The 57,671-nt window shown below is 60.0% G+C and carries 48 protein-coding genes, 1 tRNA gene and 1 pseudogene (1 of these 50 cut by a window edge); 30 read left to right on the top strand and 20 right to left on the bottom strand.

The window, feature by feature from the left end; all coding sequences use genetic code 11:
- The 5 genes from ACY8FN_RS02640 to ACY8FN_RS02620 all read left to right on the top strand — a co-directional run.
- Window positions 1-1,746, top strand: the 3' portion of a protein-coding gene (locus ACY8FN_RS02640) for a beta-galactosidase (RefSeq protein ID WP_463099153.1). It extends 1,314 nt beyond the left edge of the window; only the last 1,746 of its 3,060 coding nucleotides appear in the window; its start codon lies off the left edge, out of view; the stop codon is at window positions 1,744-1,746.
- 243 nt (window positions 1,747-1,989) lie between these two features.
- Window positions 1,990-2,976, top strand: a complete 987-nt coding sequence (mglB, locus tag ACY8FN_RS02635; RefSeq protein WP_042018362.1) for a galactose/glucose ABC transporter substrate-binding protein MglB — start codon at window positions 1,990-1,992, stop codon at window positions 2,974-2,976.
- A 53-nt stretch (window positions 2,977-3,029) separates the two neighbouring features.
- On the top strand, window positions 3,030-4,550 hold the full coding sequence (gene mglA, locus ACY8FN_RS02630; RefSeq protein WP_101318577.1) for a galactose/methyl galactoside ABC transporter ATP-binding protein MglA: 1,521 nt from the start codon (window positions 3,030-3,032) through the stop codon (window positions 4,548-4,550).
- 16 nt (window positions 4,551-4,566) lie between these two features.
- Window positions 4,567-5,577, top strand: coding sequence for a galactose/methyl galactoside ABC transporter permease MglC (gene mglC / locus ACY8FN_RS02625; RefSeq protein WP_042012355.1), 1,011 nt, complete (start codon window positions 4,567-4,569; stop codon window positions 5,575-5,577).
- 330 nt (window positions 5,578-5,907) lie between these two features.
- Window positions 5,908-6,720 (top strand): HAD family hydrolase, encoded by an 813-nt coding sequence (locus ACY8FN_RS02620; RefSeq protein ID WP_463099152.1) that lies wholly within the window; start codon window positions 5,908-5,910, stop codon window positions 6,718-6,720.
- An 89-nt stretch (window positions 6,721-6,809) separates the two neighbouring features.
- Here ACY8FN_RS02620 and trmA read toward each other — a convergent pair whose 3' ends face one another.
- Entirely contained in the window at window positions 6,810-7,943 is a 1,134-nt protein-coding gene (gene trmA, locus ACY8FN_RS02615; protein ID WP_463099151.1) for a tRNA (uridine(54)-C5)-methyltransferase TrmA, read from the bottom strand.
- Between the two features lie 171 nt (window positions 7,944-8,114).
- Between trmA and ACY8FN_RS02610 the strand changes: the two genes are divergently transcribed.
- Together ACY8FN_RS02610 and ACY8FN_RS02605 are read left to right on the top strand one after the other, a co-directional pair.
- The gene (locus ACY8FN_RS02610) at window positions 8,115-9,257 is read left to right on the top strand and encodes a DUF5610 domain-containing protein (RefSeq protein WP_463099150.1); all 1,143 of its coding nucleotides are present in this window, start codon (window positions 8,115-8,117) and stop codon (window positions 9,255-9,257) included.
- An 89-nt stretch (window positions 9,258-9,346) separates the two neighbouring features.
- The gene (locus tag ACY8FN_RS02605; RefSeq protein ID WP_463099149.1) at window positions 9,347-9,880 is read left to right on the top strand and encodes an ATP--cob(I)alamin adenosyltransferase; all 534 of its coding nucleotides are present in this window, start codon (window positions 9,347-9,349) and stop codon (window positions 9,878-9,880) included.
- A gap of 100 nt (window positions 9,881-9,980) precedes the next feature.
- Here ACY8FN_RS02605 and malZ read toward each other — a convergent pair whose 3' ends face one another.
- From malZ to ACY8FN_RS02565, 8 genes are all read right to left on the bottom strand, one after another.
- Window positions 9,981-11,810, bottom strand: a complete 1,830-nt coding sequence (gene malZ, locus ACY8FN_RS02600; protein WP_463099148.1) for a maltodextrin glucosidase — start codon at window positions 11,808-11,810, stop codon at window positions 9,981-9,983.
- A gap of 5 nt (window positions 11,811-11,815) precedes the next feature.
- On the bottom strand, window positions 11,816-12,664 hold the full coding sequence (locus ACY8FN_RS02595) for an HDOD domain-containing protein (protein ID WP_101318635.1): 849 nt from the start codon (window positions 12,662-12,664) through the stop codon (window positions 11,816-11,818).
- A gap of 83 nt (window positions 12,665-12,747) precedes the next feature.
- Window positions 12,748-13,164, bottom strand: coding sequence for an META domain-containing protein (locus ACY8FN_RS02590; RefSeq protein WP_101326477.1), 417 nt, complete (start codon window positions 13,162-13,164; stop codon window positions 12,748-12,750).
- A 375-nt stretch (window positions 13,165-13,539) separates the two neighbouring features.
- A complete protein-coding gene (yegD, locus tag ACY8FN_RS02585) occupies window positions 13,540-14,901 on the bottom strand; it encodes a molecular chaperone (RefSeq protein ID WP_463099147.1) in 1,362 nt (453 codons plus the stop codon).
- A gap of 210 nt (window positions 14,902-15,111) precedes the next feature.
- The gene (locus tag ACY8FN_RS02580) at window positions 15,112-16,101 is read right to left on the bottom strand and encodes a 2-hydroxyacid dehydrogenase (RefSeq protein ID WP_463099146.1); all 990 of its coding nucleotides are present in this window, start codon (window positions 16,099-16,101) and stop codon (window positions 15,112-15,114) included.
- A gap of 74 nt (window positions 16,102-16,175) precedes the next feature.
- Entirely contained in the window at window positions 16,176-16,646 is a 471-nt protein-coding gene (locus tag ACY8FN_RS02575; protein ID WP_042018467.1) for a CreA family protein, read from the bottom strand.
- 69 nt (window positions 16,647-16,715) lie between these two features.
- Window positions 16,716-17,570: a type 2 periplasmic-binding domain-containing protein gene (locus ACY8FN_RS02570; RefSeq protein ID WP_101348320.1), complete on the bottom strand. Its 855-nt coding sequence runs from the start codon at window positions 17,568-17,570 to the stop codon at window positions 16,716-16,718.
- 105 nt (window positions 17,571-17,675) lie between these two features.
- Window positions 17,676-18,062 (bottom strand): TraR/DksA family transcriptional regulator, encoded by a 387-nt coding sequence (locus tag ACY8FN_RS02565; RefSeq protein WP_042018339.1) that lies wholly within the window; start codon window positions 18,060-18,062, stop codon window positions 17,676-17,678.
- Between the two features lie 490 nt (window positions 18,063-18,552).
- On the opposite strand from ACY8FN_RS02565, the gene ACY8FN_RS02560 reads away from it, so the two are divergent.
- From ACY8FN_RS02560 to ACY8FN_RS02520, 9 genes are all read left to right on the top strand, one after another.
- Window positions 18,553-19,884: a glutamine synthetase family protein gene (locus ACY8FN_RS02560; protein ID WP_101348319.1), complete on the top strand. Its 1,332-nt coding sequence runs from the start codon at window positions 18,553-18,555 to the stop codon at window positions 19,882-19,884.
- Between the two features lie 284 nt (window positions 19,885-20,168).
- The gene (locus ACY8FN_RS02555) at window positions 20,169-21,530 is read left to right on the top strand and encodes an aspartate aminotransferase family protein (protein ID WP_463099145.1); all 1,362 of its coding nucleotides are present in this window, start codon (window positions 20,169-20,171) and stop codon (window positions 21,528-21,530) included.
- Between the two features lie 53 nt (window positions 21,531-21,583).
- Window positions 21,584-22,681 (top strand): polyamine ABC transporter substrate-binding protein, encoded by a 1,098-nt coding sequence (locus tag ACY8FN_RS02550; RefSeq protein ID WP_139720819.1) that lies wholly within the window; start codon window positions 21,584-21,586, stop codon window positions 22,679-22,681.
- Between the two features lie 154 nt (window positions 22,682-22,835).
- Window positions 22,836-23,885 (top strand): polyamine ABC transporter substrate-binding protein, encoded by a 1,050-nt coding sequence (locus ACY8FN_RS02545; protein WP_463101122.1) that lies wholly within the window; start codon window positions 22,836-22,838, stop codon window positions 23,883-23,885.
- 78 nt (window positions 23,886-23,963) lie between these two features.
- Window positions 23,964-25,118, top strand: coding sequence for a polyamine ABC transporter ATP-binding protein (gene potA / locus ACY8FN_RS02540; RefSeq protein WP_101326469.1), 1,155 nt, complete (start codon window positions 23,964-23,966; stop codon window positions 25,116-25,118).
- Window positions 25,115-26,020, top strand: a complete 906-nt coding sequence (locus ACY8FN_RS02535; RefSeq protein ID WP_139720750.1) for an ABC transporter permease subunit — start codon at window positions 25,115-25,117, stop codon at window positions 26,018-26,020. Before potA ends, ACY8FN_RS02535 begins: the two co-directional genes overlap by 4 nt.
- Entirely contained in the window at window positions 26,017-26,862 is an 846-nt protein-coding gene (locus ACY8FN_RS02530) for an ABC transporter permease subunit (RefSeq protein ID WP_414731112.1), read from the top strand. The genes ACY8FN_RS02535 and ACY8FN_RS02530 overlap by 4 nt, the downstream gene beginning before the upstream one ends.
- 45 nt (window positions 26,863-26,907) lie before the next feature.
- The gene (locus tag ACY8FN_RS02525) at window positions 26,908-27,612 is read left to right on the top strand and encodes an MOSC domain-containing protein (RefSeq protein WP_463099144.1); all 705 of its coding nucleotides are present in this window, start codon (window positions 26,908-26,910) and stop codon (window positions 27,610-27,612) included.
- A 156-nt stretch (window positions 27,613-27,768) separates the two neighbouring features.
- Window positions 27,769-27,845: transfer RNA gene (locus ACY8FN_RS02520), tRNA-Pro, on the top strand.
- Window positions 27,846-28,402: 557 nt separating this feature from the next.
- Here the strand turns inward: ACY8FN_RS02520 and ACY8FN_RS02515 are convergent.
- Together ACY8FN_RS02515 and ACY8FN_RS02510 are read right to left on the bottom strand one after the other, a co-directional pair.
- Window positions 28,403-28,930 carry an AbiTii domain-containing protein gene (locus ACY8FN_RS02515; protein WP_101326464.1) on the bottom strand — a complete coding sequence of 176 codons (528 nt, stop codon included), beginning with the start codon at window positions 28,928-28,930 and terminating at the stop codon, window positions 28,403-28,405.
- Window positions 28,931-29,053: 123 nt separating this feature from the next.
- Window positions 29,054-29,518, bottom strand: a complete 465-nt coding sequence (locus ACY8FN_RS02510; protein WP_162515577.1) for a thioesterase family protein — start codon at window positions 29,516-29,518, stop codon at window positions 29,054-29,056.
- Between the two features lie 133 nt (window positions 29,519-29,651).
- Here ACY8FN_RS02510 and recQ point away from each other — a divergent pair, with 133 nt between their 5' ends.
- Together recQ and ACY8FN_RS02500 are read left to right on the top strand one after the other, a co-directional pair.
- Window positions 29,652-31,487, top strand: coding sequence for an ATP-dependent DNA helicase RecQ (gene recQ / locus ACY8FN_RS02505; protein WP_101348315.1), 1,836 nt, complete (start codon window positions 29,652-29,654; stop codon window positions 31,485-31,487).
- 6 nt (window positions 31,488-31,493) lie between these two features.
- A pseudogene (locus tag ACY8FN_RS02500) lies at window positions 31,494-31,631 on the top strand (HRDC domain-containing protein); the annotation flags it as partial.
- 91 nt (window positions 31,632-31,722) lie between these two features.
- Here ACY8FN_RS02500 and ACY8FN_RS02495 read toward each other — a convergent pair.
- Entirely contained in the window at window positions 31,723-32,025 is a 303-nt protein-coding gene (locus tag ACY8FN_RS02495) for a c-type cytochrome (RefSeq protein ID WP_005340687.1), read from the bottom strand.
- A gap of 105 nt (window positions 32,026-32,130) precedes the next feature.
- Between ACY8FN_RS02495 and ACY8FN_RS02490 the strand changes: the two genes are divergently transcribed.
- From ACY8FN_RS02490 to ACY8FN_RS02480, 3 genes are all read left to right on the top strand, one after another.
- On the top strand, window positions 32,131-33,558 hold the full coding sequence (locus ACY8FN_RS02490) for a protein adenylyltransferase SelO (protein ID WP_463099143.1): 1,428 nt from the start codon (window positions 32,131-32,133) through the stop codon (window positions 33,556-33,558).
- 10 nt (window positions 33,559-33,568) lie between these two features.
- Window positions 33,569-33,856: a DUF3630 family protein gene (locus tag ACY8FN_RS02485; RefSeq protein ID WP_463099142.1), complete on the top strand. Its 288-nt coding sequence runs from the start codon at window positions 33,569-33,571 to the stop codon at window positions 33,854-33,856.
- Window positions 33,857-34,015: 159 nt separating this feature from the next.
- Window positions 34,016-34,690 carry a 7-cyano-7-deazaguanine/7-aminomethyl-7-deazaguanine transporter gene (locus tag ACY8FN_RS02480; RefSeq protein WP_042018319.1) on the top strand — a complete coding sequence of 225 codons (675 nt, stop codon included), beginning with the start codon at window positions 34,016-34,018 and terminating at the stop codon, window positions 34,688-34,690.
- Between the two features lie 270 nt (window positions 34,691-34,960).
- Here the strand turns inward: ACY8FN_RS02480 and rraA are convergent, their stop codons facing one another.
- A complete protein-coding gene (rraA, locus tag ACY8FN_RS02475; protein ID WP_042018316.1) occupies window positions 34,961-35,446 on the bottom strand; it encodes a ribonuclease E activity regulator RraA in 486 nt (161 codons plus the stop codon).
- A 146-nt stretch (window positions 35,447-35,592) separates the two neighbouring features.
- Between rraA and ACY8FN_RS02470 the strand changes: the two genes are divergently transcribed.
- Together ACY8FN_RS02470 and ACY8FN_RS02465 are read left to right on the top strand one after the other, a co-directional pair.
- Complete coding sequence (locus ACY8FN_RS02470; RefSeq protein WP_463099141.1) at window positions 35,593-37,446, top strand: methyl-accepting chemotaxis protein; 1,854 nt, start codon at window positions 35,593-35,595, stop codon at window positions 37,444-37,446.
- Between the two features lie 122 nt (window positions 37,447-37,568).
- Complete coding sequence (locus ACY8FN_RS02465) at window positions 37,569-38,219, top strand: chromophore lyase CpcT/CpeT (protein WP_463099140.1); 651 nt, start codon at window positions 37,569-37,571, stop codon at window positions 38,217-38,219.
- 90 nt (window positions 38,220-38,309) lie between these two features.
- On the opposite strand, the gene rpmE is transcribed toward ACY8FN_RS02465, so the two are convergent.
- Window positions 38,310-38,525 (bottom strand): 50S ribosomal protein L31, encoded by a 216-nt coding sequence (rpmE, locus tag ACY8FN_RS02460; protein ID WP_033129027.1) that lies wholly within the window; start codon window positions 38,523-38,525, stop codon window positions 38,310-38,312.
- 147 nt (window positions 38,526-38,672) lie between these two features.
- Here rpmE and priA point away from each other — a divergent pair, with 147 nt between their 5' ends.
- Window positions 38,673-40,880, top strand: a complete 2,208-nt coding sequence (priA, locus tag ACY8FN_RS02455) for a primosomal protein N' (protein ID WP_463099139.1) — start codon at window positions 38,673-38,675, stop codon at window positions 40,878-40,880.
- 64 nt (window positions 40,881-40,944) lie between these two features.
- Here priA and ACY8FN_RS02450 read toward each other — a convergent pair whose 3' ends face one another.
- Window positions 40,945-42,024: a hypothetical protein gene (locus ACY8FN_RS02450; protein WP_463099138.1), complete on the bottom strand. Its 1,080-nt coding sequence runs from the start codon at window positions 42,022-42,024 to the stop codon at window positions 40,945-40,947.
- A 251-nt stretch (window positions 42,025-42,275) separates the two neighbouring features.
- On the opposite strand from ACY8FN_RS02450, the gene ACY8FN_RS02445 reads away from it, so the two are divergent.
- The 5 genes from ACY8FN_RS02445 (at window position 42,276) to dtd (ending at window position 48,255) form a co-directional block, all read left to right on the top strand.
- Window positions 42,276-43,709: a DUF2867 domain-containing protein gene (locus ACY8FN_RS02445; RefSeq protein WP_463099137.1), complete on the top strand. Its 1,434-nt coding sequence runs from the start codon at window positions 42,276-42,278 to the stop codon at window positions 43,707-43,709.
- A gap of 236 nt (window positions 43,710-43,945) precedes the next feature.
- Window positions 43,946-45,172, top strand: coding sequence for an aromatic amino acid transporter (locus tag ACY8FN_RS02440; RefSeq protein WP_139692037.1), 1,227 nt, complete (start codon window positions 43,946-43,948; stop codon window positions 45,170-45,172).
- Between the two features lie 267 nt (window positions 45,173-45,439).
- Entirely contained in the window at window positions 45,440-46,681 is a 1,242-nt protein-coding gene (locus ACY8FN_RS02435) for a malic enzyme-like NAD(P)-binding protein (RefSeq protein ID WP_463099136.1), read from the top strand.
- Window positions 46,682-46,858: 177 nt separating this feature from the next.
- On the top strand, window positions 46,859-47,731 hold the full coding sequence (locus tag ACY8FN_RS02430; RefSeq protein WP_101326440.1) for a virulence factor BrkB family protein: 873 nt from the start codon (window positions 46,859-46,861) through the stop codon (window positions 47,729-47,731).
- 86 nt (window positions 47,732-47,817) lie between these two features.
- Window positions 47,818-48,255, top strand: coding sequence for a D-aminoacyl-tRNA deacylase (gene dtd, locus ACY8FN_RS02425; RefSeq protein ID WP_463099135.1), 438 nt, complete (start codon window positions 47,818-47,820; stop codon window positions 48,253-48,255).
- On the opposite strand, the gene ACY8FN_RS02420 is transcribed toward dtd, so the two are convergent.
- On the bottom strand, window positions 48,244-48,924 hold the full coding sequence (locus ACY8FN_RS02420) for a spermidine synthase (protein ID WP_463101121.1): 681 nt from the start codon (window positions 48,922-48,924) through the stop codon (window positions 48,244-48,246). The two genes, dtd and ACY8FN_RS02420, sit on opposite strands and share 12 nt — an antisense overlap.
- 289 nt (window positions 48,925-49,213) lie before the next feature.
- Here ACY8FN_RS02420 and ACY8FN_RS02415 point away from each other — a divergent pair, with 289 nt between their 5' ends.
- Window positions 49,214-50,122: a bifunctional GNAT family N-acetyltransferase/hotdog fold thioesterase gene (locus tag ACY8FN_RS02415; RefSeq protein WP_463099134.1), complete on the top strand. Its 909-nt coding sequence runs from the start codon at window positions 49,214-49,216 to the stop codon at window positions 50,120-50,122.
- Between the two features lie 55 nt (window positions 50,123-50,177).
- Here ACY8FN_RS02415 and ACY8FN_RS02410 read toward each other — a convergent pair whose 3' ends face one another.
- The 4 genes from ACY8FN_RS02410 to gntU all read right to left on the bottom strand — a co-directional run bounded on the left by ACY8FN_RS02410 (window position 50,178) and on the right by gntU (window position 57,535).
- Window positions 50,178-52,301: an AsmA family protein gene (locus ACY8FN_RS02410; protein ID WP_463099133.1), complete on the bottom strand. Its 2,124-nt coding sequence runs from the start codon at window positions 52,299-52,301 to the stop codon at window positions 50,178-50,180.
- Between the two features lie 143 nt (window positions 52,302-52,444).
- Complete coding sequence (gene recG, locus ACY8FN_RS02405; RefSeq protein WP_463099132.1) at window positions 52,445-54,514, bottom strand: ATP-dependent DNA helicase RecG; 2,070 nt, start codon at window positions 54,512-54,514, stop codon at window positions 52,445-52,447.
- Window positions 54,515-54,694: 180 nt separating this feature from the next.
- On the bottom strand, window positions 54,695-56,044 hold the full coding sequence (gene pssA / locus ACY8FN_RS02400; RefSeq protein ID WP_463099131.1) for a CDP-diacylglycerol--serine O-phosphatidyltransferase: 1,350 nt from the start codon (window positions 56,042-56,044) through the stop codon (window positions 54,695-54,697).
- A gap of 150 nt (window positions 56,045-56,194) precedes the next feature.
- Complete coding sequence (gene gntU, locus ACY8FN_RS02395; RefSeq protein WP_463099130.1) at window positions 56,195-57,535, bottom strand: gluconate transporter; 1,341 nt, start codon at window positions 57,533-57,535, stop codon at window positions 56,195-56,197.
- Between the last annotated feature and the right edge of the window lie 136 nt (window positions 57,536-57,671).

Genomic DNA, 57,671 nt, shown 5'->3' with positions numbered 1-57,671 from the left:
GAGCGGGCGACCCGCATGGTGGCACGGGATTTCAACCACCCCTCGATCATCATCTGGTCGCTGGGCAACGAGTCGGGTTACGGCCCGGCCCACGATGCCATGTATGGCTGGATCAAGCGCCGCGACCCGAGCCGTCCGGTGCAGTACGAGGGGGGCGGGGCCGATACTCCGGCCACCGACATCATCTGCCCCATGTATGCCAGAACCCATCAGGATCAACCCTTCCCGGCGGTGCCCAAGTGGGCGCTGGCCAAGTGGATCGGCCTGCCCGGTGAGCACCGGCCGCTGATCCTCTGCGAATATGCCCACGCCATGGGCAACAGCCTGGGGGGCTACGCCCACTACTGGCAGGCGTTTCGCGATCATCCACGTCTGCAAGGCGGGTTTGTCTGGGATTGGGTCGATCAGGGGCTCGACAAATACACCAGCGATGGCCGCCACTACTGGGGTTATGGCGGTGATTTTGGCGATCTGCAAAACGATCGCCAGTTCTGCTGCAACGGCCTGCTGTTCCCGGATCGCACCCCCCATCCCGCCCTGTTTGAGGCAAAGCGCGCCCAGCAGCCGTTTCGCTTCACCCTGCTTGAGCACACCCCGCTGCGGGTGCGGATCGAGAGCGAGTACCTGTTCCGCGCTACCGATAACGAGCGGCTTTACTGGCAGCTGTGCGAGAACGGCCATGTGCTGCAGCAGGGGGAGGTTTCCCTCACGCTGGCGCCGCAAGGGGTAATCGAGTTGACCCTGAGCGAGACGCAGCCCGGCTTTGCGGCAGGCGCACTGGCCTGGCTCGATCTGGCCATAGTTCAGCCACAGGCCACCCTCTGGTCACAGGAGGGTCACAAGGTCGCCCGCCAGCAGTTCACCCTGCCGACCCCTCTCGCTCTGCCAGCTCCCGCCGCTGCCGCTACCCTGACCGAGCAGCCGGAGTGCTGGCTAGTCAGCGCCGCAAACAGTCAGTGGCGGCTCGACAAGCAGAGTGGCCGGATCACCAGTTGGCAAAAATCGGGGCAGGAGCAACTGCTGGCCCCGGTGATTGATCACTTCTACCGGGCGCCGCTCGACAACGACATCGGCACCAGCGAAGCGGATCACGCCGACCCCAACTCCTGGCTTGCCCGCTGGCAGGGTTGCGGCCTTGGCCAGTGGCAGCACCGCTGTTTGGGGATCACGGTCGCCGGAGGGGATATCCGGGTCAGTCACGGCTACTTCCACCACGATGAGCTGCTGCTGGTGAGTCACTGGCATCACCGCTTTGCCGACGACGGCGCCATGAGGCTGGAGATAGAGACCGAGCTGGCGCAGGCGCTGCCTTCGTTGCCCCGGATCGGCTTGCTGATCCATCTGGCCGAGGTACCGGCGCGAGCCGAATGGCTTGGCCGTGGCCCTCACGAGAACTATCCGGATCGCCTGCTGGGCGCCGATCTGGGGCGCTGGAGCCTGCCGCTGGAGGCCATGCACACCCCTTATGTTTTCCCGAGCGACAACGGCTTGCGCTGCGATACCCGCCAGCTGCAGCTGGGCAGCATGACGGTGAGCGGGGCGTTTCATTTCAGTGCCAGCCGTTTCAGCCAGCAACAGCTGGCGGCCGCCCGTCATCAGAGCGATCTGGTGGCCGAAGAGGGGCTGTGGGTCTGCCTCGATGGCGCCCACATGGGAGTGGGGGGTGATGACTCCTGGAGTCAGAGCGTGCGGCCAGAGTATCAGTTGCTTGCACGCGGTTACCGCTGGGTTTGCACCTTTCGTTGAACCGTTTTGACAACAGGCCGGTAACGACTGGCCACGATGCAGAGGTTTTTTTGAGTCTCAAATCTTGCTTTTGTTTGTATGCATTTGAAAAATAAATAAAAAGATGCATTGTAACAGAGTGTAATCGTTTTCATTTTGTCGTCACGATCACAGAAGAAATGACAACAAACTGATTACATTACTTGGCGATTGTTCAATTGCTCGCCACCCTACAACACAGATAGATACATCGGAGCACACATAATGAAAAAACTGACCACAGTTGCCGCCCTGCTGATGGGCATGATGGCTGGTGCCAATGCCCAGGCTGACACCCGCATCGGGGTAACTGTCTACAAATACGATGACAACTTCATGGCGGTCGTGCGCAAGGCCATCGAGAAGGAAGCGGCAGCCAATCCGGGTGTAGAGCTGCTGATGAACGACTCCCAGAATGACCAGTCCAAGCAGAACGACCAGATCGACGTGCTGCTGGCCAAAGGGGTGAAAGCACTGGCCATCAACCTGGTTGACCCGGCGGCGGCCCCTGTGGTGATCGAGAAGGCCCGCGGCGAAGATATCCCGGTGGTGTTCTACAACAAGGAGCCGAGTGCTACCGATCTGGCCAGCTATGACAAGGCCTACTATGTGGGTACCGACTCCAAGGAGTCAGGGATCATCCAGGGTCAGCTGATTGCCAAACATTGGAAAGCCCATCCGGAGTGGGATCTGAACAAGGATGGCGTGATCCAGTTCGTGCTGCTCAAGGGCGAGCCGGGCCACCCGGATGCAGAAGCCCGTACCTCCTATGTCATCAAGACCCTGAATGATGGCGGCTTCAAGACCGAGCAGCTGCACATGGATACCGGTATGTGGGATACCGCCATGGCCAAAGACAAGATGGATGCCTGGATCTCCGGCCCCAACGCCAACAAGATCGAAGTGGTCATCGCCAATAACGACGGTATGGCAATGGGCGCAGTCGAGTCACTGAAAGCCCAGGGTAAGAGCGCCATTCCGGTGTTCGGCGTCGATGCGCTGCCGGAAGCGCTGGCCATGGTCAAGAGCGGCGCCATGGCGGGTACCGTGCTGAACGATGCGGCCAACCAAGCTAAAGCCACCTTCGAGCTGACCAAAAACCTGGCTGAAGGCAAAGCGGCCGGTGAAGGCACCAACTGGAAGATCGACAACAAGGTGGTGCGCGTTGCCTACGTTGGTGTGGATAAAGACAACCTGTCCCAATTCGAGTAATTCCCCCCTCCAGGGCAAGGGCGATCCCCTTGCCCTTTTTTCCACCAGATGTGATGGCTGATATGACAACACAGCAACAATCAGAATGGCTGTTGGAGATGATTGACGTCAGTAAGAGCTTTCCCGGCGTCAAGGCACTCGATAATGTCAATTTACGGGTCCGTCCTCATTCTGTGCATGCGTTGATGGGCGAGAATGGTGCGGGAAAATCCACCCTGCTCAAGTGCCTGTTCGGCATTTACGAGAAGGATCAGGGCAAAATCTTCTTCAAGGGGCAGGAGATCAACTTCAGCTCCTCCAAGCAGGCGCTGGAAAATGGCGTCTCCATGGTGCATCAGGAGCTCAACCTGGTGTTGCAGCGTACCGTGATGGACAACATGTGGCTCGGTCGCTACCCCACCAAGGGGTGGTTCATCGACCACGGCAAGATGTATGACGACACCAAGCGCATCTTCGACGAGCTCGATATCGATATCGATCCCAAGGTGAAGGTCGCGACCCTGTCGGTCTCCCAGATGCAGATGATCGAGATCGCCAAGGCGTTCTCCTACGATGCCAAGATCGTCATCATGGACGAGCCCACCTCCTCCCTGACCGAGAAAGAGGTGAATCACCTCTTCAAGATCATCAACAAGTTGAAGGACAAGGGGTGCGGCATCGTCTACATCTCTCACAAGATGGAGGAGATCTTCCAGCTCTGTGACGAGATTACCATATTGCGCGATGGCCAGTGGGTGGCAACCCGGCCGCTCAAGGGCATGACCATGGATCAGATCATCGGCATGATGGTCGGCCGTGAACTGACCCAGCGCTTCCCGGAAAAAACCAACCAGCCGCAGGAGGTGATCCTCGAGATCGAACACCTGACGGCGAAGAACCAACCCTCGATTCAGGACGTGACCTTCAACCTGCACAAGGGGGAGATCCTCGGCATCGCCGGGCTGGTGGGGGCCAAGCGCACCGATATCGTCGAGACCCTGTTTGGTATCCGCGATCGCAGCCAGGGCAGCATCAAGCTGCATGGCAAAGAGGTGGCCAACCACAACGCCCACGAAGCGATCCGTAACGGCTTTGCGCTGGTGACGGAAGAGCGTCGCTCCACCGGTATCTACTCCCGTCTCGACATCGCCTTCAACTCCCTGATCGCCAATATGGACAGCTACAAAGGTTCCATGGGGCTGCTCAGCGACAACAAGATGAAGAGCGATACCCAGTGGGTTATCGACTCCATGCGGGTCAAGACGCCAACTCAGCAGACCCAGATAGGTTCCCTCTCCGGGGGCAACCAGCAGAAGGTGATCATCGGTCGCTGGCTGCTGACCCAGCCGGAGATCCTGATGCTCGATGAGCCAACCCGCGGCATCGACGTGGGGGCCAAGTTCGAGATCTACCAGTTGATCCTGGAGCTGGCGAAAAAGGACAAGGGGATCATCATCATCTCGTCAGAGATGCCGGAATTGCTGGGGATCACCGACCGCATCATGGTGATGAGCAATGGTCGGGTCGCCGGGATCGTCAATACCAAAGAAACTGACCAGAGCGAGATACTGCGCCTGGCATCTCTGTACCTCTAGAGACAGGAAGACATTTATGGAGTCGGCTAAAAATTTCAATCTGATGCAGGCGCTCAAGGAAAACGCCATCTATCTGGTGCTGCTGGTGCTGCTCATGGTCATCGTGATCCAGGAGCCCTCCTTCCTCAGCCTCACTAACTTCAGCAACATTCTGACCCAGTCCTCGGTGCGGGTCATCATAGCGCTGGGGGTGGCGGGCATCATCATCACTCAGGGCACGGATCTGTCGGCCGGTCGTCAGGTCGGTCTGGCGGCGCTGATTGCGGCGACCATGTTGCAGGCGCTGACCAACGTCAACAAGGTGTTCCCGACGCTGGGGGAGGTGCCCATTCCGGTGGTGATCCTGCTGGTGTGTGCGGTGGGGGCGTTGATCGGCCTAGTCAACGGTTTGATCGTGGCCTACCTGAACGTCACCCCGTTCATTACCACCCTGGGCACCATGATCATCGTCTACGGCATCAACTCCCTCTACTTTGACTCGGTGGGCGCTTCGCCGGTGGCCGGGTTTGATCCCCGCTTCTCCAGCTTTGCCCAAGGGTTTATCCGGATAGGAGGATTCAAGCTCTCGTACCTCACCTTCTATGCGGCCATCGCCAGCGTCTTTGTCTGGGTGCTGTGGAACAAGACTCGCTTTGGCAAAAACATCTTCGCCATCGGTGGCAACCCCGAGGCAGCCAAGGTCTCCGGCGTCAACGTGGCGGTCAATCTGGTGATGATCTATGCGCTGGCGGGTGTGTTCTACGCCTTTGGCGGCATGCTGGAAGCGGGTCGGGTCGGCAGTGCCACCAACAACCTCGGCTTCATGTATGAGCTGGATGCCATCGCGGCCTGCGTGGTGGGTGGCGTGTCGTTTGCCGGCGGGGTAGGGACAGTCGCGGGTGTGATCACCGGCGTGCTTATCTTCACCCTGATCAACTACGGTTTGACCTATATCGGGGTCAGCCCTTACTGGCAATTCATCATCAAGGGCGGCATCATCATTCTGGCGGTGGCGCTGGACTCCATGAAGTACGCCAAGAAGAAGTAATGGCCGTGGCTCACCGTCAGGGTGAGCCACCCATTTTCCCCGCCAATCGTCTCAATGGCACGCCCCGCAAGACTTCACCAGCCCCCCGCCGTTATTGATAAAAAATCGCGACTCAAGTGACAAGCATTCCCGCTGAGTTTATCTTCGCTCACCTCGATGGTGACTATTGCGCCGTTTGCCACTGGTTCGGTGGTCACTCAAGATTTGCCCCTCCTGCATTGGCAGCTAACAGCAGTAGACTTGAGGCCGTCATTCAGGGGTGCCGCCATGGATGTGGTTGCGTTGATTTTTATTGCGATGTTTTTATGAATAATGACGACAGGAGCGCTTGTGAGTACGCAGATTAAGTTTATTGCCGTCGATATGGATGGCACCTTATTAAATAGCCAGAAAGCGTTGCCAGTGGATTTTTTTGAAGTATTCGCTCTGCTGCAACAGCAGGGGGTGCTGTTTGCTGCAGCCTCGGGTCGGCAATATCACAGCTTGCTGGATATTTTTTCGCCCATCAAAGACCAGATGGTATTTATTGCTGAAAATGGCACTTATGTGGTTTATCAGGGTAACGAGTTACATAGCAGCCTGATTGACCAGCAAGATGCCTATCAGATGATTACCGCAGTGCGTCAAATCGCAGGCTCTCATCTGGTGTTGTGTGGCAAGCATACCGCCTATACCGAAACAACCTGTCAGGCTGCCCTTGGTGAAATGAACAACTATTATCACTCACTGGTGCAAGTGGATGATTTATTGGCAATTGACGATGAGTTTATCAAGGTCGCCGTGCTTAATTTCAATGGCGCTGAACAGCATGTTTACCCGGTGGTATTCCCGCATTTTGGCGATAGCCATCAGGTGGTGGTGAGCGGCGAAATTTGGCTCGATTTTATGCACAAAGATGCCTCGAAAGGGGCGGCCATTAAAAAGCTGCGAACTGTTTTTGATTTCAACTTCGAGCAGAGCATGAGCTTTGGTGATTTTTTTAATGATGTCGAAATGCTAAAAGAGACCTACCACAGTTATGCCATGGCCAATGCCCACCCTGAAATTAAGAAATTAGCTCGTTTTATCGCGCCGGGTAATGATGAACAAGGGGTTACCCACATCATTCGGCAACGGGTGTTGCAAGCTTCACCATCCAGATAACAACAAAGCGGGCGCCCCTTTTTGGCGGCGAGCGACCAGATAGCAAAACAGGGCCATGCGGCCCTGTTTTTGTTTTTCGTCTGCTTGAATCAACCGGCCTTGCGGCGCAGATAGACCCCGGCTTCCATATGATGGGTCCAGGGGAACTGGTCGAACAGGGCGAAACGGGCGATCTCGTGGGTTTCACCCAATACCGCCATGTTGGCCTGCAGAGTCTCGGGGTTGCAGGAGATGTAGAGGATGTTGTCGTACTCCTGCACCAGCTTGACGGTGGCATCGTCGAGACCGGCGCGGGGCGGGTCGACGAAGATGGTGTTGCACTGGTAGCTCTGGAGGTCGACCCCCTTGAGGCGGTTGAACTCCCGCTCGCCGCGCATCGCCATGGTGAACTCCTCGGCTGACATGCGCAGGATGATCAGGTTGTCGATGCCATTGGCCGCGATGTTGAACTGGGCGGAGTCGACGCTCGGCTTGGCGATCTCGGTGGCCAGCACCTTGCGGAAGTTCTGCGCCAGCGCGATGGAGAAGTTGCCGTTGCCGCAATAGAGCTCCAGCAGATCCCCTTCGCTCCCCTTGGTCACAGCCAGCGCCCAGGCCAGCATCTGTTCATTGATGACGGCGTTGGGCTGGGTGAAGCTGTTCTCCACCTGCTTGTAGGTGAGCTGGCGGCCTGCCACATTGAGCTGCTCGATGACAAAGTCATCGCCCAGAGCGATTTTCTGTTTGTGCGCCCGGCCAATCAGCCGCAGATCAAACCCTTGGGCGCGCAGGTCGGCTTGCAGCGTCTCGGCGACCTGCTGCCACTCGGCTTCCAGCTTGCGGTGATAGAGCAGGCTGACGATGAGCTGGCCGGATTGGGTCGACAGGTAGTCGATCTGGAACAGCTTGCGGCGCAGCACCGGATGGGGGCGCAGCCCCTCCAGCAGTACCGGCATCAGCTGATTGATCAGGCGGCTGGCGGTCGGGAAGTGCTCAACCCGAATAATCTCTTTGGTTGCCGGGGCATACATGCAGTGGAAGAGATCATCCCCCTCATGCCAGATGCGAAATTCGGCCCGCATCCGGTAGTACTCTGCCGGTGAGGCATGAACCTCCAGCGCCGGGAGGGTGAATCCGGCAAACAGCTCGGTGAGGCGAGCACTCTTTTCGGCGAGCTGGGCCTGATAGTCGGCAGGGGTTCTTGGCGCCACAGAATCTGCGTCAGCCCGTTGGGATTGGGTCATGATATACCTCACATGCACACCGGCCAGGCCGGATCGAAATCGGGGGAAGGCAACAGGCCACCCAAAGGGTGTGGATTTTAAAAGGCCGCAGTAGATTGTCCAGTATTTTGTGGTCAAGAAGTGTTCAGTCAGGCCGATAGTAGATCTACAAGCATGGTGGGAGGACACATTATGCAGATCGAAGGCATGGGCGCAGCCCAACCCAAGGGAGTGGGTGTCTCTCCCAAAACGCCGCAACAGGCAGAGTCAAAACCACTGAGTCGCGAGGAAGAGGTCTCTTTACACAAGCCGCCCAAATGGGCGCAGGTGCTGATCCAGCAGGCGCTGCAGTTCTCGCTGGAGATCAATGGCCAGGGTTATAAGGCGCCCAAGGTGCAGGAGCCGGAGGTGATCACGCCGGAGACCCTGTTCGACTTTCAGTCGGTGGCGGACAACGTGCTGCAGTTTGTCACTGGCCGACTTGGCGCTGCACGGGCCGATGGCAAATCCGATGAGGATCTGACCGGCATGATGGAGCAGGCGCGCAAAGGGGTCGACAAGGGGTTCGGTGATGCCCGCAAGCAGCTCGGTGACTGGGCCACCGACAATGAGGATATCAAGACCGGTATCGATCAGAGCTACAAGTTGATCCAGAAGGGGCTCGACGAGTTCGAGAAGGAGTTCTTCGGCAAAGTCTCCCCGACCGACATGGGGGCGGCCGAGATGGCCAGCCGCCAGCAGGGCTACCTGGAGATCCAGACCAAGGATGGCGACAAGGTGGTGCTGCGCTTCAACGACACTTGGCAGAGCAAGTCCCAGAGCAGTGAGAGCGGCAGCCAGTTCAGCCTCAAGTCGAGCCAGAGCTTCAGCTTCTCGCTGGAGGGGGATCTCAGCAGCGATGAGATGGAGTCCATCGGCAAGCTGGTCAAGGGGATCGACGAGCTGGCCGGTAATTTCTTCTCCGGCAACTTCGAAGATCTGCTGGATAAGGCGAGCGAGCTGAAACTGGATGACAGCCAGCTGGCCTCTTATTCCCTCAAGCTCAAGCAGAGCGTCAAGCTGAGCCAGACCTACCAGGGGGCGCACTCCCTGCAGGATCTGATCAAGCCGTTTGCTGACTACCTGCCCAAGCTGGATCAGGTACAGAAACAGGCAGATACCCTGCTGCCAGCATCCCAACAACAGGCGCTGACCCCTGCCGTGCTGGCCGCGAGAGGGGAAGAGGATCCGCTGCAGATTGATCGCTTCACCAGCTTCAACCAGCGGATGCTGGAGGCGTTGCGGATGATTAACCAGTTCCAGCCGTCCACCGAGCCCGCCAGTAAGAACGCCTGAGCCACAGCGCGTAACGCAAGTAATGACCTGCCGTTTGCCAGCCCTTCCCGGGGCTGGCAAACTGGCCTTTTCTCCAATCCGGTTGCCCCATGAACCCCAAGAAGCCAAGAGACAAACGCGAGCTCTGCTACCCCTTTATCTTCGAAACCTCGTTCAAATGTGATTTTGAAATCGCCACTGACGAACTCTGCTGTCAGGTCGGGGCCGTGCTGTCACACCTTGCGCCGGATGCCGACACCGAGTCCATGCTGGCGGATCTCGCGGTGTTGCAGCGGCTTATCTACAACCTCAACGGCTCGGTGCGCGGCAAGCTGGGGATCTTCGATGCAGACCTTGAGTGGCTCAAGGCCCGTTACGACCACTACAACGAGGCAAGTCGCGGCAGCGTCACCGGTTTCGTGCTGCCGCAGGGGCCGCAGCCCATTCCCACCCTCCACCTGTGTCGCTGCGGCAGCAAGAAGGTGGTGCGGCTGCTGGTACGGCTGGAAGAGAGCGAGGTGGCCTTCGATCCCATTCTCTATCGCTTCGCCAACCTGCTGGCCAACTTCTTCTTCGTGCTCACCGTCTACCTCAAGCAGCGCTGGCAGGTGCCGGAAGTGCCCTACATCAGCATCAACTACTGATTGCGGCGGGCAAGGGACCAGACGCTATCGGGGATTGAACGGAATAAAAAACCGGAGCCTTGGGCTCCGGTTTTTGTTTTTCAGCGTGTCAGTCGCCCACTTAGCTGGAGATCAGCACCCTGGCCGAGTTGGCCGGGATGGTGAGCTGCACCTCGCCCTGCACCACCTCGAACTTGTCGCCGTTGAAGGCGTCGGTGAAGCGGCTGGCCGGGCTGGCGGTTTGCCACAGCGGCAGGCTGATGGTGCGCGGCTCGCTGGGGTGACGGTTGCAGGCAACCACCACCTGATCGCTTTGCAGGGTGCGGGCGAACACATAGCTGTGGGGCCCGGCATAGAGGGTCTGGATATCGCCACGGCGCAGGGAGGGGCGCTGGCGGCGGATCTGGATCAGGCGGCGGTAGTAATCGTGTAGCACGTGATCCCAGGATGTGGTCTCCCACGGGAAGCAGCGGCGGCAGTCCGGGTCGTTGCCGCCAGAAAGTCCCACTTCGTCGCCGTAGTAGATGGAGGGCGTACCGATATAGGTGAGCAACAGGGTCGCCGCCAGCCGCATCCGCTGTTTGTCTTCTCCCAGCAGGTGGAGGAAGCGGGCGGTGTCGTGGCTGTCCAGCAGGTTGAACTGGGCCAGCTGGTTCTTGAACGGGATGTGGGCCCGCGCCAGCTTGAGCCAGCGGTCCAGCTCTTCGGCGCTGATCTTGATGGGGTGATAGGCGATATCCTGCCCTGCCAGGAAGGCGCGGATCGGGTGGGCGAAGCCATAGTAGTTCATGGCGCCATCCTCCTGATCTCCTTGCAGCCACTGGCTCGCCTCGAAGAAGTGCTCACCGAGTACATAGGCGTCCGGGTTCTCCTGCTTCACCGCCCCGCGAATGGCCCGCACATGGCTGCGGTTGCCCTCGGCGGTGCCGCGCTCCCCCAGCATGTGGATGACGTCAAAGCGCCAGCCGTCGATATGGTAGGGCGGTCGCATCCAGTAGCGCAGGATGGCGTCATCCGCCCGATAGATGGCGTCCTGCACCTGTTCGCTGGCAAAGTCGAGTTTGGGCAGGCTGCGAATACCCTTCCAGCTGACGTAATCCCCTTCTTTGTCAAAGGTGTAGAAGCTGCGCCACGGCGAATCCGGGGTGCTGTTGGCCCCTAGCGGCGGGCAGAACCAGGGGTGCTCGGTCGAGGTGTGGTTAACCACCGCATCGAGAATGATCTTCATGCCGCGCTGGTGCAGGTTGCGGGTCAGCTCGGCGAACTGCTCGTTGCTGCCGAGGTGAGTATCGACCTTGAAGTAGTCCTGAGTGTCGTACTTGTGGTTGCTCGGCGAATCGAAGATGGGGTTGAGGTAGAGCGCCGTCACCCCGAGGGATTGCAGATAGTGCAGCTTGGCATCAATGCCAGCCAGATCGCCGCCATAGAATTCGCAGGCGCCGTGCCCCTCATCGTGGCGGCTGACCGGCTCCCCCCACCCTTTGCTGATCACCGCCTTGCCGCGGTACTCATATTCGTGATGTTTGACGCTGAGCGACGGGTCGCCGTTGCAGAAGCGGTCGGGGAAGATCTGGTAGAACACCTGATCCTGCACCCAGGCCGGTGGCTGGTGCAGGCTGTTGAAGCGAAAATGCTGCTCGCGCGGTGGCATGGCAGGGCTGACGCCCGCGCCGTGCAACCACCACTGCCCCTCATCGGTGAGGCACTTGAAGCTGTAGAGGTGGGTATCCTGCCCCTTGGCCAGTGGCAGGGTGGCCTGCCACACCTGCAGCCGGTCGCGGGTCGAGACCGCTGTCATCGGGATCAGGTACTCCTCGTTGTCCGGCTCGTGGCGCAGCCACACGGTGCGGATCGGGGCGTCCAGTTCGCTAAAGAGGGTGAGTTGCAGTGCGTCGGCGCTCTCTTTGAACCAGGGCGCCACCTGGGGATGAAACAGAAACGGATGGGTCATGATGCTTATTGAGTCAGAAGATCGGCGAGGGCATTACCCTGTTCGTGAAGCGTTTCGAGTTGGCCTGCCAGCGACTTGGGATCCAGTCCCAACTGGTCGGCGAGCGGTTTGGGGAAACGGGCAATGATGGCCTGGGCTGGTACCCCGGCATTCCAGGCGAAGGAGATAAACACGGCGAGGCGGATCAGCACCGCCTCCTTGCTGACCGGATCGTGGGAGAGCGGGTCAAGCTGCTGGGAAATGGCATCAACGAAGGCCTCGGAGAGGTTCCAGCGTCGCGCCAGTTCGGCGCCAAGCTGGGAATAGTCGTAGCCGAGCATCTCCCGCTGGGCCTCCACCCGGCTACTGCCGTTCTGGATCGACATATTGATCAGTTCTGCCTCTTCCGGCAGGGTGCTCTGGATCAGCAGCTCACCGATGTTGTGGATCAGGGCGCAGGTAAAGGCTGTCTCGGGATCCAGTGCCTTGGTCTCTTGCGCCAGGGTCTTGGCGATGGTGGCGACCTGAAAGGTCTCGGTCCAGAACTTGTTTTTGTTGAAGCTGGGAGGGGCTTTGAAGCTGCCGATGATGCCGGAGGCAACCACCACCGAGCGCAGCCGGTTGAAGCCGAGCCGGATCACCGCCTGTTCGATGGAGGTCACGTCGTTGCCCCGGCGCAGGGCGGCCGAGTTGGCCATCCGCAGCACCTTGACGCTGATCACCTGATCCATGGCGATTTTGGCCGCAATCTCGTCGATGCGGGCATTTTCATCATTGAAGCTCTGCATCAACTCGTGCAGCAGCTGGGGAATGGTGGGGAGTTGTTTGATCTTGTCAAACAGGCGATCCATCGACATGGCTGAGGCAGCCTCCATTGCGAACTCTGCCTCATAGTGTGCCACAGCCGGACAACATGTTCCTGTTTGTGATGCGGCTTTGTGATGGGTATTTGTTACGACTAAAAGACCCAATCGCGCAAGGTGTATTCCAAACGGTGCTGTTTGCCCTGCAAGATCAGGGTCTGGCTGGTGCCGCTCAGGGTGGCGCCCTCGGTCAGGGTGGTGAGCACGGCCTGTTCGATGGTGTTCAGCGGCGGCATGCAGGCCATCTCGGTGCTGCCCATGCTGGTGACCCACAGCCGGTTATTTTTCAGATGGCCCTGACCGAAGTAGCGGTTGCAACCGGCGATGCCGTTGACGGTGAAGTGCTCACCTATCTCGAAATCGGGGGGATTGTCGCGCAAGGCGGCGACCGGTTCGCCATCCAGCTTGCTCAGTATCCAGTGGTGATGTTGCAGATCCTGCCGGACAAAGGCGGTTGAACTACAGCCCGCGAGCAGCAGCAGGGAGAGCAGCAGGGATAGCAATCTGGGCATGAGGGGGCTCCGGTTGGTGGAGTGCCCAGAATACCCTGTTTGCTGGTTGTGGCGCAGGGGGCGAGAGGGGGTGCCCGACTGCTTCTGTCGCCCCTTGTCCCGCACCACTGTCGCGAAATGGCAACACCCGGGCGGATGTTGCCATCGGCTTGCTTATTGTGCGAACAACCGCTCGGCATAACGGGCAAGATCCGTGGCAATGGAACCGAAGCCATCACTCCCCTCGGGCGGGGAGTGATGGGACGGCTTGCTCTATCTCAGGGAGCAGTTGGCGAACAACCGCTAGGCATAACGGGCAAGATCCGTGGCAATGGAACCGAAGTCATCACTCCCCTCGAGCGGGGAGTGATGGAGCTGCTTGCGGTATCTCAGGGATCAGTTGGCGAACAACCGCTCGGCATAACGGGCGAGGCCCGCAGCGACCGAACCGAAGTCATCACCACCCTCGAGTGGAATAGCCGGGAGCTTCTGGCGGATAAAGCTGGCGATCAGCGGCGAGCGGGCGCTACCGCCGGTGACGAAGATGCGATCCGGCTGCACACCGGCATTGGCAATGGCTTCATCCATCAGCTCGCCAATTTTCTCCAGCAGCAGGGCAGAGGCGTTGGCCAGTTGCTCGCGGGTCAGCTCCGCTTCCAGCCCTTTTTCCAGCTCGGCCAGCGACTGGCGATTCAGCGGTTGCTCCGAGAGGGCGATCTTGCCCTGCTCGGCGCGCCATACCAGCTGGTGGCTCAGCTTGTGAGCGCGCAGGTTGGCCAGACGCTTTAGCTTGCTGCCGGGCTGGCTGTCGAGCTGCAGATCCTGCAGCTGGCGGGCGGTGTCGAGGCTGTAAAAACGGCTCTGGGCGCTGACATCGTTGATGGCAGCGGCGTCCCAGAATAGCGGGTGGGGCAGTGGCTTGCCGGTCTTGAGGGTCTCGTGCATGCCGAGCAGCGGCATCATCCCTTCCACCGTCAGGCGGATATCGAAGTCGTTGCCGCCGATCCGCTGGCCGCTGTGGCCGAGCAGGTCGCCGCTGCGATCCAGCTGATCGCGGTAGCTGGGGCCCATTCGCAGCATGGAGCAGTCGGTGGTGCCGCCGCCGATATCCACTACCAGCACCACGGCGTCTTCGCTGAGGCGCGCCTCGAATTCAAAACCGGCAGCCACCGGCTCATAGAGGAACTCCACCTGCTCAAAACCGGCCAGACGGGCCGCTTCGGTCAGGATAGCGATCGCCTGCTGGTTGCTCTCTTCCCCTGCCAAACCCTGGAAGTTGACCGGGCGGCCGATCACCGCCTGACGGATCGGGGCGCCGAGCTGCTGCTCCGCCTGCTGGCGGACGTGGAGCATCATGGCGCAGACAATATCTTCAAACAGGGCGATCTGGGGGGCCTTGAGGCCATAGGCCCCGAGGAAGGATTTCGGCGATTTGATGTAGTAGCCGTCGTCCGGCTCTTCCAGATAGCGCTCCAGCGCGGCGCCGCCGAAGCTCAGCTCGTCGATCAGCCCCTCTTCGCGCATCTGGCGGCGAACCATCTGGGCGCGGGTGACCACGGGGCCACGCAGCTTGAGGTACTCCGCCTGCTGGGCGGGTGCCAGCCCTTCGGCCAACAGACCGGCGATGGCATCCCGGTGGGGCGCGTGCAGGGTGGAGGGGAGGTAGCGGGATGCGCCGAGATTGAGCAGCCTGGGGCTACCTTGTTCCATCACGGCCACGGCACAGTTGGAGGTGCCGTAATCAAATCCGATAAACATGGGTGCCAGACTCCAGAGTAAAAAAGGAGGGCTGGCCTACCCGAAGGTGCCGGATCTCACTACCCGACGCACTGTCGGAGGTACAGTGAGCAAATCTGATCAACATGGGCGCCAGACTCCTGAATAAAAAAGGGGGGCTAGCCTACCCGAAGGCGCCGGGTCTCACAACCCGGCGCACAGCAATGAAGAACAGGATGAAGGGATGAGCCCTTATTCCACTTCGTTGTCGGAGTGGCCCTGGCGCTCGATGGCGCGGATATTGCCGAGGGTGGTATCGGCGATGGCGTGCAGCGCCTCACGGGTCAGGAAGGCCTGATGACCGGTAAACAGCACGTTGTGGCAGGCCGACAGACGGCGGAACACGTCATCGGTGATCACCTCGTTGGACTTGTCGGCGAAGAACAGATCTTCCTCCTCCTCGTAGACATCCAGCCCCAGCGCGCCGATGCGGGAGGTCTTGAGTGCCTCGATGGCGGCGTTGGAGTCGAGCAGGCCGCCGCGGCTGGTGTTGATGATCATCACCCCGTCCTTCATCTTGGTGAACGCCTCCTTGTTCAGCAGATGGTAATTCTCGCTGAACAGCGGGCAGTGCAAGCTGATGACGTCGGATTGACGGAACAGGGTATCGAGGTCCACATACTCGGCCCCCAGCTCAATGGCTGCCTGATTGGGGTAGGGGTCGCTCACCAGCAGGCGCATGCCAAAGCCCTTGAGGATGCGCAGGGTAGCGATGCCGATCTTGCCGGTACCGATAATACCGGCGGTGCGGCCGAACATGTTGAAGCCGACCAGCCCCTCCAGCGAGAAGTTGGCATCGCGGGTGCGCTGATAAGCCTTATGGATGCGGCGGTTGAGGGTCATCATCAGTCCCACCGCGTGCTCGGCCACCGCTTCGGGGGAGTAGGCGGGCACCCGCACCACTTTCAGCCCCAGCTCTTTGGCGGCGGCCAGATCCACGTTGTTGTAACCGGCGCAGCGCAGGGCAATCACCTTGGTACCGTTGGCGGCCAGTTCGGTCAATACCTCGCGGTCGGCGTCGTCATTGACGAACAGACACACCACCGGGAAGCCGTGAGCCAGTCGGGCCGTTTTGGCCTCCAGCCGCACATCGAAAAACTCCAGATCGCAGCCGTACTGGCTGTTGGCCTGGTTGAAATGCTCTTTGTCATAGCTCTTGGTACTGAATACGGCGACCTTCATGGTGTGTGCTCCGCAGCGTGTGTGTCGTTAAATTACAACAAAATGGATCAGCTATCACCGGACAAACCGGCAGGTCATTGTCCCCATGGCATGATGGGAACCGCGCTGACTGCACTCTTGTACGAACCATCCACCAGTTTGGTGCTGTAAGTCAGGTAAACCAGTGCATTGCGTTTTTTGTCGTAAAAACGCACCACTTTCTGCTCCTTGAACACCAGCGAGGTGCTGACATCGAACACCTCTTCCCCCGCTTTCAATTTTTCGGGCAGGGTGATGGGGCCAATCTGGTGGCACGACAGGGAGGCGTGGGAGGGATCTTCCGCCAGCCCCAGTCCGCCTTTTACGCCGCCGGTCTTGGGGCGTGCCAGATAGCAGGCGACGCCGTCGATGCGTGGGTCATCAAAGGCTTCTACCAAAATCTTGTGGTTGGGGCCTAACAGCTTGAAAGAGGTGCTCACCTCACCGATGGGGTCAGCCTTGTCCGCCATGGCGGGCATCGCCAGTAAACAGCTCGCCAGCAGCAGCGACCCTTGTAATCTGTTCATGTTGTTCCTCGCCAGCAGGTTGCGGGCCTCAGTAATGGGTTGAATGGGGGTGATCATCATCCAGCGCCATCACTGAGGTGGATAGTCCCAATATTGGGCCGGAATGCTTTTTAGCAATGGGGTCATGTCCGGATTGGGCAGCGCTATGGTGACCCGTTGGTCGAGGTTGGCGCTGGCCAGTGCTTCGCGGATCTTCGGATTTTCATGGAAGAACTGCATAAAGCTGCCATCGGCGTAGGCCCGCTCCAGCCCGGTCTGGATCGCCTTGGCCAGCTTGGGGTATTCGGGGCTGACGAAGAAGAACTGGGCAAAGGGGTAGCGGATCAGCAGGTGTTGCTCGATGGCGAGGTTGGGATATTGCGCCACCAGTTCGCTGCGCTCGGCGTAAATCTCCACCAGTGAGCGCGGGAAGAAGTCGAGCTTGTCACCGTCGTTGATCAGCCGAAACAGGTTGCTGTAACGACCGGCGTAGGTGGCAATGCCGGCATTTTCCAGAATTTTGTTATCGGCCCAACCCACGCCTTGCGCGGCTTTCAGCTGTTTGAGGTCGGCCAGGGTATTGATCTGGTTGAACTTCTCTTGCGCATCGGCGTGGATGAATGACAGCCGCAATCCTTCCAGGCCGCGAAACAGCGGAATGGGGACGGCGATTAGGGAAGATTCGAGTGCGCTGGAGGTACCCATCCAGAAGACGTTGATGGTCTTGCCCTTGCTCAGCTGTTGCTGGAGGGTGAACTGGTTGAGATCGAGTTCGACAGGCTGGATGCGAAAGGGTTGCCCGGCACGGGTCAGCGCCAGTTCCAGCAGTTTGAGCTGGTACTCTTGATCGAGATTGTTGATGGGACGGCTGGGGACTTTCACCGTCAAAACCTGTGCTTGTGCCAGCAGTGGCAGACACAAACACAGTTTGATGAGCCATTTCACGCGCAGTTCTCCTGTCGATTCCGGGACGTGCCCGGAGTCTAACAGAACTTGCCACTATCTTGCTGACGAGGGTTCGCCAGAGACCAGTGACAGTGCCTGGCGGGATCAGGCGACGCGGCGGAACACGTGGGTATCGTTAAATTCCTTGGTGCTCTGGCATTCGACACAGAAACGGGATTCCGGACGGGCATGCAGCCGCTTGAGGGAGATCTCGTCACCGCAAGATTCGCAGTAACCGAAGTCCCCTTCGTTCATACGCTTTAACGCGCCCCGTAACTTGCGCAGGTGCAGCTTGTCGTGCTCGATGCGGTTCAGCTCCAGACGGCGGGCTTCCTCGATACTGGCACGGTCAATTTCATCAGCCATCTCGTTGGTGTCGGTGGCGATGGCCTGGCTAGCCTGAGAGCTGAGGCGTTCTTCGAGCTCGACGATCTGTCGCTCGATCTGCCCCTTGTAAAAGGCCAGTTGGTCTTCAGTCATGAAATCACACATACGATTAACTACCAGTCAGTTTGCTAACCCAATAATCCCTGTTTATGGGGGCTGTCTGCCTACAGACCAAGCCCTTGTATCCCGATTTGCACTTGTTTCGTGCAAGAGAGTGCAAATCAGGGCGGGCCTTGTACCAAAAAAATGCAGCCAAGCAAAGCAAATAGCATAAGGATTGTGCGCCCTTGCAAAAAAATGGCCCATTCTGGCGGGGAATTGAGCAGATTTTGCCCTCCGGCACCCCGGGTGTTGGCATCCGCTTTGCAGTTAATGGCGTGGTGGTTTAACACCCGCTCGGGCGGACAGTATGTGTTTAGTATTTGGTGCCGACCTGGTCATTATATGCGCCGTTATTTATAGTTTTTTAAACACGCCCGCTTGACATTGTCCTTGATGGCGGGCTTTTATGGTGATATTGATTACAATTTTATAACAAGGGTGTTCCATATATTAGACACCCTTGCCAATGGCAACCGTAAAGTCGGGGTTTAACATGGACAGTATCAAAGGCTGGATGGAGAGCAATCGCATCACGGAAGTGGAGTGCCTGTTCCCGGATTTCACCGGCAATGCCCGGGGCAAAATCATCCCAGCCAACAAGTTTTTGCGCGAGGGGGGCATGCGACTGCCCGAGGTGATTTTCACCCAGACGGTGACCGGTGAATATCCGGATGATGACAGCATGATCGACCCGCTGGAGCGGGACATGCAGCTCTATCCCGACCCCAACACCATCCGTTTTGTCCCCTGGGCGCTGGAGCCCACTGCGCAGGTTATCCACGACTGTTTTGACATCAACGGCAAGCTGATCGACATAGCGCCGCGCTCAGTGCTGCGTCGGGTTCTGTCATTTTACGAGAAGCAGGGCTGGAAGCCGGTGGTGGCTCCCGAGCTGGAATTCTATCTGGTCAAGCGCAACGAAGACCCCGATTATCCATTGGTGCCGCCGATCGGTCGCAACGGTCGCCCGGAGACTGCCCGCCAGTCGTTCAGTATCGATGCGGTCAACGAGTTCGACCCGATTTTTGAAGACATGTATGACTATTGCGAGGCGCAGGAGCTGGAGGTTGACACCCTGATCCACGAGTCGGGTGCCGCCCAGATGGAGATCAACTTCCTGCATGGTGATGCCATCGATCTGGCGGATCAGGTGTTCCTGTTCAAGCGCACCATGCGTGAAGCGGCCCACAAGCACGGTATCTATGCCACCTTCATGGCCAAGCCGATGAGCGATGAGCCGGGCTCCGCCATGCACATCCACCAAAGCCTGGAAGATGCGAATGGTCGCAACCTGTTTGGTACCGATAGCGGCGGCAACAGCGAGCAGTTCATGCACTTTATCGCCGGTCTGCAGAAATACACCCCGGCGGTGACGGCGTTATTGGCCCCCAACGTCAACTCCTACCGCCGCCTCACCTTCGGCGAGAGTGCGCCGCGCAACGTCCAGTGGGGCGTAGAGAACCGCACCTGCGGCCTGCGGGTGCCCTTCTCCGACCCGAGTGCCCGTCGGGTGGAAAACCGCTTTGCCGGTGCCGATGCCAACCCCTATCTGGCACTGGCCGCCACTCTGGCCTGCGGCTACCTCGGCATGATGGAGAAGCTGGAGCCGCTGCCGGAGATGAAGTCCAGTGCTTACGAGCTGCCCTATAGCCTGCCCCGTTCGCTGGAGGAGGCGCTCAGTCATCTCGAGCAGTGCGAACCCATCAAGGAGATGCTGGGTGAGCGCTTTATCCGTGCCTTCGTTGCGGTAAAACGCAAAGAGTATGAAACCTACTTCGGGGTGATCAGTCGTTGGGAGCGGGAGTTCCTGCTGCTCAACGTCTGATCCCGGGGCGTGCCAGCCCCTGTAACGGAGAGGCCAGAGTCGGCCTCTCCGGTCCCCGTATCTAAGACACCGGAAACGAGTCAGGTGGCGGCATGCCACCTGTGAGTGGCTGCGAACGTGCCAGTCCGCCTAAATATTTGACGCCAGAATCCTGCTAAATCGAAGGCGCAGGGAAGCAATACATGCAGCTGACACCCGTGAGTGGCAGTGACTGCGGATATGCCAGCCCTCCTGATGAATTGACAAAATAATCCTGCTAAATCGAAGGAACCGAGGAGCAATACATGCAGCAGACAACCCGTGAGTGGCAACAGCTGGATGCCAGCCACCACCTGCACCCCTTTACCGACTTTCAGGCCCTGAACAAGAAGGGCTCGCGCATCATCACCAAGGCCAGCGGCGTTTATCTGGAAGATTCCGACGGCCACCGCATTCTCGACGGCATGGCGGGCCTGTGGTGCGTCAACATGGGCTATGGCCGACAAGAGCTGGTGGATGCAGCCACCCGTCAGATGCAGCAGTTGCCTTACTACAACTTGTTCTTCCAGACCGCTCACCCGCCGGTGATCGAGCTGGCGACCCTGCTGGCCGAGGTGACCCCTGCTCATCTCAACCGTGTTTTCTTTACCGGCTCCGGTTCCGAGTGCAACGACACCGTGCTACGGATGGTGCGCCACTACTGGGCCAGCAAGGGTCAGCCTGACAAACAGGTGATCATCAGCCGCCACAACGCCTACCACGGCTCCACCGTGGCCGGTGCCAGTCTCGGTGGCATGAAGGGGATGCATGCCCAGGGTGGCCTGCCCATTCCCGGCATAGTGCACATCGACCAGCCTTATCACTTCGGTGAGGGACTGGGGATGAGCGCCCACGAGTTCGGGCTGGAGCGGGCCCGTCAGCTGGAGCAGAAGATTCTGGAGCTAGGGGTGGACAAGGTGGCCGCCTTTATCGGCGAGCCGATCCAGGGGGCGGGTGGCGTCATCATTCCGCCTGACAGCTACTGGCCGGAGATCCAGCGCATCTGCGATCACTACGGCATTTTGCTGATCGCCGACGAGGTTATCTGCGGCTTTGGCCGCACCGGCCACTGGTTTGCCAGCGAAGGATTTGGCATCAAGCCGGATCTGATGTGTCTGGCCAAGGGGATCACCTCCGGCTACCTGCCGCTCGGCGCCGTCATGGTGAGCGATCGGGTTGCCAAGGGGCTGGTGGAGGAGGGGGGCGAGTTCAACCACGGCTTCACCTACTCGGGCCATCCGGTCTCCTGCGCCGTGGCGGTGGCTAACATCCAGCTTATGCAGAAAGAGAGCATAGTTAAGCGAGTGCATGATACCATTGGCCCCTATTTGCAGCGCCGCTGGGCTGAGTTGGCCGATCATCCGCTGGTGGGGGAAACCCGTGGCCGCGGGTTGGTGGCCGCGCTGGAAATCGTCCAGGACAAGCAGACCAACCAGCGTTTTCCGGCTCAGGCAAATGCGGGGATGACTTGCCGGGAGTTCTGCTTTAACAATGGCTTGGTGATGAGGGCGGTAGGCGATACCATGATCATATCGCCCCCCTTGGTCATCACCGAGGAACAGGTTGATGAATTGGTCGATCTGGCCAGGCGCAGTCTGGATCTGACAGCCGCAAAGCTGAAAGGTTGAGGTGGGTCGGGCAGGTTGGCATGCGCATACAATTTGCTTAGGAGACAAGGATGATGTCTTTCAAAACAGGAGTGATCGCGGCCTCCGTGGCGCTGGTCATGGCAAGTACCGGAGCAATGGCTGAAGAGAAGGTGCTGCACGTCTACAACTGGAGCGACTATATCGCGCCGGATACCCTGGATAACTTCCAGAAAGAGACAGGCATCAAGGTGGTCTATGACGTGTTCGACAGCAACGAGGTGCTGGAAGCCAAGTTGCTGGCGGGTAGCTCGGGTTACGACATTGTGGTGCCATCCAACCCCTTCCTGGCCAAGCAGATCAAGGCGGGCGTGTTCCAGAAACTGGACAAGTCCAAGCTCTCCAACTGGCAAAATATGGACCCCAACCTGCTCAAGGCGCTCGAGCCGAGCGATCCGGGCAACCAGTACTCCATTCCCTATCTGTGGGGCACCATCGGCTATGCCTACAACGCCGAGAAGGTTAAGGCCGTGCTGGGTGCCGATGCCCCGGTCAACTCCTGGGATCTGGTGTTCAAGCCGGAGAACATGGCCAAGCTGAAAGAGTGCGGCGTCTCCTTCCTCGATTCGCCGACCGAAATGCTGCCGGCCGCCCTGCAATATCTGGGCTTCAAACCGGATAGCCAGAAACCGGACGAGTTGAAGCAAGCCGAGGCGCTGTTCCTCTCCATCCGCCCTTATACCGCCTATTTCCACTCCTCCAAGTACATTTCGGATCTGGCCAACGGCAACCTCTGCGTCGCGGTCGGTTACTCCGGTGACTTGCAGCAGTCCAAGGCGCGGGCGGCAGAGGCCAACAACGGCGTCGCGCTGACCTACACCATTCCGAAAGAGGGGGCAGGCAGCTTCTTTGACATGCTCGCCATCCCGGCGGATGCCAAGAACGCCGAGGCGGCACACACCTTCATCAACTATCTGATGAAGCCGGAGGTAATTGCCAGTATCACCAACGTGGTGCAGTTCCCGAACGGCAACAAGGCCGCCACCCCGCTGGTGGATGAGGCGATCCGCACCGATCCGGGTATCTACCCCGATGCGGCGACCCTGCAGAAGATCTACACCTTCCCGGATCTGCCGGCCAAGGTGCAGCGGGTGATGACCCGTAGCTGGACCAAGATCAAGTCTGGCAAGTAAGTGACGAGTGCCCCTCCCGGTCCGCGGTTCGGCCGGGAGGATAGTGATGCCATCCAACTGGATGGGCCGCGCGAATGGATGCGCAGACGGTTAACCACTGAACAGGAGAACTGACCCCGTGAACACAACCAAGTCGATAACCCTCGCGCTGACCATGGGATTGGTGAGTGCCGCTCAGGCGGAGCCTGTGTTGCACTTCTACAACTGGTCTGACTATATCGGCGAAACCACTCTCAGCGATTTCCAGCAGGCAACCGGGATCAAGACCGTCTATGACGTGTTTGACTCCAACGAAACCCTGGAAGGCAAATTGCTGACGGGGCGGACCGGTTACGATTTGGTGGTGCCCTCCAACAATTTTCTGGCCAAGCAGATCCAGGCTGGAGCCTTCCAGAAGCTGGATAAATCCCTGCTGCCCAACATGGCCAACCTGGATCCCGTGCTGCTCAAGCAGCTCGACAAGGTGGATCCGGGTCATCAGTACGCGGTGCCCTATCTGTGGGGCACCAACGGCATCGGCTACAACGTCGACAAAATCAAGGCGGTGCTGGGGGTCGACAAGATTGACTCCTGGGCCACTATCTTCGAACCGGAAAACATGGCGAAACTCTCTCGCTGCGGCGTCGCTTTCCTCGACTCTGCCGACGAGATGATCCCTGCCGCCCTCAACTACCTCGGACTCGATCCCAACAGTCATGCGACGGGGGATATCAAGCAGGCCGAGGCGCTGCTGCTCAAGGTGCGGCCCTATGTGGCCTACTTCCACTCCTCCAAATACATCGGCGATCTCGCCAATGGCGACATCTGCGTGGCGGCCGGTTTTTCCGGCGACATCCTGCAAGCCGCTGCCCGCGCCGATGAAGCTGGCAAGGGAGTCAAGATCGCCTACAGCATTCCGAAGGAGGGGAGCAATCTGTGGTTCGACATGATGGCGATCCCGTCCGATGCCACCAATGTCAAAGAGGCGCACGCCCTCATCAACTACGTCCTCCAGCCAGAGGTGATCGCCAAGGTCAGCGACTATGTGGGCTACGCGAATCCCAATGCCCGGGCGGGCGAGTTCATGGCGGAGGCGGTGCGCAACGATGAGGGGGTGTATCCGCCTCAGGCCGTGCTCGAGCGTCTCTATGTGCAGCAAGCACATCCTCGCTCGGTACAGCGTTTAATCACCCGGAGTTGGACCAAGATCAAGTCCGGTACCTAACCTTGGTGCCCGTTCGGGGGTGCCAAATCGCTTTTATGGATCGGCCACGAGGTCGGTATCACGTTGGAGAGTTTGGTAATGGCGATAGCCTCCAGTGCCTATAAGAAAGCCCTCGAGGGCAGTCAGCAGCGCAAAGAAGTGCTGGTGAAAATTGATCGGGTAAGCAAGCAGTTCGATGAAACGCTGGCGGTCGATAACGTATCCCTCAACATCCACAAGGGGGAGATCTTCGCCCTGCTGGGGGGGTCCGGTTCCGGTAAATCGACCCTGCTGCGGATGCTGGCCGGTTTCGAGCGCCCGACCGAGGGGCGGCTGTTCCTCGACGGGGTCGACATCACCGACATGCCGCCTTACGAGCGTCCCATCAACATGATGTTTCAGTCCTACGCCCTGTTTCCCCATATGACGGTGGCGCAGAACATTGCCTTTGGTCTCAAGCAGGATGGCCTGCCCAGAGCCGAGATCGATGCCCGGGTGGAGGAGATGCTCAAGCTGGTGCAGATGACCCAATATGCCCGTCGCAAGCCGCATCAGCTATCCGGTGGTCAACGCCAGCGGGTAGCGCTGGCCCGTTCGCTGGCCAAGCGCCCCAAGTTGCTGCTGCTCGATGAACCCATGGGAGCGCTCGACAAGAAGCTGCGCTCCAAGATGCAGCTGGAGCTGGTGGAGATCATCGAGCGGGTCGGGGTTACCTGTGTCATGGTGACCCACGATCAGGAAGAGGCGATGACCATGGCGGAGCGGATCGCCATCATGCACCTCGGCTGTATCGAGCAGATCGGCAGCCCGATGGATATCTACGAGACTCCGGCCAGTCGGTTGGTGTGCGAGTTCATCGGTAACGTCAACCTGTTCGACGGCCTGCTGGTGGAAGATGAGCAGGACCACGCCATCATCGCCTGCGCCGATCTGGATCAGCCCATCTATGTGGGCCACGGCATCAGCTCCCGCGCCGAGAACAAGAAGGTGACTTACGCCCTGCGGCCAGAAAAATTGCTGATGAGTCTGCAAAAGCCGGAGGAGATCGAGCACCCGGACTTCAACTGGACCACGGGTGAGGTCTATGACATCGCCTATCTGGGCGGTCACTCGGTTTATCACATCAAGTTGCCTTCGGGCAAAATCGTTCAGGCTTTCATCGCCAACGCCGAACGCCACGGCAAGCGGCCAACCTGGGATGACCAGGTGTTCCTCTATTGGGAAGATGACAGCGGCGTGGTGCTGCAATCATGACGTTCGTGCAACAACTGAAGCGGGTCGGGGGGCGCCGACTGGTGATCGGCATCCCCTTCTTCTGGCTGTTCCTCTTCTTCCTGCTGCCCTTCATCATTGTGGTGAAGATCAGTTTCGCCGAAGCGGATGTGGCGATCCCGCCCTACACCGACGTGGTGAGCTGGGCCGACAATCAGCTCACCATCCTGCTCAATATGGGCAACTACCTGCTGCTGCAGGAGGATGATCTCTACATCGCCGCCTATCTGGGCTCCCTCAAGATGGCGTTCATCAGCACCTTGCTCTGCCTGTTGATCGGCTATCCGATGGCCTACTCCATCGCGCGGGCCAACAAGGAGACCCAGACTGTGTTGCTGCTGCTGATCATGATGCCGACCTGGACCGCCATTCTGATCCGGGTCTATGCGTGGATGGGGATCCTCAGCAACAACGGCCTGCTCAACAGCTTCTTGCTGGGGATCGGGGTGATCGACGAGCCGCTGCAGATCCTCAACACCAATCTGGCGGTCTATATCGGCATCGTTTACTCCTACCTGCCGTTCATGGTGCTGCCGCTCTACGCCAATCTGGTCAAACATGACCAGAGCCTGCTGGAGGCAGCCTCCGACCTTGGCGCCCGCAACCTGACCCGGTTCTGGCAGATCACCGTGCCCCTTTCGAAGAACGGCATTATCGCTGGCTGCATGCTGGTGTTTATCCCGGTAGTCGGGGAGTTCGTTATCCCGGAAATGCTGGGTGGCCCGGAGACACTGATGATCGGCAAAGTGCTGTGGCAGGAGTTCTTCAACAACCGTGACTGGCCGGTAGCGTCTGCGCTGGCGGTGGTGATGCTGGCGGTGCTGATCATTCCGATCATCCTGTTCAACCGTAATCAGGCCAAAGAGCTGGAGGGCAAGGCATGATGAGACGTTTCGGTTTTGCCAAACTGATGCTCTGGCTGGGGCTGCTGTTTATCTACCTGCCCATGGTCATCATGGTGATCTACTCCTTCAACTCCTCCAAGCTGGTGACGGTGTGGGGTGGCTGGTCGCTCAAGTGGTACTTCGGCCTGCTCGACAACAAACAGCTGATTGGGTCTGTGTTCCGCTCGCTGGAGATCGCCTTTTACACCGCGATCGCCGCAGTGGCGCTGGGGACGGTGGCCGCCTTCGTGCTGACCCGGATCCCTCACTTCCGTGGCCGTACCCTGTTTGGCGGCATGGTCACGGCACCGCTGGTAATGCCCGAGGTGATCACCGGTCTGTCGCTGCTGCTGCTGTTCGTGGCGATGGCCCAGTTGGTGGGCTGGCCCGCCGAGCGGGGCATGCTGACCATCTGGATCGCGCACACCACCTTCTGCACCGCCTACGTGGCGATCGTGGTGTCGGCGCGGTTGCGAGAGCTGGATCTCTCCATCGAGGAGGCGGCGATGGATCTCGGCGCCAAGCCGTGGAAGGTGTTCTTCCTGATCACCATCCCGATGATCGCCCCCTCGCTGGCGGCAGGCGGCATGATGTCGTTCGCTCTGTCGCTCGATGATCTGGTGCTGGCGAGCTTCGTCTCCGGCCCAGGCTCCACCACGCTGCCGATGGAGGTCTTCTCGGCGGTGCGACTCGGCGTGAAACCGGAGATCAACGCGGTGGCCAGTCTGATCCTGCTGTCGGTATCGCTGTTTACCTTCGGTAGCTGGTATCTGATGGCCAGGTCGGAGAAGCGTCGTCGCGCCGAGATCGCCATGACTATCCAGATGCAGGCCGTGGTCTGACGTCATGATAAGATCCGCCTACTCTCGTCAACCTGGAGGATGAGTATGCGGATCTCCCTTTTTAGCGGTCGCGGCACCGAGTTGGTGCCCGGCCTCACCAGCGCCATTCACAAGCAACCGATCTCTGCGCCAGTTCGCTGTACCTTTGCTGGTTTGGAAGGGGATGAACAGTGTGACCAGCGCCACCACGGTGGCCCGGATCGGGCGCTCCACTACTATCCGGCCGATCACTATCTCTGGTGGCAGACTTGGCAAACCGCGCTGGGCTTGCCTGCGCCACGTACCCCCTGGCAACCTGCCGCCTTTGGCGAGAATCTCTCCGGCCTTGGGCTGACCGAGGCGCAAGCCTGCATCGGCGATGTCTATCGGCTCGGTGAGGCGCTGATCCAGATCAGCCAGCCGAGATCCCCCTGCTTCAAGCTCAACCAGCGCGTTGGCTATGGCCAGCTGTCGCAGGTGATGCAGCTCAATGGCCGCTGTGGCTGGCTGCTGCGGGTGCTGGAGGAGGGCATGATAGCGCCAGAAGCGACCATGGAGCTGGTGGATAGACCCTATCCCGAACTGACGGTGAAGCGCACGGCGGACATCCTGTTTAATCAGGTGCGCAACGAAGCCGACCTGCTGTTGCTGCTGGAAAATCCGGCCCTCTCCCCCAACTGGCGCCAGCATGCAGCCGACTGGCTGGAGCATGGCACTGTGGTGGACTGGCAGCGTCGCTTGCTGGGACCTGAGTCGATGCGGTTAGGTTGAGTCCTGGATGCCAGTATGTCACCGTCAGGATACCGCAGGGTAAACAGGCTGATCCGGCGTGTGCTTGGTGAGCATCTGGTCGCTTTTTTCTGAGCTAAATGCAGAAAAGACTTGTGTCAGCACGGTCCTTTCGGTAAATTCCCGTCCCGCAGACATCGGTGTGTAGCGCAGCTTGGTAGCGCACTTCGTTCGGGACGAAGGGGTCGGAGGTTCGAATCCTCTCACACCGACCAAATTTGAAAAGGCCGCTCAATAGAGCGGCCTTTTTGCATCTGCTTTTTACCGTTTTTTACCATTTCCCCTGCTGACCTGCCGATAGCCCAAGACTCTACGAGCAATGATTGTCCGTTAGTGTTGTGGGTTCATGGCGCGGGGCGCCAGACTTTGCTTATCCGCTATCCGCTATCCGCTATCCGCTATCCGCTATCCGCTATCCGCTATCCGCTATCCGCTATCCGCTATCCGCTATCCGCTATCCGCTATCCGCTATCCGCTATCTGCTATCCGCCATCCGTTTCAGATTGCGATGGCAACCCACTTTTTCTCGGTAGGGCGGGATAGAGGGGCGATAAGTTGGTGGGATATGGAATGAATGGTGAACGGTTGGGTTATAAGCAGAGGGGGCTTATTGTGCATGGGGCTGTCGATAGTGGGGGGGGCTGCGGACATTAAAAGGGCCACCGCTCGGTGGCCCATCGGTGGAGTCTGATCCTGACTCCGGCACTCTAAATTGTGGCAATCTCGCTATGGGTCTTGTCTATGGTGCCCTCCTTGCGCGCCAGGCGCTTACTCAAATATGCCAGTGCTGATGCCGCAATGCCTTGAAACTGTGTTGAGGCAGCAAGGCTGCGTGCTTGGGGTACTCACTAATGAAATGCTCTATTCCCTCCATCAGTTGTGCACGTAATGAACTCACTGGCTCATGCCAGGCTTGCAGGCATAAATGGCCGGGGATCAACTGCTCCTGATAATCTTCCAGCAGTTGCTCTGGCCAGGGTTCAACGCCGGAATCGCGTTGCAGTAAATAGTGGGCGGCGGGTTCACGGGCATAAATGAACTGAATTTGGGCCATATCGCGTTGGCATAGCGTTTGACTGTTGATATGACAGGTCAAATATTTTCCCGTTTTCAGATCCAAAAAATGTCCGCGTTGCCGACAGGGGACGATGCGATACCAAGGCAGGGGTGAGGAGAGAGAATACCCCTCAAGCTCCTGTTCCAACCAGTGGCGACACTCGGGTGTCTGCACCTCGTTGAGCATGTACTCGAGCTGTGTCAACAAGGTTCTGGATGGTTTGATCGCCAGTTTCGCACTCATCGCCTGCAATTCCCCTCTGCACACAATCCCGACTATGAGTATGGACCTTGTTCGGCCAGAGGGGGTAAGGAATCGAATGATTAAAAGTGGATTAGCAGCACGGTTTTTATGCACTAATTTGGTTCAACCCACCAGATAGGTCCCGGTGCCGAAGGCGATGTGGGTGCCCTCTTCGTTGTGCAGCTCCATCCGGGCGACGGCGACCTTGCTGCCAGCGCGAATGATGTGGGCGGTGGCGATAAACTCGTTGCCGCGACCGGGTCGCAGATAATCCACTCGCAGATCTATGGTGCCGAGGCAGGAGAAGCGCTCCTTGAGATAGCTGGGAGAGAAATCCTCCAGATCATCAATGCAGGAGGCGGCGACTATCATGCCGCCCGCCACATCCAGCAGGCTGGCGGTGACACCGCCGTGCAAGATATTGTGAAAGGGATTGCCGATCAGCTTGTCATCCATCTTGATGCGCAGTTCCACCTTGTCGAAGTCGTAGTGGGTCACCTGCATGCCGATCAACTTGTTGAACGGCATCCGCTCTGCGAACAGATTGGCAATGCCACTGAGCGCCATCTTCTTCAACATCTGTTTCATTCTTTGATACCGATCCCTGTCATCAAAGCCGAGTAAAAACTCCAGCTAGTCTGCAACAGTTCCTTAACAGTCGCAATGGCTGGTTTATTGTGAGCGGCGGCTGCTTTAGAATGGCGACCCCAAAGGAGAGCCCATGACCGCGATTGCCGAAATCCTGCAAGATTCTCAGCCAGAGAGCCCGCTTGCCCTGCTGCAGGCGGTCTTCGGCTACCAGCAATTTCGGCCGGGCCAGCTGGAGATTATCGAGCAGATAGTGGCGGGGCGTGATGCCATGGTGCTCAAGCCCACCGGTGGTGGCAAGTCACTCTGCTTCCAGATCCCGGCGCTGCTGCGGCCTGGGCTCGGGGTGGTGGTCTCTCCGCTGATCTCCCTGATGAAGGATCAGGTTGATAGCCTGCGCGCCAACGGCGTGGCGGCGGTCTACATCAACTCGGCCCTGAGCAGGGAGGAGATGATCCAGAACTTTGCCGCCATGCGGCGTGGCGAGATCAAGCTGCTCTATGTCTCCCCCGAGCGACTGTTGCAGCATGAGTTTATGGATCGGTTGGCCGAGCTGCCGCTCGGGCTGTTCGCCATTGACGAGGCTCACTGCGTCTCCCAGTGGGGCCACGATTTTCGGCCGGAGTATGCGGCGCTGGGGCGGCTCAAGCAGTGGTTCCCGCAGGTGCCGGTGGTGGCACTCACCGCGACCGCCGACGAGGCGACCCGCAGCGACATGCTGCACCGGTTGGAACTCAACGATCCCTTCATCCACACCGCCAGCTTCGATCGCCCCAATATCCGCTACAGCCTGGTGGAGAAGTTCAAAGCGGCTGAACAGCTGCTGCGCTACGTGCAGAGCCAGAAGGGCAACTGTGGCATCGTCTACTGCTCCAGTCGCAATCGGGTGGAGGAGGTGGCCGAGCGGTTATCTCGCCACGGCTGCAAGGCGGCGCCCTATCATGCGGGGCTGCCGCTCGAGCAGCGCCAGCAGACCCAGGATGCCTTCCTCAAGGATGATGTCGAGATCGTGGTGGCGACGGTGGCGTTTGGCATGGGCATCGACAAGCCCAATGTGCGCTTCGTGGTGCACTACGACATTCCGAAGAACATCGAATCCTACTATCAGGAGACCGGTCGCGCTGGCCGTGATGGCACCCCCGCCGAGGCGCTGCTGCTGTACGATCCCGCCGATATCGGCCGGGTGCGGCGGCTGCTCGACAACATCGAGAATCCCCAGCAGTTGCAGGTGGAGCAGTACAAGCTCAACGTGATGGCGGCCTTTGCCGAGGCGCAGACTTGCCGCCGTCAGGTGCTGCTCAACTATTTCGGCGAGTACAACGACAAGCCGTGTGGCAACTGCGATATCTGTCTCGATCCGCCCAAGAGCTATGACGGCACCGAAGATGCCCAGAAGGCGCTCTCCTGCGTCTGGCGGGTGGGTCAGAATTTCGGGGTGGGCTATGTGGTGGAGGTGCTGCGCGGCTCGCTCAACCAGCGCATCAAGGATCATGGCCACGACAAGCTTTCGACCTATGGCATCGGCAAGGATCAGAGCCACGAATACTGGATGAGCGTGATCCGCCAGTTGATCCACAAGGGGCTGCTGACCCAGAACATCACCCGCAATCTGGTGCTGCAGCTGACCGAAGCGGCCCGCCCCGTGCTGCGCGGCGAGACCAAACTTGAGCTGGCGGTGCCCCGCTTGCAGCCTATCTCCAGCCGCAAGGAGAAGCGCAACGGTCTGCTCGACAACGCCAACTACGACAAGCGGCTGTTCAAGGAGCTGCGCGGCCTGCGCAAGCAGATCGCCGAGGACGAAGAAGTGCCGCCCTACGTGGTATTCAACGATGCGACCCTGGTGGAGATGGCTCAGCTGATGCCGATGACCGAGGACGAGATGCTGGCCATCAACGGTGTCGGCCACCGCAAGCTGGAACGCTTCGGCGAAGCCTTTATGGACCTTATCATCGACTACTGCCGCAGGTAGATAGTAACTCGGGTGGAGATGGGATCAGCGGCGATGCCTATGACCGAAGACGAGATGCTGGCTATCAATGGCGTCGGCCACCGCAAGCTGGAACGCTTCGGTGAAGCCTTTATGGACCTTATCATCGACTACTGCCGACGCTAGGGTCGATTTGGCAGCCTAATCGACCGCAAAAGGCGGAGGCTTGTTTGACGATGTGGCAGGGTGAGGCGCCCGTTAGCCGGGCGCAGTCAGGTTACTTCAGGCTGGCGTAGAATGCCGCCAGATTGTCGATATCCGCATCGGTCAGCGGCGCCATGAAGGGGTCCATCAAGGGCTCTTTGCGAGTGCCATCCTTGAAGGCTTTCAACTGTTTCACCAGATAGGCGGCATTTTGACCCGCCAGATGGGGATAGTTGGGGATCATCGCCTTGCCTTCCACGCCGTGACAGGCGGCACAGACCGCTGCCTTGGCTTTGCCGGCCTCGATATCCGCAGCCTTGGCCTGATGACCCCACGCCAGTGCCAGCAAGGGCAGGGCATATACCCATTTTTGCATCTTCTTCTCCTTGAATTGAAAAATGATGGTTGCCAGTTAGCGCAAGCATGGCTGACGGCAGTATAAAGAGTGACAAGAGCATACGCAGGGACGAATGGCACAACCATGAAGCTGATCAACACTTTTGCGACCGAGTTGCCCTGGGCCTGTGAGTCGGTGGCCCCCCAGCCGCTGCAGCAACCCCGGTTGCTTCATCTCAACCGGGCTTTGCTGGATGAGTTGGGGCTGGGAGGCGTCAGCGAGGCTGACTGGATCGCCTGCTGTGGTGAGGGAAAATTGCTGCCCGGCATGCAGCCGGTGGCGCAGGTCTATGCTGGCCATCAGTTCGGCGGCTACAGCCCCCGCCTTGGCGATGGTCGGGCGCTGCTATTGGGTGAGCAGCTGGCCCCCAACGGTCAGCGCTGGGATCTCCACCTGAAGGGGGCGGGCAAAACCCCTTTCTCCCGTTTTGGTGATGGCCGCGCCGTACTGCGCTCCAGCATTCGCGAGTATCTCGCTTCCGAGGCGCTCCATGCCCTTGGTATTCCGACCACTCGCGCATTAGTGCTGGTAGGAAGCCAGGAGCCCATCTACCGCGAACAGGTCGAGACGGGCGCGACCGTGCTGCGTACCGCCCCCAGCCATCTGCGCTTCGGCCATCTCGAGTATTTCGCTTGGAGCGGGCAGGGGGAGAAGATCCCGCCGCTCATCGATTATCTGCTGCGCCACCACTTCCCTGAGCTGGAGAATGGCGCCGAACTGTTTGCCGAGGTGGTGCGCCGTACCGCGCGGCTGATTGCCAAATGGCAGGCGGCGGGCTTCTGCCACGGGGTGATGAACACCGACAACATGTCGCTGCTCGGTCTGACGCTGGATTATGGCCCCTACGGTTTTATTGATGCCTATGTGCCTGATTTTGTCTGCAATCACTCGGATCCGGCGGGGCGTTACGCGCTGGATCAGCAGCCTGCGGTCGGTTACTGGAATCTGCAAAAGCTGGCGCAGGCACTGGCGGGCCATGTGGATGGTGACGCGCTGGCTGCGGCGTTGGCTCAGTACGAACAGCAGCTGATGTTGCACTACTCCGAGCTGATGTGGGCCAAACTCGGGCTGGCGGTGTGGGAGGAGGATGACCCGGCACTGTTCCGCGAGCTGTTCCGGCTGCTGGCAGCTCACAAGGTGGATTACCACCTGTTCCTGCGTCGGCTCGGTGAGGTGATGGGAGAGGGGGCATGGCCCACGTCTCTGCTGGCGCTGTTGCCTGAGCCACTCCTCTGGCAGGAGTGGCTGGAACGCTATCGGGCGCGGCTGGTGCGCGAAGGAAGCGTGGATGCGGTGCGCAAGGGGCAGATGGATGCCATCAATCCCAAGTATGTACTGCGCAATGCGCTGGCCCAGCAGGCGATAGATGCGGCCGAGGCAGGGGATATGCGGCCGTTCGAGCGGCTGTTCGCCGCCCTGCAGCGTCCCTATGATGAACAACCCGAATATGAGGATCTCGCTACCCCGGCTCCGGCATGGTATTGCGGTGGTGAGCTCTCCTGCAGCAGCTGAGAGACAGGGAATGAGTTGGCAGATCAAACAGATAGATAATGAAGCTGGCGTGGTGACGCTGGATTGCCCGGTGCTCGACTGGGACAGGTTTCCGGTGTTGGTGCAGGCTTTGCTGCGAGAGTGGGAGCTGCAGCCGCTCGAGCAGGATGTGGGGGCCGACCGCCATAGCTGGCTGCTGGAGTTTGAAGGGAGTCAATTCAGGCTGGAGTATGAGCACTACAGCGGGTGCTGGCTGGCGGCGGTACGTCCGGCGGATCGGGAGGCACTGCTCTGGCTCGCCAGGCAACACAAGGGTTAACTATCGCCCGCAAGGCCAGCTCTGCTACTGGCCAATCCGGGCGAGCGCAATCGCATAAAGATTGAACTATCGGTTTTGGGGCGTATAATCTCGCCCCTCGATTATCGCCAATGGTGGCGGTATGGGTTCCCTAACCCCATTAACCAAAAAGGTCACAAGATGAATTTGACCCCTGCGCAGTACCAAACGGCGCTTGTTCGCCTGTCGTTGTTCCACATCCTGATCATTGCCAGCAGCAACTATCTGGTGCAGCTGCCGATCACCGTGTTTGGCTTCCATACCACCTGGGGTGCGTTCAGCTTCCCGTTTATCTTCCTGGCCACTGACCTGACGGTGCGGATTTTCGGTGCCGGTCTTGCGCGCAAGATTATCCAGACCGTGATGCTGCCTGCGCTGGTGGTCTCCTATGGACTCTCCGTGCTGTTCTTCGAGGGCAGTTATCAGGGCATGGGCAATCTGGCCGAGTTCAATCTGTTCGTGGCGCGTATCGCGCTGGCCAGCTTTATGGCCTATCTGGTGGGCCAGTTTATGGACGTGGTGGTGTTCAACCGACTGCGACTGATGAAAGCCTGGTGGGTTGCCCCTGCAGCTTCCACCCTGTTCGGTAATCTGGTCGATACCATCGCCTTCTTCAGTGTGGCCTTCTGGCGCACCACAGATCCTTTCATGGCAGAGCACTGGGTCGAGATCGCAACCGTCGATTACGTATTCAAGTTGCTGATCAGCCTTGGTTTGTTCGTGCCGCTCTACGGCGTCTTGCTGCGTTACCTCAGCCGCAAGCTGGTGGGCGAGGCCGGATTATCCAGCCTGCAAACGGCGACCCGACAAGCCTGATGAGATTGACCACCCTTCGCGGTGGTCAATTTTTTTGCACTTTTTGCAAATAGCGCTTGCTCATTTAAATGAGAATGATTATTGTTAACTTGTTTTCCGGGAAAGACTTCATTCGTTCCAACGTGATGGACTTCTTGTGAAGGCACGACATTGCTCACATTGCTTCCAGTTAAGGGCCAGTTTATCTGGCCCTCTTTTTTTGTCATTTTTCAGCAAGTTGCAGGCATAAAAAACGGGAGCCAAGGCTCCCGTCGTCACTCTGTCTGTGGCTTACTCGATATCGAGTGCCTCGGGGGAGAGGATCACCCCTGTGGTATCGGCATAGAGGTGGTCATCGGGCAGGAAAGTCACGCCACCGAAGTTGACCGGCAGATCGGTCTCCCCCACATCCTTGCTGTCGGCTCCGACCGGAATGGCTGCCAGTGCCTGAATACCGATATCCAGATCTTCCAGAATATCGACTTCGCGGACGCAGCCGTAGCAGACAATCCCTTCCCAATCGTTCTCGGCCGCCGTAGTGGCGATGTCGCTGTCGATCAGGGCGCGGCGCATGGAGCCACCGCCGTCGATCAGTAATATGCGACCGACCCCGTTCTCTTTAACGAGTTCACGGATCAGGCCATTTGATTCGAAGCATTTGACGGTGGTGATGACGCCGCCGAAAGAGGAGCGGCCACCGAAGGAGCAGAGCATGGGTTCAAGCACATCCACCATGTCCTGGTAGATGTCGCACAGTTCAGAAGTATTGTATTCCATAGTGTCAAATCCACGGCTGGAAACAGGTGCAACCAGTATAAGGAGTGGGGGGGGCATTTCAATGAATATTCCTTGTACAGGCAACCCGCCGCGGCTTTTCTGCTTAAGCTCAATGCAGTTCATCCTTTGTCTGTGTGAGGTCCACCGTGCTGATCCGTCATAAGTTGATCCTGAATACCGTGCTGGTTGCTGTCGCCATGATGGTGCTGAGTGGCCTGTTTCTTTACTCCAGTCAGGTTAATCGCCATCTGACCGATGCCCAGCGCAATGTGGACCAGTTGGAGATCGCCATGCTCAATCTGCGGCGAGCCGAGAAGGATTTCCTGATCCGCAAAGAGATGGCTTTTGCCGAACGTTTCAATCAGGGGCTGGCCGATTTTCATCAGCTGGATCAGAACATGAGCAGCGATGACAACCTTGCAGCTGCGCAGGGTGAGCTGGTCCGGCTGGATCAGCAGATGACGGCTTATGGCAAGGCCTTCAACGATCTGGTGGCACAACAGCAGAAGATTGGGCTGGGGCCGGAAGATGGCCTCTATGGCAAGCTACGGGCAGCAGTGCACGAGGTAGAAAATGGGCTCAAGCAGCTGGATCAGCAGGGGCTGCTCATCACCATGCTGCAGTTGAGACGGGCGGAGAAGGACTTCATGCTGCGCTCCGACATCCAGTATCTGGATCGCTTCGAGACTTTGCACAAGGGCTTTCAGGATAGCCTTACCGCCCTACCGGAGGCGGATCGCGGCAAGCTGGAGCAGGCCAGCCAGCAGTACCGGCAGGATTTTGTGGCCCTGGTGCAGGGGATGCAGGTGTTGGGTCTGAAAGACGATGAAGGGCTGCGCAACCAGATGCGCGAACTGGTACATCAGACCGAACAGGGGTTTGTTGCGGTCGACCGGCATATCGCCGACCAGCTGGAACAGCAGACCGCGCGCCTGAATCTGCTGATGCTGGTCTGCGGCGGCATCATCATAGTGCTGATCGGCACCATGAGTATCTTGCTGGGCCGTAGCATAGACAGGCCCATCTCGCGGGTAAATGACACAGTCAACCGTATCCGCCAGGACAACGACCTGCGCCTGAAGATTGAGTTGCAAGGGGCGGATGAAATGGCCCAGCTGGCGGGCAATCTTGACGTGATGCTGGGCGGGTTCCGCAACCTGATCGGTGACGTGAAACAGAGCGTGCACACCCTGACCGAAGCAGCCGATCACCTCTCGGCTAACGTCAAGCGCACCAGCGAGGGGGCGGCGCGCCAGTTGCAGGAGACCGACATGGTGGCGACCGCATCCACCGAGATGGGATCCACCATCGAGGAGATCGCCCGCAACACCGAGCAGGCGGCCAACAATGCTCAGGCCACCAACAACAAGGCGCAGGAGGGACGCACCGCGGTTGAGAGCACCGTCAGTCAGATCCGCTCGCTGGCGGGCAATCTGGAGATCTCGTCCCGAGAGGTGGGACAGCTACAAAAAGAGAGCGAGACCATCGGCTCTGTGCTTGACGTGATCCGCGGTATTGCCGAGCAGACCAACTTGCTGGCGCTCAATGCCGCCATCGAGGCCGCCCGGGCCGGGGATCAGGGGCGCGGCTTTGCGGTGGTGGCGGACGAGGTGCGCAGCCTGGCGATTCGCACCCAGAAATCGACTCAGGAGATTGCCGGTATCATCAGCTCCCTGCAAAAACAGACCGGCAGCATCGTCGAGGTAATGGCGACTTGTCGTGAGCAGGGCAGCCGCAGCGCGGAGCAGGCCAGCACCGCAGGGGCGCTACTGGGGCAGATCACCCAGGATGTCACCCTGATCATGGACATGAGCACCCAGATAGCGGCAGCCATCGAACAGCAGAGCCTGGTGGCCAACGAGGTGAACCGCAACGTCAACAACATCCGCGACATCGCCCAGGAGTCGAGCATCATGGCGGAGGAGAACGCCAGATCCAGTCAGGGCCTTAACGAGCAAGCTCAACTATTGAACAAGGCGGTGGCGAAATATCGGGTTTAGTGATCGGGCAGGTATCCTTGCGAGGTTTTTGTCCCTGAGTGGCAATGATTTGATCCTGATGGCTGTTATTGGGGGCATTCGCTCATATAATCGCCGCCATTATGATGATTCGGAAGGATTCGATGGCAAAGTTGCTGGTGGCTGCATTCGGGCTGCTCTGTTCTTGTCTGGTGTTGGCAGGTTCGGCGCCCCAGGCTACCCCACCCAAGCCCGGCATGGAGCCACTGCTCAGTTGGTTAAGCGGTGATTTTTCGAGCATGGAGCAGGCTGGTTATGATAGTCGCTTTACCAGCGCCGAGCTGCGACTGAGGGAGATCTGGCCCGGCTATCAGGGGTATCGCTGGGTCTATGCCGAACAATATCTGACCCTGCGTTCCATCCGTCCCTTCCGCCAGCGCATCTACCGCTTCTCACCCGCCCCTGACGGGCGGATCCTGATGGCCGAACTGACCATGCCCAGGGCTATCGACTTTGCTGGTGCCTGGCGTCAACCCGCTTTGCTCGACAGTTTGACCCCGCAACAACTCTCACTGCGTCACGGTTGCGAGATTTGGCTGAACCGGACGGCATCCGGTGAATACGCTGGTCATACCCGGGTGGGGCACTGTGCTACCGACTTTGGCGGGGCCAGCACGCTAGTGCAGCATATCTGGATTGGGCCGAATAGCATTCGACTGCTGGATCGCGCCTATGACAATCAGGGAGGGTCTCGCTGGGGCAGTCCGGGGGAAGGCTATGTCTATTTACGTCGAAGCAGCGAACGCGGACGTTAGCACCGGGTATCCCATCGGCTGGGATACGAAAATAGCGGGCATAAAAAAGGCGCCGATAGGCGCCTTTTTCAGAATTTTTCAGAAGTAAGATTACTTCTTGGCAGTCAGGCCACCAAAACGCTTGTTGAACTTGTCTACGCGGCCGCCGCTAGAAACTTCTTTCTGCTTACCGGTGTAGAACGGGTGGCATGCAGAGCACACGTCCAGGTTCAGATCTTTACCCAGGGTAGAGAAAGTGTTGATGACATTACCGCAGGAGCATTTGCAGGTGATGGCGACGTACTCAGGATGAATATTAGCTTTCATGGACAACCTCAATTAATAGGCCGTGTCGCCATCCGATCTCTTGTCGGACACCACACGATTGTTGAACACAGTTTCAAAGGCTGCGAATAATATAGGAAATGCCTGAGATCAGGCAAGTGGCTTCGCAGAAAAAATAGGCAACCCCTGGTGAATTGTTCCCAAATGCTGGATCTGGTTCGTGTCGCTGTCCCGGTACCGTTACGCCGTCACTTCGACTATCTCTCCCCTCTGCCATTACCGGCGCCCGGTTGTCGGGTCGAGATCCCCTTCGGTCCGCAGACTCTTGTGGGTTTGGTGGTGGATCACCCAACCGAGAGTCAGGTGCCTCGCAACAAATTAAAGCCCTTGAAAAGGGTGCTCGACACGACTCCTGTGTTGGGGGCCGACATCCTCGCGCTGATGAACTGGAGCGCCAACTACTACCAGCATCCGCTGGGAGAAGTGCTGCCTCATGCCCTGCCAGTGCTGGTGCGCAAGGGGGAGCCTGCCGCTTATCGGGAGCTGGAGTTCTGGTTTGCCACCGAGGCGGGGATGGCGATCGATCTCAACGAGCTCAAGCGGGCGGCCAAGCAGCAGCAGGCCCTCGCCCTGCTGCGCAAGGGGCCACAGACCCCATCCGCGCTCAAGCAGGAGGAGATCCAGAGTGCCGCCCTTACTGCGCTGGAGAAAAAGGGGTTGCTGGAGAAGCGCAGCTTGGAGCCCAGCCACGATAGTGACTGGGCAACCCGTTTTGACGCGGGGGAGGGGTTGCGCCTTAACAGCGAACAGGCGTTGGCGGTGGCGACGGTCACCAGCCAGAGCGACCAGTTCGGCGCCTTCCTGCTCGATGGTATCACTGGCTCCGGCAAAACCGAGGTCTACTTAAGCATCCTCGAGCCGCTGCTGCGGGCTGGCAAGCAGGCGCTGGTGATGGTGCCGGAGATTGGCCTCACCCCGCAGACCATCAACCGTTTCCGCCGCCGTTTCAAGGTGCCGGTGGTGGCGATGAACTCCGCCATGAACGATCGGGAGCGGCTCGACGCCTGGCTCGCCTGCCGCGACGGCGGCGCCGCCATCCTGATCGGCACCCGTTCTGCGGTGTTCACCCCGTTCAAGAACCTCGGCATCATCATCATCGACGAGGAGCATGACGGCTCTTTCAAGCAGCAGGATGGCTTTCGCTACCACGCGCGGGATCTGGCGGTGATGCGGGCCCATCGTGCAGGTATCCCGATCCTGCTCGGCTCGGCCACCCCCTCGCTGGAGACGCTGCACAATGCCCGCAGTGGCAAGTATCACCACCTCAGCCTGACCCGGCGCGCCGGCAATGCCCAGACCGCCCGTCAGGTGATTCTGGATATCAAGAACGTGCGGCTGCAGGCAGGACTCTCCCCCCAGCTGGAGCAGTTAATGGCGGAGCATCTGGCGGCGGGCAATCAGGTGATGCTGTTCCTCAACCGCCGTGGCTATGCCCCGTCCCTTATCTGCCATCAGTGTGGCTGGAGCGCGGCCTGCGAGCGCTGTGATGCCTGGTACACCTGGCATCAGGCCGGGCGACGACTGCACTGCCATCACTGCGACAGCGTGCGCCCGCTGCCCCACAGCTGCCCCGAGTGCGGCAGCAACGAACTGATTGGCTCAGGGGTGGGCACCGAACAGCTGGAACAGCTGCTCACCACGGTTTTCCCGCAATACCCGGTGGTGCGCATCGATCGGGACAACACCCGCCGCAAGGGGGAGCTGGAGACCCATCTCGGTGATATCAAGGCGGGCAAGTACAAGATCCTGATCGGCACCCAGATGCTGGCTAAAGGCCACCACTTCCCGGATGTGACCTTGGTCGGTCTGCTGGATGTGGATGGCGCCCTGTTCAGCGCCGATTTTCGCGCCGCCGAGAAGCTGGCCCAGCTCTACACCCAGGTGGCGGGCCGTGCTGGTCGCGCCAGCAAACCCGGGTTGGTGGTGCTGCAGAGCCATCATCCGGAGCACGCCCTGCTGCAGGATCTGACCCAGAACGGTTACGGCCACTTCGCCGATACCGCGCTGAAAGAGCGTCGCTTGTTGGGGCTGCCGCCATTTAGCTATCAAAGCTTGTTCCGGGCTGAGGCCACGGGCCGCGACGAGGTGCAGTTGTTTCTTACCCGCCTCGCCGATACCCTGCGCAGCGCCCGCTATCCCCATCTGCAGGTGCTGGGGCCCATCAGCGGCTTTATGGAGCGCAAGGCGGGCAAGTTCCGCATGCAGTTACTGGTGCAGGGGCCGAACCGGGTACCGCTGGCCCAGCTGCTGGATTGGGCAGTGAAGGAGCTGGAGGGCTGGCCGGAGACCAAAAAGGTGCGCTGGAGTCTGGATATCGACCCCACCGAGCTGAGTTGATGGTGCCGGAGCCGGTCGCTGACAGATCTCGTCAGCGACCGGGCTGCTGATTCCGTTTCAATGCTCAAACTCGCAGATCGATCTGCTGCACCCAGCCCCCCTTGCCCTGCTCGGTGAGGTAGAGGCCGGATTGGCGCAGCACCCCCTGATTGCCGCTCTCCCCCAGATGGGTGAAGGGGGTGTCGAGGGGGCGCAGCAGGATGGCGCCGATCTCCAGCTCCACCAGAGCGATGGGGGCGTGCTCCGGGTGCCAGAACTGCAGAGCTGAAAACTGGCTATCCCCCTCGTCCAGCACCCCGTTGCCATCCTCATCCAGGGTGGCCAGCTCGCCAAAGCCATTGCCGGAGCGGGCTCCAAACAGCTCGCCGCCATCGTCTATGGTGCCGTTGCCATTGCGATCCAGCGCCACAAAGCCGCTCCCTTCACGCAGGCCCGGCAGGTTGTCCTCTTTGCCATCCTGATCGATATCGAAAGTGACCCGCGCCTCGGTCAAGTCGGCGATCTTGCCATCCAGAGTGAGCACCAGCGGATCTTTGAGGGCATTGAGGGTGGTGCGCCGCTGGCTCACCTCCAGCTGACGCCAGTCGAGCACAAAGCCGAGATCCAGCTGCAGGGTCTGGCCATCCTGAGTCGCTACGCTGGCGGACGCCACCACCTTGAGCTGCTCCTGTTGCAGCAGGGTGTCCGTCACCTCCACCAGTTGATCCGGCTCGGCGGCCTGAGTGGCGGCGGCTCCTTGCATTACCCCTTCGCCCACCTCTGCTGCGGGTTTGATCGGCTTGGGCAGCTCGATTTCGTGGCCCAGCATCGCCTCGATCATCAGCTTGATCAGCCGTTGGCGGTTATCCAGTCCGTCATCGGGCATGCCGTTATCATCCTGTTTGACATCGGTCGGCGGGGGCGGGGCTGGCATCGCACCTGCCTGCTGGCTGGTGGCAGCTCGGTTGGTGGCTTGTAGCGTCAGAGCGCTGGCCTGCATCAGGGTGAGATTGGTTCGCGGCTCGTCAGATGAGGTGGCCCGTGCGCGGTTATCTGGCGGGTTGATGGCGGGGGGCACGGGCCCGAGGTTGCGCACCTTGCGGCTCTGGGCCTGTTGTTGCCGGTATTGCACCTCCCCCTGGAGGTCGTAGTGATCGATGCGCATACATTCGCCCTCGGCGCTATACATCTGGTCAGTTATCGACCAGTCGGTGAGCAGGGCTTAACACCAAATCGGACTAATCAGGGAAGTGGTTAGTACTATGTCGCAAGGTGGCGGCGTGGCAGGATGGCAAGAGGCTGGATGGTGGCGCTGTTGTTGAACATCTTCAAGGGTGTTGCGCTGCGTACTCTGGCTGACATGCGGCATCGGTGATGGCGCGTTGGTGATAAGCAACGAACATGAGGAGCGCGTGAATGCGTAACTGTCTGGTGATGGGGGCGGCAGGCTATATAGGTTCCTATCTGGTGCCCCACCTGCAAACCCTGGGTTACAGGGTGATTGCCGGGGCACGACGCCCTTGCCGACTGCCGGAGGGGGTGGAGTTTCGCCTCGCCGACAGCCTCAAGCCCATCACCTTGCTGCCTGCATTGGCTGGCATCGACACCGTCTTCTATCTGGTGCATGCCATGGGGGCGGGGGCCGATTTTCACCGGCTGGAGCAACAGGGGGTGAAGAACTTCGCCGCTGCCGCCCGCGCAGCCGGGGTGCGCCGCATCATCTATCTGGGGGCGATCCAGCCCGAGCAGTGCAACAGCCGTCATCTCAACTCCCGTCGCCACTGTGGCGAGCTGTTTCGTGAATCCGGCGTGCCGACGGTTGAGCTGCGCTCTGGCATCATCATCGGGCCCGGCTCGGCGGCGTTCGAGGTGATGCGGGATCTGGTGTTCAACCTGCCGCTGATGGTGACGCCGAAATGGGTACGCTCGCGCACGCCGCCGATTGCGCTGTCCAACCTGCTGCACTATCTGGGCGGGCTGGTGGAGGCCGACGAGGTGGATGGCCGTATCTTCAATGCAGTCGGCCCCGAGCTGCTCAGCTATCAGCAGCAGTTGCAGAAGTTCGCCGCCCATATCGGCAAGCGCTGCCCCATCATTCCCATCCCGTTTCTGAGCCCGCGTCTCTCCGCCTGGTGGCTGCAGTTTGTCACCTCGGTGCCGCAGCCGGTGGCCAAGGCGCTGGTAGGCGGCCTCAAGCACGACATTCCGGCCGATGACGGCCCGCTGCGAGCCCTGCTGCCGCAAACCCTGCTCAGTTTCGATGAGGCGCTGGCGGAGAGTCTGGCGCTGGAGCAACGGCTCGGTGCCGAACAACAAGGCCAGCAGACGCCGCTCGGTCTGCGCTGGCGCCATCCCGAATATGGTTTCTACGACCGTACCGCCAGTGGCGATGCCATCTGTCTCGCCTCGCCCAAGGTGGTGTGGGAGGTGCTGCAGCAACTGGGGGGTGAGCAGCGTTACTTCTACATGAATGAGCTGTGGGTGGTGCGCGAGTGGATGGATCACCTGATCGGCGGTCCGGCCCGCACCCGTGGCCGCAGCAACCCGGATCAGTTCGTCAAAGGGGACATGCTCGACTCCTGGCAGATCCTCGGGGTGGATGAGGGACGCAGGCTCGACCTGCTGTTCAACATGAAGGCCCCCGGCGTGGGTCGGCTGGAGTTCATTATTGTGCCGGAGGAGTCGGGCCTGACCCGGCTCAAGGTGACGGCCCACTGGCATCCGCAAGGGGCCTGGGGGCTGGCTTACTGGCTGGCCATGCTGCCGTTCCACCTCTTCATCTTTCAGGGGATGACCGAAGCCATCGCCAGACAGGCGGAGGCGAAAGCCGGCATTCCCGTGATGGATTGAGGGCAGGCCGCGCCCTCGTCCTATCGCCGAACCTTATCCATGTCAGACAGGAGCCGGGGCTGAAACGCCTGTTCGGCTCCTGCTCTTATGGCTCTTTGAGGCCGCCATTGCTGTGTGGAAGAGTCGCTCCTGCTGCCTTGCAGCCCGATATAGATGTGCGTCTTTCGGCAAAGACTGGCATCATGCCCCGGTATTTATGCAATTCAGGTGTGTAACTAATTAATAAAGAAGGAATTATGAAGAAAAAACCGTCAATTCTAGGGGGCGCCTGCATCATCGCCAGCGTCTGCGTGGGAGCCGGCATGCTCGGTTTGCCGAGTTCGGGGGCTGGCGCCTGGACCCTCTGGTCGATACTGGCGCTGACCGTCACCATGGTGATGATGACGCTGTCTGGCTGGATGTTGCTGGAGTCGTTCCAGCACTACGATATGCGGGTTTCCTTCAATACCGTGACCCGCGAGCTACTGGGGGAGAAGCTTAATCTGCTCAACAACCTCTCGGTCTACTTTGTCGGCGGCATTCTGATTTACGCCTACATCACCTCCTCCGGCGCCATCTTGCAGGGGATACTGGGGATCGACAGCAAGCTCGCTTCAGTGCTGTTTGTAGCGCTCTTCTCTACGGTGGTGTGGCACTCGACCCGTGCCGTTGACCGCATCTCTGTGGTGCTGATCGCCTTCATGATCCTCAGCTTCGCCCTCGGTGTGGCCGGGTTGCTCGGCAATATCAAGCTGCCAACCCTGCTCGATCTGGCGGGCAGCGAGAGTCGCTACGCCCCCTATGCCATGGCGATGCTGCCGGTGGCGCTCACCTCGTTTGGCTATCACCACTCGGTCGCTTCCCTGCGTGCCTACTACCAGAACGAGCAGCAGGCCAGATGGGCCATTCTGGGAGGAACCCTGATCGCGCTGGCACTCTACGTGCTCTGGCTGCTGGGGATCTTCGGCAACCTGCCCCGTCAGGACTTTGCTCCGGTGATTGCCAAGGGGGGTGACGTGAGCGTGCTGCTCTCTGCGCTATCCGGGGTGATTGAATCGGAGAAGGTGGCCAGTGCCATCAACGGCTTCTCCATGGCGGCCATCCTCTCCTCCTTTATCGGGGTCGGGCTCGGGGTGTTCGACTATCTGGCTGATCTGTTCAAGTTCGACAGCAGCCGCGCCGGTCGCAGCAAGACCTGGGCGGTCACCTTCCTGCCGCCGTTAGTGCTCTCCCTGCTCTTCCCGTTCGGTTTTCTGCTGGCCATCGGCTATGCCGGTGCCGCCGCCACCATCTGGACCTGCATCATCCCGGCGCTGCTGGTGCTGCGTACCCGGGCGCGGGCCGAGCGTGGCGAAGTGACACCTCACTTCGTCACCCCCGGCGGCAAGCTGATGGCCTGGCTGCTGATCCTGTTCGGATTGGCGACCGCGCTGTTCCACTTCCTGTCGATGGCGAATCTGCTGCCGGTCTATCTGGGCAACTGAGTCAGGTCTACAGCACTGACAGAAAGGGCGGCAAGGCCAACTTGCCGCCCTTTTTTGTCCTATTTTTGCCCAACTTTTTGCCTCACATAGCAGCATCTATAACTAAAGTGGTAGGCTTGAGTGGGGTAAGGTACTGAAATAACTGGTCTGATCTGGTTGCAGGCAGCATGATCTGCTGGGCATGCCCCCTGCTTTCTTTTATGATCCCCGCCCTTCTGCGTGCCCCATGTCGGCACCTCATTTGCACCAACCACATCGGGGTCCCCCATGTCCGATCTGCGTCAACAAGCTCTCGATTACCACGCCCAGCCGGTACCCGGCAAAATTGCCATCGCCCTGACCAAACCGGCCGAGACCGCCCACGATCTGGCGCTGGCCTATAGCCCGGGTGTCGCCGAGCCGGTGCGCGAGATCGCCGCCAACCCGGCCGATGCCTACCGCTATACCGGGAAGGGCAATCTGGTGGCCGTCATCTCCAACGGCACCGCCATTCTGGGTCTGGGCAATCTGGGGCCACTGGCCTCCAAGCCGGTGATGGAAGGCAAAGCCTTGCTGTTCAAGCGCTTCGCCGGTATCGACGCCATCGACATCGAGGTGAAGCACGAGACCAGCCAGCAGTTTATCGACACGGTAGCGGCCATCGCCGATACCTTCGGCGGCATCAATCTGGAAGATATCAAGGCGCCGGAGTGCTTCGAGATTGAAGAGGCGCTGATCGCCCGCTGCGACATTCCGGTGTTCCACGATGATCAGCACGGCACCGCCATCGTCACCGCAGCCGGTCTGCTCAACGCGCTGGAAGTGCAGGGCAAGCTCATCAGTGACAGCCGCATCGTCTGCATGGGGGCGGGGGCTGCTGCGACCGCCTGCATGGATCTGCTGATCAAGTGTGGTGCCAGGGCGCACAACATCTTCATGCTGGATCGTCAGGGGGTGATTCACACCGGCCGCAGCGATCTCAACAAGTACAAGCAGCGCTTCGCCAACGAGACCCCGTTGCGCACCCTGATGGATGTCATCGAAGGGGCTGATGTGTTTGTCGGTGTCTCCGGCCCGGATGTGCTGCCCGCCGAAGCGGTCGCCCTGATGGCGCCGAACCCGGTGATCTTCGCCTGCTCCAACCCGGACCCGGAGATCAAACCGGCGCTGGCCCACTCCGTACGCAGTGACCTCATCATGGGCACCGGTCGCTCCGACTACCCGAACCAGATCAACAACGTGCTCTGCTTCCCCTTCATCTTCCGCGGTGCCCTCGATGCCCGCGCCAGCCGCATCAACGATGCCATGAAGATCGCCGCAGTCGAGGCGATCCGCGGTCTGGTGAAGGAGCCGGTGCCGGTCGAGGTGCTGACCGCCGCCGGGGTGAGCGCGCTCACCTTCGGCAAGGATTACGTCATTCCCAAGCCGATGGATGCTCGCCTGCTGCCGCGGGTCGCCCGCGCCGTGGCGCTGGCGGCGGTGGCCTCCGGCGTTGCTCGCACCGAGCTGCCAGCGGACTACATGCTATAATCCAGCGTTGCGAACGGCCCCTTTATCGGGGCCGTTTTTGTTGCTGCATCCCGTGACAGCCCAAGGCGCAGCTTGTAGAGAAAATGGGCGGATATGGCGGCAATCCGGGGTCAAAGGTGGCCAAACAGCGCGCCACTCTGACACAATGGCTGCATGACGACGCTTACGAGAATCAAGATGCAGCAGCAAATCAGCGGCCGTTTGGCCCACGCCCTCTCCTTTGTGCGCCATGATGGTCGCCACTTTGCCCAGTTTGTCTGGGGCCGTTTCCAACAGGACAGATTGACGGTCACCGCCGGTTATCTGGCCTATGTCACCCTGCTTTCACTGGTGCCGATGATTGCCGTGGTGTTTGGCATGATGTCCGCCTTTCCGGTGTTCCAGAGCCTCAAGCAGGCGATGGAGCAGTTCGTCTACCACAACTTCGTGCCGACCGCCGGAGACATGCTCAAGGAGTACATCGACGGCTTCGTCGCCAACGCCACCAACACCACTGCGGTGGGGATCGGGGCGCTGGTGGTGGTGGCCCTGATGTTGATCTCCGCCATCGACAAGAACCTCAACTACATCTGGCGCTCGACCCAGAGTCGCCCGCTGGCGCAGGCGTTTGCCATGTACTGGATGATCCTGACCCTGGGGCCTGTGCTCATCGGGGCCAGCATCGCCATCTCCTCCTACATCTTCTCCCTGCGGCTGTTTGGCGCCGAGAGCCTGTTCGGCATCGGTTATCTGCTGCTGCGGGGCTTGCCGTTCCTCTTCTCGGTGCTCACCTTCCTGCTGGTCTATACCGTGGTGCCCAACTGCAAGGTGCGGCTGATCCACGCCTTTATCGGCGCGTTGCTGGCTGCCACCCTGTTTGAGCTGGCCAAGCGCGGCTTTGCCATCTACATCACCAACTTCCCCTCCTATCAGGCCATCTATGGCGCGCTGGCGACCATTCCTATCCTGTTCGTCTGGGTTTATCTCAGCTGGCTGGTGGTGCTGTTCGGTGCAGAGGCGACCGCCTGCCTCGGTGAGTACGAGAAACCGGCCAGTGAAGAGCCGGGCTAAGCCATCGCCTTGGCCACCGGTTTATTGGTAGCATCGACGACCGCCCCTGTGAGGGGGCGGTCGTTCTGTTTTCAGAGGAGAGGGATGTGATTGCATTGATTCAGCGGGTCAGCGAGGCCAGCGTGACCGTCGAGGGCGAAGTGACCGGTGCCATCGGTCAGGGGCTGCTGGTGCTGCTCGGGGTGGAGCAGGGGGATGACGAGGCCAAGGCCGACAAGCTGCTGCACAAGGTGAGCGGCTACCGGGTCTTCAGCGACGAGAATGGCAAGATGAACCTCAATGTCAGCCAGATCGGCGGCAGCCTGCTGGTGGTCTCCCAGTTTACCTTGGCGGCCGATACCAAGAGCGGGATGCGCCCCAGCTTCTCCTGCGGTGCTCACCCGAGCGAGGCAGAGCGGCTCTATGACTACTTCGTAGCCAAGGCGGCAGCCAGCGGCATCCCGACCGGAACCGGCCGTTTCGCCGCCGACATGAAGGTGGCGCTGGTCAACGACGGCCCGGTTACCTTCTGGCTACAGGTCTGAGGTTTCTGCATCCCGTGGCGTGACGTGGACGATCACGTTGATGAGCCCCGCGACCGGATAAGGGGTGGCCGGGCCAATCCACTGCTCTATGAGTGTCAGGGCATGGGTTAGCTCAAGCTCGGTGCGCGGCAGCAGGTTGATGACCAGGGTGCCGCAGAGGCGGGGGGCCAGCGCCCGGTAGAGCCGCTCCTGAAACAGCAGCAGCGGGTTGCCATCCTGACTGAACAGATCGAGCAGGATGAGGTCGTACTGCTGCTCGCTCTGTTCGAGAAAGGCCAAGGCATCGGCCTGATGGAGTGCCGGAGTGGCGCGCCCATCGCGCTCCTGATGCTGGAAAAACTGCTGATAAACGGTCAGCACCTCTTCGTCGAGGTCAACGCACTCGTGGCGCGCATCTGGCCAGCGCTGGTTCAGATGGCGGGTGAGATCGCCGCCACCCAGTCCCAGTTCGAGGATCCGGGTGGCCTGTTCCGGCAACAGACAGGCGATGACCCGCTGATGGGGCAGACAGAGGGCGGCAGGGTCGGCGAGCGACATGGCGGATTGCACCACGCCGTCTATCTCCAGCCAGCGATGGTGGCTATTTTCCTGTACCGTGAGGCGGCGCTGGGGTTTGACGCTCAGGTGCAACAAGTGATCGGCTTGGTACGCTTGCAGATTGAAGTCCATGAATTTGCACGGCAAGATGGTTTCCGGCCAGTGTAACTCAAGGATGAAACTATGTACCGGGTAGTCACCCCCCAAACGGCAGCCGAGCCGGGTACTGACTGCAAGCTGCGCTGGAAACGTCTGTGTAAGCCCTTCCATCAGCCAGTCGGCGCAAACTCAAGGATCGCTTTATGTATCGGGTAGTCACCCCTCAGACTGCAGCCGAGCTGGGTACTTACTGCAGGCTGCGCCGGGAACTTCTACGTAAGCTCTTCAATCTGCCAGTCGGCGCAAACTCAAGGATGAAACTATGTATCGGGTAGTCACCCCACAGACAGTCGCCGAGCTGGATGCCTACTACCAGTTACGCTGGGAACTTCTGCGTAAACCCTTCAATCTGCCAGTCGGTTCCGAGCGGGATGAATACGACAGCGTCGCCATTCACCGGCTGATGCTGGCCCCCGATGGCACCCCCATCGCGGTAGGCCGCCTCTTTATCGGCGGCGACGAGGCGCAGATCCGCTTTATGGCGCTGCGCCCCGAATATCGCGGCCAGGGGCTGGGGGCCCAGATGGTGGAGGATCTCGAGCAGCTGGCCCGCAGCGAGAAGGTGAAGCGGCTGGTGATGAACGCCCGTCAGGAGGCGGTGGAGTTCTATCGCAAGTGCGGTTTTCTCGAAGTGGGGGGCGGCCCCGTCTCCTTTGGCCGCATTCCCCATCGCCAGATGATCAAATCCCTGAGCCCGTTGCAGACCATCCAGTATCGGCCGGAGTGGTGTCAGGATCTCACCACCCGCTGGTCGCGCGGGGTGCCCATCAGCGAGAAGATGGGGATGCACATCAGCCACTACGACGGCCAGACCTTCCACCTCAAGGCCAATCTGGCGGCCAACTTCAACGTGCACGGCAGCATGTTTGCCGGCAGTGTCTACAGCCAGTGCGTGCTGGCGGGTTGGGGTCTGATCTGGCTGCAACTTAAAGAAGAGGGGCTGGTGGGCGAACCGGTGCTGGCCGAGAGCACCATCAAATATCATGGCCCGGTCGATGAAGAGCCGGAGGCGCGGGTGGCCCGCGAGGGGATGCCCGCTGTGCTGCAGCCGCTCAAGCGGGGCGAACCTGCCACCTTCAGCCTCAAGATCCAGCTGTTCAGCGGCAGCAAGCTGGCGGCAGAGTTCTGCGGCCACTACGTGGTGCAGCCGCCCCGCCGTCCGGGTCAGTAACCGCCCCCGTTGCTCCATCAAACAACAAGGCCTCATCATGAGGCCTTGTCTGTTTTTACCCTTGCTGGCTGTCGCTTGTTTGTCCGGCTTGGGTCTGCACTTGGGTTTGGGCTTTCGGCGCGGGGGCCGGTCGCCAGAGCGGGGCACTGTTGCCTTGCGGCGGATAGCGTACTCCCACCTCCCAGCCGCAGGCGTCCTGCTGCTGCGGGAAGCTCCAGGCTAGCGTGGGTGCAGTCAGCGGTCCGCGCCACTGGCCGAGCAACTCGGCGCAGCGGTTGCCGTTGAGCACCCCCAGATCGAGCTGCCACTGCTCGTTGACCAGATCGATCCCCCCTTGCAGCGCCAGCAGATGGGTGATGGTAGAGGCGCCAGCCTGCTCAATCTGCAGTTGCCCCTTGTCGATCTTGCCCTGCAGCTTGATGCGGTAGAAGGGGGTATCACCCCCCTGCATCCCTTGCCACAGCTGATCCGGCGTCAGGACGGGCGGGGTCGCCCCCTTGAACCACTCATCGAGCAGCGGGTCTATCTTCACCTTGTCCCAGAACGGCTCGTCGGCATCGAGGGCAAAGCTGCCCTGCAGGGTCTGGCGCCACTCGCCCGCTGCCTTACCGTGTTCGGCTTGCAGGTCGGCACTCAGATCCGCCTTGCCGGCAAAGGAGGCGGGAGATTGAGACAGGGGGCGGAATATCTTGCCCCACTGCTGCAGATCCAGCTTGGTCGCCTGCAGTTGCAGGCGGCTGCTCTGGCCCGGCTCGCGGCCCCACTGGCCACTAAGGCTGAAGGTGCCCTCATCCGGCAGCGAGCTGGTGAGCTTACCCAGTTGCCATGAGCTGGGGGTCAGCTCCCCATCCAGCTCGCCGTTGCGGGCGCTGAGACCATCCCACACCAGCTCGAACCACTTGCTCTCGATGCGGGCACGGCCGAGCAGCGGGCCGGGCTGGTTGCCGCGCAGGGCGAGATCGCTCAGGTAGAGCTGCCAGCCGGTCAGTGACAGGGGTAGGGTATCGTCAAAGGAGAGCACCTTGAGCTTGTCGAACGCCAGCTTGCGAATATCCACCTGCTGCGGGCGCCAGCTCTGCCAATCCTGCCACCACCCCTGCGGCAGGCTGATATCCATGCCGCTCAGCGCCACGTCTTTCAAAGTCAGTTTCTGCTGTTGGCTATCGAGGGAGAGCTCGACATTGAATGTCCCCTCGTAGGCCTTGCCCTGCAGTTCGCCATCGATCTGCTGGGGGGAGAAGGCGAGCTTGCCCTTGATCTCTTCCAGCTGGAACAGGCCGCGCCCCATGTCCCCCAGGGTGCCGGTCAGATAGCCGGTGGGCTGGCTGCCCGCCTGCCAGTTGAAGGCGGTGAGCTGGCCGCTGAAGTTGTTGAAGGAGAGCTCCTGATTGATGTCGTTGAGGCTGACGCTGTCCAGCTGGCCGCGATCCAGCGACACGCTTTGCAATGGGAAGCGCTGCGGGAAGCCTTGCTGCGTCAGATCACCCAGCTCCACCCGCATGCCGCGCGCCTTGAGGTCGTGCAGTTGCAGGGTGCGGGCGGGCCAGTCCAGCACCATGCCGGTCTCCAGCAGGCCGTCGAACAGGTTGGTCACCAGCTTGTCGGTGCGCAGCACTTCCCCCTCCAGCCGTCCTTGCAGATTGAGGCGGGCGAAGGTGAATTGCGGGGTCTCCAGCTGGCCGATATTGAGGCTCAGGTTGGCCTGTGGCTGCCGTTTCGGGTCGATCAGCTCCCAGTCGCTCAGGGTGGCATTGAGGCCGCGCAGGGTCAGCTCGCTGCTCTCCAGACTGAGGCGATCGATAGTGCTGTCGCTGATGGTGAGGGAGTGCACCGGCAGGCTTGGCAACTGGTTGGGCAGCGGCAGCTTGATGGCGGGGCGAATGAGATCGAGATGGGCGATGCGCACGTCGCGGCTCAGCCAGTCGATGCTCTCGATCTCCAGATAGAGCTTGTCGAGGGAGACTGCATCGCCGTAGCGCACCTGCTCCGCCAGCAGGGTGTAGGGGTGAAGCGGGTTGAATACCAGCCGCCCTATGGTGACCGGCACGCCGGTCTGCTGGCTGATCCAGCTGGCGATGGGACCTTTGGCGCGCTCGGCGTCGAACAGCCCGAGGGCAACCCAGACCAACAGCAGCAGGAAGGCGAAGGTGTAGAGCAGGCCGCGTAGCCAGGAATTCATGGATGCTTTCCTCCTGTTTTGGGGTTTGTTGTCAGGCGTTTGAGTAGTGGTCCCACAGACCGAGCCAGCGCCGTATCAAGGGTTCGACATGGTTCGGATGACTATCCATCAGGCAATGTGTCCATCTTCTGCATCTGCCTCGGTCAGGCATTGGAATAGTGATCCCGTAAGCCGAGCCAGCGGCGGATCAGCGGTTCGACATGGCTCGGATGACGGTCCATGAGGAAGCGTGCCATCTTTTGTACCTGCGGAATCAGCGGCTGGTCGCGCACCAGATCGGCGATCTTGAGGTCGGCAAGACCGGTCTGGCGAGTGCCGAGCAGTTCCCCCGGGCCGCGCAGTTCCAGATCGCGCTGGGCGATCAGGAAGCCATCATTGGTCTCCCGCAGCACCCCGAGTCGGCTCTGGGCCGTCTTGGACAAGGGGGCATGATAGAGCAGCACGCAGTGGGAGGCCACCGATCCCCGGCCAACCCGGCCGCGCAGCTGGTGCAGCTGCGCCAGCCCCAGTCGCTCCGGGTTTTCGATGATCATCAGGCTGGCGTTGGGCACATCCACCCCCACCTCGATGACGGTGGTGGCGACCAGCAGTTGCAGTATGCCCGCCTTGAACTCCTCCATCACCCGTTGTTTCTCCACCGGCCGCATCCGGCCGTGCACCAGCCCGATATGCAGGCCGGGGAGCTGGGCTTGCAGTTCGATGGCGGTATCCTCGGCGGCCTGACACTCCAGCACCTCCGACTCCTCGATCAGGGTGCAGACCCAGTAGGCCTGCTTGCCCTCGGTGCAGGCGAGCTTGACCCGTTCGATCACATCGCCGCGACGGCTGTCGGGCAGCGCCACCGTGGTGATGGGGGTACGGCCCGGCGGCAGCTCGTCGATGACCGAGGTATCGAGGTCGGCATAAGCGGTCATTGCCAGGGTGCGGGGGATGGGGGTGGCAGTCATGATCAATTGATGGGGATGGACTCCTTCACGCTCCCCTTTTTCGCGCAGAGCGAGCCGCTGATGCACCCCGAATCTGTGCTGTTCGTCGATGATCACCAGCGCCAGACGCTGGAACACCACCTGCTCCTGAAAGATGGCGTGGGTGCCCACCACCATCTTGACCCTGCCATCGGCGATGGCAGCCAGCGCCTCCTCCCGCGCCTTGCCTTTCTGTTTGCCAGCCAGCCAGCCGACTCCGATGCCGAGCGGCTCCAGCCACTTGGCGAAGTTGATGGCGTGCTGTTCCGCCAGCAGTTCGGTCGGCGCCATCAAGCCTACCTGACAGCCGTTGCCGATGGCTTGCAGGGCGGCCAGCGCTGCGACCAGGGTCTTGCCGGAGCCCACGTCGCCCTGTACCAGCCGCATCATGGGGTGGCTCTGCTGCAGATCCTTACTTATCTCTGCCACCACCCGGCTCTGGGCGCCGGTTGGCTTGAATGGCAGGGCGCCGAGTAGCTGTTCAACCAGCGCGGGCGCCGGTTTGAGGGCGCGGGCCAGCTGGGTTTGTGCCTGAGCGCGCACTTTCAATACCGAGAGGTTGTGAGCCAGCAGCTCTTCCAGCACCAGCCGTTGCTGGGCCGGGTGCTGGCCGCTTTCCAGCAGCGGCAGCGCCACCGAGGGGGGCGGGCGGTGCAGCAGGCGCAGGGCGGCGGCCAGTTCAATCTGGTGGGGATAGAGTCCGGCGGGCAGCAGCTCCTCGACCCCGTAGAGGTCGAGCTGGGCCAGCGCCTGATCGGTGAGGTTGCGCAGGGTGAGCTGGCGCAGCCCTTCGGTGGTCGGGTAGACGGGGGTGAGCGCCTCTTCGGTCTGGCCCGCTTGCTCCTCGCCGAGCAGCTTGTACTCGGGGTGGGCCATCTCCAGCCCGTATTTGCCGGGGCGCACCTCGCCAAAGCAGCGGATCAGCCGACCCGTCGCCAGACTGTTCTTCTGGGCGGCGGTGAAGTTGAAGAAGCGCAGGGTGAGGGTGCCGGTGCCATCGCTGATGCGACAGACCAGCATGCGGCGGCGCCCCATCACCAGCTGAGTGTCCTGGATTTCACCCTCGACGGCGCCATGCAGCCCGGGTGGCAGATCGCCGATGGGCCACACCTGGGTGCGATCCTCGTAGCGCAGGGGGAGGTGGAACAGCAGATCCTGTACCGTGGCCAACCCCAGTCGCTCGAGTTTTTCCTGCATCTTGCTGCCGACGCCCTTGAGGCTGTCGAGGGAGATTTTATCCAATTTCATCAATTAGATGCCCAAAAACACTGTAAATATGTCCAGATGATAGGGGTTGTTGCTGGCCCGATGCAAGCCGAGTTGCTGCTGGCAGGGCCGCCGCTGCGGGGAAAACGGCGCATACAACAAAGGCCTGCCGAAAACGGGAGGCCTTTGGGTAGCTGCCGGTGAGTGCGATGCACCCCGGATTCAGATGATGCGTTTTAGCAGCAAATGTGCCTTCACTCTGTGGATCCGTCCCAACAGCTTGCGTACCTGTTCCGGGTAGTCCTGGATCTGTTCCACCTGATCGAAGTGGCTGATCCGCTTGGTGTTGGCCAGGATGTTCTCCCGCTCGGCGTTGAACTGGGGACGCAGCAGGTGGCGGCGATCGTGCACCAGCAGGCCGTTTTCCAGATCCAGCGTCCAGGCGCGAGGATTGAGATTATTGCCGGTGAGCAGGGCCCACTCGTCGTCCACGAAGATCCCCTTGAGATGGTAGGAGTTGCGTTCGCAACACCAGAGCATCAGGTTAAGGCGACCGTCGTCGATGTGACGCTGGTTGTGCTCGGCAAACTTGCGCAGGTTGGTCTCGTAGAGATAGGGCAGACCGCCGATGGTGGAGAATTTTTCCTCCGGCGGGATGAAGAAGTCGTTGGCGGTCTTGTCGCCCACCACGATCGTCACCTTGCAGCCGCGCTGCAGCAGATCTTCGATATCCTTGCTCAACTCCTTGGGGGGATTGAAGTAAGGGGTGCAGATGAAGATCTCCCGCTCGGTGGAGCGCACCAGATTGCGGATCATCAGGTTGAGCTGGTTGTTGCGCTTGCCCAGACCCACCATGGGGGTGACGGCCACTTCCTGGGTGTTGACCGGCATGGCACTGAAACGATACTGGCTTTGGCGCAGGCTCTGCTTGAAGCGGCGGATCGGCCCCTTCAGCTGCTTGGCACTGGGAATATCATAGTGATCCAGCCGCTGCACCGCGTCGCTCTTCACGAACAGGTCGTCCACATAGTTGACCATGCTGCGGGCCAGCTCCGGGCTGGTGATCTGGTGATAGCGGTCGAAGCGGTAGCGCTCCTGCTGGTGCAGGTAGATGTCGTTGAGGCTGGCGCCGGAGTAGAGCACCACATCATCGAAGATGAAGCCCTTGAGGTGCAGTACCCCGAGCAGCTCGCGTCCTTTGACCGGCACGCCGTAAATTTCGATCTGGTGCTGGTGGTTGGCGGCCATCTCCTGATACATCAGATGGTTGCCACCCTGTTTGCCTTTACCGATCAGGCCGCGCTGGGCACGGTGGAAGTCGACGCACAGCTTGATGTCGAGGGCCGGATTGCGCTGCTTGGCGGCGTAGAGGGCGGAGAGGATCTCCCGGCCAGCTTCGTCATCCTGCAGATAGAGCGCGACCAGATAGATGCGTCGGGTGGCACTGGCGATCAGCGCAAGAATGCGGCGTTTGAAATCCTCGGCGCTATAGAGCACCTCAAACTGATCCGCCACCACGGCGATCTGGGGCAGCCGTGCCAGCAGTTGTCGATAATGGGCCGATGAATGCATAGATAAACCTGAAATCACGGGATTAAGCGTTCCGCTCGGAGCGATGAATAGGCGATTCTAGCAATCTCACCCTCTGGGCCAAAGCAAGAATCGTCAGAAAGATGAAAAAGGCCTCACAAGTGAGGCCTTTTTGTCAGCTTTTACCTCTTATCAGAGGAAGCTGTAGATGATCATCGCCATTACACCGCCGGTGGTGCCGATGATGGTTTCCATCACGGTCCAGGTCTGCAGGGTCTGCTTTTCGGTGAGGCCAAGGTAGCGGTTGGCCAGCCAGAAACCGGAGTCGTTGACGTGGGAGAGCACTATGGAACCGCCGCCGATGGCGATGGTGATCGCGGCCAGCTGGGCACCGTTCAGGCCGAGGGGTTCCAGCATCGGCAGCACCAGACCGCAGGCAGTCAGCATGGCGACGGTGGCGGAGCCCTGAATCACCCGCACCGCGGCCGCCAGAATAAAGGCCAGCGCGACTATGGGCAGACCTGAGTCAGCCAGCATGTTGCCAAGGGCGGCACCCACGCCGGAATCCACCAGTACCTGCTTGAACACGCCACCGGCACCGGTCACCAGGATGATGACACCGGCTGGCTGGATGGCGCTGTTGCAGACGCTCATTACTTCGTCACGGGACATGCCGCGGCGAATGCCCAGCAGGTAGAAGGCGGCCAGACAGGCAACCATGATGGCGGTGAAGGGGTGGCCGATGAACTCCAGCCAGTTGTGCAGGGTGGAGCCGGTCTCGACGAAGCGACCCACGATAGTCTTGAGGCCGATCAGCAGCAGCGGCAGACCGATCAGACCCATCGCCAGCCCGAAGGAGGGTAGGGATTTGCTGTCATCGTGGATGCTGTTCTGGGCATCTGCAGGCAGCGGTACATCGACGATCTTGCTGATGAAGTCACCGAACAGCGGGCCTGCCAGGATCAGCGCAGGTACGGCGGCGATCAGACCGAACAGGATCATGTAGCCAAAGTCGGCACCCAGCTGGGACGCCACCAGGATCGGGCCCGGCGCCGGGATCAGGAACGCCTGGCAGGTGGCGATACCCGCCAGCAGGGCGATACCGATTTTCACCACGCTGCCGCCGCCACGACGGACGATGGCGAAGGCGACGCCAATCAGCAGCACCACGGCCACGTCGAAGAAGAGCGGCAGGGCGCAGACAAAGCCGGTCAGCGCCATGGCCCAGTTGGCGCGCTGGACGCCGAACTTGCCGAGCAGGGTGTGGGCCACCCGGTCGAGGGCGCCGGTCACTTCCATCACTTTGCCGAACATGGCGCCCAGCGCCACCACCACGGCGACGAAGCCGAGGGTGCCACCCATCCCTTTCTGGATGGTGGCGGCAATATCGGCCGGGTTCATGCCAGCTGCGAGACCCGCCACCATGGAGACCAGGATCAGGGCGACCACGGCGTGGAGCCGGGCCTTCATTACCAGAAAGAGCAGCAGCACGATCGAGCCGGCGGCCGTCATGATCAAAGAGATATCCGACATTGTTCTCTGTTCCTTGTTAGTTGTTCAGTGGCAATGCCGCAGGACTCATTACTAACCATAACATTATGATTTATTTGTATATATGGCTAGTCTGCAGCATCAGGCACGGGGCCGGCGAGTGTTAGTTTCAGTCTGT

This window comes from Aeromonas sp. 160P (assembly GCF_055193095.1).
The sequence above is the reverse complement of the archived record's forward strand: the minus strand, read 5'-3'. Positions and strand labels throughout refer to the sequence as shown.

Coding starts and splice junctions, on each gene's coding strand:
- mglB (WP_042018362.1), top strand. CDS start 1,990: ATGAAAAAACTGACCACAGTTGCCGCCCTGCTGATGGGCATGATGGCT.
- mglA (WP_101318577.1), top strand. CDS start 3,030: ATGGCTGATATGACAACACAGCAACAATCAGAATGGCTGTTGGAGATG.
- mglC (WP_042012355.1), top strand. CDS start 4,567: ATGGAGTCGGCTAAAAATTTCAATCTGATGCAGGCGCTCAAGGAAAAC.
- trmA (WP_463099151.1), bottom strand. CDS start 7,943: ATGACCCAATCCCAACGGGCTGACGCAGATTCTGTGGCGCCAAGAACC.
- ACY8FN_RS02610 (WP_463099150.1), top strand. CDS start 8,115: ATGCAGATCGAAGGCATGGGCGCAGCCCAACCCAAGGGAGTGGGTGTC.
- ACY8FN_RS02605 (WP_463099149.1), top strand. CDS start 9,347: ATGAACCCCAAGAAGCCAAGAGACAAACGCGAGCTCTGCTACCCCTTT.
- malZ (WP_463099148.1), bottom strand. CDS start 11,810: ATGACCCATCCGTTTCTGTTTCATCCCCAGGTGGCGCCCTGGTTCAAA.
- ACY8FN_RS02595 (WP_101318635.1), bottom strand. CDS start 12,664: ATGGAGGCTGCCTCAGCCATGTCGATGGATCGCCTGTTTGACAAGATC.
- ACY8FN_RS02590 (WP_101326477.1), bottom strand. CDS start 13,164: ATGCCCAGATTGCTATCCCTGCTGCTCTCCCTGCTGCTGCTCGCGGGC.
- yegD (WP_463099147.1), bottom strand. CDS start 14,901: ATGTTTATCGGATTTGATTACGGCACCTCCAACTGTGCCGTGGCCGTG.
- ACY8FN_RS02580 (WP_463099146.1), bottom strand. CDS start 16,101: ATGAAGGTCGCCGTATTCAGTACCAAGAGCTATGACAAAGAGCATTTC.
- ACY8FN_RS02575 (WP_042018467.1), bottom strand. CDS start 16,646: ATGAACAGATTACAAGGGTCGCTGCTGCTGGCGAGCTGTTTACTGGCG.
- ACY8FN_RS02565 (WP_042018339.1), bottom strand. CDS start 18,062: ATGTGTGATTTCATGACTGAAGACCAACTGGCCTTTTACAAGGGGCAG.
- ACY8FN_RS02560 (WP_101348319.1), top strand. CDS start 18,553: ATGGACAGTATCAAAGGCTGGATGGAGAGCAATCGCATCACGGAAGTG.
- ACY8FN_RS02555 (WP_463099145.1), top strand. CDS start 20,169: ATGCAGCAGACAACCCGTGAGTGGCAACAGCTGGATGCCAGCCACCAC.
- ACY8FN_RS02550 (WP_139720819.1), top strand. CDS start 21,584: ATGTCTTTCAAAACAGGAGTGATCGCGGCCTCCGTGGCGCTGGTCATG.
- ACY8FN_RS02545 (WP_463101122.1), top strand. CDS start 22,836: ATGGGATTGGTGAGTGCCGCTCAGGCGGAGCCTGTGTTGCACTTCTAC.
- potA (WP_101326469.1), top strand. CDS start 23,964: ATGGCGATAGCCTCCAGTGCCTATAAGAAAGCCCTCGAGGGCAGTCAG.
- ACY8FN_RS02535 (WP_139720750.1), top strand. CDS start 25,115: ATGACGTTCGTGCAACAACTGAAGCGGGTCGGGGGGCGCCGACTGGTG.
- ACY8FN_RS02530 (WP_414731112.1), top strand. CDS start 26,017: ATGATGAGACGTTTCGGTTTTGCCAAACTGATGCTCTGGCTGGGGCTG.
- ACY8FN_RS02525 (WP_463099144.1), top strand. CDS start 26,908: ATGCGGATCTCCCTTTTTAGCGGTCGCGGCACCGAGTTGGTGCCCGGC.
- ACY8FN_RS02515 (WP_101326464.1), bottom strand. CDS start 28,930: ATGAGTGCGAAACTGGCGATCAAACCATCCAGAACCTTGTTGACACAG.
- ACY8FN_RS02510 (WP_162515577.1), bottom strand. CDS start 29,518: ATGAAACAGATGTTGAAGAAGATGGCGCTCAGTGGCATTGCCAATCTG.
- recQ (WP_101348315.1), top strand. CDS start 29,652: ATGACCGCGATTGCCGAAATCCTGCAAGATTCTCAGCCAGAGAGCCCG.
- ACY8FN_RS02495 (WP_005340687.1), bottom strand. CDS start 32,025: ATGCAAAAATGGGTATATGCCCTGCCCTTGCTGGCACTGGCGTGGGGT.
- ACY8FN_RS02490 (WP_463099143.1), top strand. CDS start 32,131: ATGAAGCTGATCAACACTTTTGCGACCGAGTTGCCCTGGGCCTGTGAG.
- ACY8FN_RS02485 (WP_463099142.1), top strand. CDS start 33,569: ATGAGTTGGCAGATCAAACAGATAGATAATGAAGCTGGCGTGGTGACG.
- ACY8FN_RS02480 (WP_042018319.1), top strand. CDS start 34,016: ATGAATTTGACCCCTGCGCAGTACCAAACGGCGCTTGTTCGCCTGTCG.
- rraA (WP_042018316.1), bottom strand. CDS start 35,446: ATGGAATACAATACTTCTGAACTGTGCGACATCTACCAGGACATGGTG.
- ACY8FN_RS02465 (WP_463099140.1), top strand. CDS start 37,569: ATGGCAAAGTTGCTGGTGGCTGCATTCGGGCTGCTCTGTTCTTGTCTG.
- rpmE (WP_033129027.1), bottom strand. CDS start 38,525: ATGAAAGCTAATATTCATCCTGAGTACGTCGCCATCACCTGCAAATGC.
- ACY8FN_RS02450 (WP_463099138.1), bottom strand. CDS start 42,024: ATGCGCATCGATCACTACGACCTCCAGGGGGAGGTGCAATACCGGCAA.
- ACY8FN_RS02445 (WP_463099137.1), top strand. CDS start 42,276: ATGCGTAACTGTCTGGTGATGGGGGCGGCAGGCTATATAGGTTCCTAT.
- ACY8FN_RS02440 (WP_139692037.1), top strand. CDS start 43,946: ATGAAGAAAAAACCGTCAATTCTAGGGGGCGCCTGCATCATCGCCAGC.
- ACY8FN_RS02435 (WP_463099136.1), top strand. CDS start 45,440: ATGTCCGATCTGCGTCAACAAGCTCTCGATTACCACGCCCAGCCGGTA.
- ACY8FN_RS02430 (WP_101326440.1), top strand. CDS start 46,859: ATGCAGCAGCAAATCAGCGGCCGTTTGGCCCACGCCCTCTCCTTTGTG.
- ACY8FN_RS02420 (WP_463101121.1), bottom strand. CDS start 48,924: ATGGACTTCAATCTGCAAGCGTACCAAGCCGATCACTTGTTGCACCTG.
- ACY8FN_RS02415 (WP_463099134.1), top strand. CDS start 49,214: ATGTATCGGGTAGTCACCCCACAGACAGTCGCCGAGCTGGATGCCTAC.
- ACY8FN_RS02410 (WP_463099133.1), bottom strand. CDS start 52,301: ATGAATTCCTGGCTACGCGGCCTGCTCTACACCTTCGCCTTCCTGCTG.
- recG (WP_463099132.1), bottom strand. CDS start 54,514: ATGAAATTGGATAAAATCTCCCTCGACAGCCTCAAGGGCGTCGGCAGC.
- pssA (WP_463099131.1), bottom strand. CDS start 56,044: ATGCATTCATCGGCCCATTATCGACAACTGCTGGCACGGCTGCCCCAG.
- gntU (WP_463099130.1), bottom strand. CDS start 57,535: ATGTCGGATATCTCTTTGATCATGACGGCCGCCGGCTCGATCGTGCTG.